The 54,942-nt window shown below is 58.3% G+C and carries 62 protein-coding genes and 2 pseudogenes (2 of these 64 only partly in view); 29 read left to right on the forward strand and 35 right to left on the reverse strand.

The features are described from left to right. On the forward strand, window positions 1-45 hold the 3' end of the coding sequence (locus tag ACSQ16_RS05745; protein ID WP_435988670.1) for a mechanosensitive ion channel family protein. It extends 861 nt beyond the left edge of the window; the window shows 45 of its 906 coding nt (coding positions 862-906); the start codon falls outside the window, past its left edge; the stop codon is at window positions 43-45. 66 nt (window positions 46-111) lie between these two features. Continuing rightward, the gene (locus ACSQ16_RS05750) at window positions 112-528 is read left to right on the forward strand and encodes a magnesium transporter MgtE N-terminal domain-containing protein (protein ID WP_435988671.1); all 417 of its coding nucleotides are present in this window, start codon (window positions 112-114) and stop codon (window positions 526-528) included. A 28-nt stretch (window positions 529-556) separates the two neighbouring features. Here the strand turns inward: ACSQ16_RS05750 and ACSQ16_RS05755 are convergent, their stop codons facing one another. Continuing rightward, window positions 557-868, reverse strand: coding sequence for a DUF1127 domain-containing protein (locus ACSQ16_RS05755; RefSeq protein ID WP_435988672.1), 312 nt, complete (start codon window positions 866-868; stop codon window positions 557-559). Window positions 869-1,159: 291 nt separating this feature from the next. Continuing rightward, entirely contained in the window at window positions 1,160-1,375 is a 216-nt protein-coding gene (locus ACSQ16_RS05760) for a hypothetical protein (RefSeq protein WP_339823098.1), read from the reverse strand. 168 nt (window positions 1,376-1,543) lie between these two features. Here ACSQ16_RS05760 and ACSQ16_RS05765 point away from each other — a divergent pair, with 168 nt between their 5' ends. Then, entirely contained in the window at window positions 1,544-2,290 is a 747-nt protein-coding gene (locus tag ACSQ16_RS05765) for a 16S rRNA pseudouridine(516) synthase (RefSeq protein ID WP_435988673.1), read from the forward strand. Window positions 2,291-2,366: 76 nt separating this feature from the next. Then, complete coding sequence (locus tag ACSQ16_RS05770) at window positions 2,367-2,798, forward strand: HIT family protein (protein ID WP_435988674.1); 432 nt, start codon at window positions 2,367-2,369, stop codon at window positions 2,796-2,798. Between the two features lie 30 nt (window positions 2,799-2,828). Here ACSQ16_RS05770 and ACSQ16_RS05775 read toward each other — a convergent pair whose 3' ends face one another. Continuing rightward, on the reverse strand, window positions 2,829-2,945 hold the full coding sequence (locus tag ACSQ16_RS05775) for a DUF5996 family protein (protein WP_435988791.1): 117 nt from the start codon (window positions 2,943-2,945) through the stop codon (window positions 2,829-2,831). 121 nt (window positions 2,946-3,066) lie between these two features. Here ACSQ16_RS05775 and ACSQ16_RS05780 point away from each other — a divergent pair, with 121 nt between their 5' ends. Both ACSQ16_RS05780 and ACSQ16_RS05785 read left to right on the forward strand, forming a co-directional pair. Continuing rightward, a complete protein-coding gene (locus ACSQ16_RS05780; RefSeq protein ID WP_435988675.1) occupies window positions 3,067-3,264 on the forward strand; it encodes a hypothetical protein in 198 nt (65 codons plus the stop codon). Between the two features lie 174 nt (window positions 3,265-3,438). Further along, window positions 3,439-4,533 (forward strand): HPP family protein, encoded by a 1,095-nt coding sequence (locus ACSQ16_RS05785; protein WP_435988676.1) that lies wholly within the window; start codon window positions 3,439-3,441, stop codon window positions 4,531-4,533. Between the two features lie 7 nt (window positions 4,534-4,540). On the opposite strand, the gene ACSQ16_RS05790 is transcribed toward ACSQ16_RS05785, so the two are convergent. The 14 genes from ACSQ16_RS05790 to ACSQ16_RS05855 all read right to left on the reverse strand — a co-directional run bounded on the left by ACSQ16_RS05790 (window position 4,541) and on the right by ACSQ16_RS05855 (window position 15,251). Next, window positions 4,541-5,809: an MFS transporter gene (locus ACSQ16_RS05790; RefSeq protein ID WP_435988677.1), complete on the reverse strand. Its 1,269-nt coding sequence runs from the start codon at window positions 5,807-5,809 to the stop codon at window positions 4,541-4,543. 192 nt (window positions 5,810-6,001) lie between these two features. After that, window positions 6,002-6,289 carry a hypothetical protein gene (locus tag ACSQ16_RS05795; RefSeq protein ID WP_435988678.1) on the reverse strand — a complete coding sequence of 96 codons (288 nt, stop codon included), beginning with the start codon at window positions 6,287-6,289 and terminating at the stop codon, window positions 6,002-6,004. 92 nt (window positions 6,290-6,381) lie between these two features. Further along, the gene (locus ACSQ16_RS05800) at window positions 6,382-6,666 is read right to left on the reverse strand and encodes a DUF1127 domain-containing protein (RefSeq protein WP_435988679.1); all 285 of its coding nucleotides are present in this window, start codon (window positions 6,664-6,666) and stop codon (window positions 6,382-6,384) included. A gap of 327 nt (window positions 6,667-6,993) precedes the next feature. Then, the gene (locus ACSQ16_RS05805) at window positions 6,994-7,347 is read right to left on the reverse strand and encodes an MliC family protein (protein WP_435988680.1); all 354 of its coding nucleotides are present in this window, start codon (window positions 7,345-7,347) and stop codon (window positions 6,994-6,996) included. 412 nt (window positions 7,348-7,759) lie between these two features. Beyond that, the gene (rnk, locus tag ACSQ16_RS05810; RefSeq protein ID WP_435988681.1) at window positions 7,760-8,197 is read right to left on the reverse strand and encodes a nucleoside diphosphate kinase regulator; all 438 of its coding nucleotides are present in this window, start codon (window positions 8,195-8,197) and stop codon (window positions 7,760-7,762) included. 50 nt (window positions 8,198-8,247) lie between these two features. Continuing rightward, window positions 8,248-8,697, reverse strand: a complete 450-nt coding sequence (locus ACSQ16_RS05815) for a hypothetical protein (RefSeq protein WP_435988682.1) — start codon at window positions 8,695-8,697, stop codon at window positions 8,248-8,250. Between the two features lie 312 nt (window positions 8,698-9,009). After that, window positions 9,010-9,354, reverse strand: a complete 345-nt coding sequence (locus ACSQ16_RS05820; protein ID WP_435988683.1) for a RidA family protein — start codon at window positions 9,352-9,354, stop codon at window positions 9,010-9,012. Between the two features lie 2 nt (window positions 9,355-9,356). Further along, entirely contained in the window at window positions 9,357-10,121 is a 765-nt protein-coding gene (locus ACSQ16_RS05825; RefSeq protein ID WP_435988684.1) for an ABC transporter permease, read from the reverse strand. 3 nt (window positions 10,122-10,124) lie between these two features. Further along, a complete protein-coding gene (locus tag ACSQ16_RS05830) occupies window positions 10,125-10,814 on the reverse strand; it encodes an ABC transporter permease (RefSeq protein WP_435988685.1) in 690 nt (229 codons plus the stop codon). A 68-nt stretch (window positions 10,815-10,882) separates the two neighbouring features. After that, window positions 10,883-11,674, reverse strand: coding sequence for an ABC transporter substrate-binding protein (locus ACSQ16_RS05835; RefSeq protein WP_435988686.1), 792 nt, complete (start codon window positions 11,672-11,674; stop codon window positions 10,883-10,885). 24 nt (window positions 11,675-11,698) lie between these two features. Then, complete coding sequence (locus tag ACSQ16_RS05840; protein WP_174860434.1) at window positions 11,699-12,469, reverse strand: ABC transporter ATP-binding protein; 771 nt, start codon at window positions 12,467-12,469, stop codon at window positions 11,699-11,701. Next, window positions 12,466-13,851, reverse strand: coding sequence for an FAD-dependent oxidoreductase (locus ACSQ16_RS05845; protein ID WP_435988687.1), 1,386 nt, complete (start codon window positions 13,849-13,851; stop codon window positions 12,466-12,468). The genes ACSQ16_RS05840 and ACSQ16_RS05845 overlap by 4 nt, the downstream gene beginning before the upstream one ends. Further along, window positions 13,844-14,161 (reverse strand): (2Fe-2S)-binding protein, encoded by a 318-nt coding sequence (locus tag ACSQ16_RS05850; protein ID WP_435988688.1) that lies wholly within the window; start codon window positions 14,159-14,161, stop codon window positions 13,844-13,846. Before ACSQ16_RS05850 ends, ACSQ16_RS05845 begins: the two co-directional genes overlap by 8 nt. Beyond that, window positions 14,127-15,251 carry an NAD(P)/FAD-dependent oxidoreductase gene (locus ACSQ16_RS05855; RefSeq protein WP_435988689.1) on the reverse strand — a complete coding sequence of 375 codons (1,125 nt, stop codon included), beginning with the start codon at window positions 15,249-15,251 and terminating at the stop codon, window positions 14,127-14,129. Before ACSQ16_RS05855 ends, ACSQ16_RS05850 begins: the two co-directional genes overlap by 35 nt. Window positions 15,252-15,389: 138 nt before the next feature. Between ACSQ16_RS05855 and ACSQ16_RS05860 the strand changes: the two genes are divergently transcribed. Further along, on the forward strand, window positions 15,390-16,256 hold the full coding sequence (locus tag ACSQ16_RS05860) for a LysR substrate-binding domain-containing protein (protein ID WP_435988690.1): 867 nt from the start codon (window positions 15,390-15,392) through the stop codon (window positions 16,254-16,256). 150 nt (window positions 16,257-16,406) lie between these two features. After that, window positions 16,407-17,808, forward strand: a pseudogene (locus ACSQ16_RS05865) (transposase). A 237-nt stretch (window positions 17,809-18,045) separates the two neighbouring features. On the opposite strand, the gene ACSQ16_RS05870 reads toward ACSQ16_RS05865, so the two are convergent. Next, entirely contained in the window at window positions 18,046-18,471 is a 426-nt protein-coding gene (locus ACSQ16_RS05870; protein WP_435988691.1) for a MerR family transcriptional regulator, read from the reverse strand. Window positions 18,472-18,722: 251 nt separating this feature from the next. On the opposite strand from ACSQ16_RS05870, the gene ACSQ16_RS05875 reads away from it, so the two are divergent. Genes ACSQ16_RS05875 through ACSQ16_RS05885 form a run of 3 tightly spaced genes read left to right on the forward strand, consistent with a single transcriptional unit; the run spans window position 18,723 to window position 22,454 of the window. After that, the gene (locus ACSQ16_RS05875) at window positions 18,723-20,984 is read left to right on the forward strand and encodes a heavy metal translocating P-type ATPase (RefSeq protein ID WP_435988692.1); all 2,262 of its coding nucleotides are present in this window, start codon (window positions 18,723-18,725) and stop codon (window positions 20,982-20,984) included. A gap of 19 nt (window positions 20,985-21,003) precedes the next feature. After that, window positions 21,004-21,471, forward strand: a complete 468-nt coding sequence (locus tag ACSQ16_RS05880; RefSeq protein WP_435988693.1) for a DUF411 domain-containing protein — start codon at window positions 21,004-21,006, stop codon at window positions 21,469-21,471. Window positions 21,472-21,509: 38 nt separating this feature from the next. Then, window positions 21,510-22,454 (forward strand): cation diffusion facilitator family transporter, encoded by a 945-nt coding sequence (locus tag ACSQ16_RS05885; protein ID WP_271689175.1) that lies wholly within the window; start codon window positions 21,510-21,512, stop codon window positions 22,452-22,454. Window positions 22,455-22,848: 394 nt separating this feature from the next. Here the strand turns inward: ACSQ16_RS05885 and ACSQ16_RS05890 are convergent, their stop codons facing one another. The 3 genes from ACSQ16_RS05890 to ACSQ16_RS05900 are packed head-to-tail and all read right to left on the reverse strand — an operon-like array spanning window position 22,849 to window position 25,178. Further along, window positions 22,849-23,082: a hypothetical protein gene (locus ACSQ16_RS05890; protein WP_394393629.1), complete on the reverse strand. Its 234-nt coding sequence runs from the start codon at window positions 23,080-23,082 to the stop codon at window positions 22,849-22,851. Beyond that, entirely contained in the window at window positions 23,079-24,278 is a 1,200-nt protein-coding gene (locus tag ACSQ16_RS05895) for an IS91 family transposase (protein ID WP_435988694.1), read from the reverse strand. The genes ACSQ16_RS05890 and ACSQ16_RS05895 overlap by 4 nt, the downstream gene beginning before the upstream one ends. 12 nt (window positions 24,279-24,290) lie before the next feature. After that, on the reverse strand, window positions 24,291-25,178 hold the full coding sequence (locus ACSQ16_RS05900) for a tyrosine-type recombinase/integrase (RefSeq protein WP_039965707.1): 888 nt from the start codon (window positions 25,176-25,178) through the stop codon (window positions 24,291-24,293). 548 nt (window positions 25,179-25,726) lie between these two features. Here ACSQ16_RS05900 and ACSQ16_RS05905 point away from each other — a divergent pair. From ACSQ16_RS05905 to ACSQ16_RS05915, 3 genes are all read left to right on the forward strand, one after another. Then, window positions 25,727-27,163 carry a hypothetical protein gene (locus tag ACSQ16_RS05905; protein WP_435988695.1) on the forward strand — a complete coding sequence of 479 codons (1,437 nt, stop codon included), beginning with the start codon at window positions 25,727-25,729 and terminating at the stop codon, window positions 27,161-27,163. A gap of 364 nt (window positions 27,164-27,527) precedes the next feature. Further along, window positions 27,528-28,238, forward strand: coding sequence for a VIT1/CCC1 transporter family protein (locus ACSQ16_RS05910; RefSeq protein ID WP_435988696.1), 711 nt, complete (start codon window positions 27,528-27,530; stop codon window positions 28,236-28,238). A gap of 138 nt (window positions 28,239-28,376) precedes the next feature. Continuing rightward, the gene (locus tag ACSQ16_RS05915; RefSeq protein WP_394393634.1) at window positions 28,377-29,615 is read left to right on the forward strand and encodes an APC family permease; all 1,239 of its coding nucleotides are present in this window, start codon (window positions 28,377-28,379) and stop codon (window positions 29,613-29,615) included. Window positions 29,616-29,880: 265 nt separating this feature from the next. Here the strand turns inward: ACSQ16_RS05915 and ACSQ16_RS05920 are convergent, their stop codons facing one another. Then, window positions 29,881-30,294, reverse strand: coding sequence for a cytochrome c (locus ACSQ16_RS05920; RefSeq protein WP_241962936.1), 414 nt, complete (start codon window positions 30,292-30,294; stop codon window positions 29,881-29,883). A gap of 233 nt (window positions 30,295-30,527) precedes the next feature. Between ACSQ16_RS05920 and ACSQ16_RS05925 the strand changes: the two genes are divergently transcribed. Beyond that, a complete protein-coding gene (locus ACSQ16_RS05925; RefSeq protein WP_394378836.1) occupies window positions 30,528-31,160 on the forward strand; it encodes a tyrosine-type recombinase/integrase in 633 nt (210 codons plus the stop codon). 206 nt (window positions 31,161-31,366) lie between these two features. Here the strand turns inward: ACSQ16_RS05925 and ACSQ16_RS05930 are convergent, their stop codons facing one another. The 5 genes from ACSQ16_RS05930 to ACSQ16_RS05950 all read right to left on the reverse strand — a co-directional run bounded on the left by ACSQ16_RS05930 (window position 31,367) and on the right by ACSQ16_RS05950 (window position 36,199). Beyond that, window positions 31,367-32,062, reverse strand: coding sequence for a YoaK family protein (locus ACSQ16_RS05930; protein WP_394378838.1), 696 nt, complete (start codon window positions 32,060-32,062; stop codon window positions 31,367-31,369). A 539-nt stretch (window positions 32,063-32,601) separates the two neighbouring features. Beyond that, complete coding sequence (locus ACSQ16_RS05935; RefSeq protein WP_394378841.1) at window positions 32,602-32,733, reverse strand: putative transporter small subunit; 132 nt, start codon at window positions 32,731-32,733, stop codon at window positions 32,602-32,604. Between the two features lie 14 nt (window positions 32,734-32,747). Then, complete coding sequence (locus ACSQ16_RS05940) at window positions 32,748-34,388, reverse strand: sodium:solute symporter family transporter (RefSeq protein WP_394378844.1); 1,641 nt, start codon at window positions 34,386-34,388, stop codon at window positions 32,748-32,750. A gap of 603 nt (window positions 34,389-34,991) precedes the next feature. Next, a complete protein-coding gene (locus ACSQ16_RS05945; protein WP_168611266.1) occupies window positions 34,992-35,504 on the reverse strand; it encodes a GNAT family N-acetyltransferase in 513 nt (170 codons plus the stop codon). 287 nt (window positions 35,505-35,791) lie between these two features. Next, a complete protein-coding gene (locus ACSQ16_RS05950; protein ID WP_435988697.1) occupies window positions 35,792-36,199 on the reverse strand; it encodes a hypothetical protein in 408 nt (135 codons plus the stop codon). Between the two features lie 78 nt (window positions 36,200-36,277). Here ACSQ16_RS05950 and ACSQ16_RS05955 point away from each other — a divergent pair, with 78 nt between their 5' ends. Then, complete coding sequence (locus ACSQ16_RS05955) at window positions 36,278-36,871, forward strand: Crp/Fnr family transcriptional regulator (RefSeq protein WP_435988698.1); 594 nt, start codon at window positions 36,278-36,280, stop codon at window positions 36,869-36,871. Between the two features lie 257 nt (window positions 36,872-37,128). After that, window positions 37,129-37,251, forward strand: coding sequence for a hypothetical protein (locus ACSQ16_RS05960; RefSeq protein ID WP_435988699.1), 123 nt, complete (start codon window positions 37,129-37,131; stop codon window positions 37,249-37,251). A gap of 22 nt (window positions 37,252-37,273) precedes the next feature. On the opposite strand, the gene ACSQ16_RS05965 is transcribed toward ACSQ16_RS05960, so the two are convergent. The 3 genes from ACSQ16_RS05965 to ACSQ16_RS05975 form a co-directional block, all read right to left on the reverse strand. Further along, entirely contained in the window at window positions 37,274-38,059 is a 786-nt protein-coding gene (locus ACSQ16_RS05965; protein ID WP_435988700.1) for an alpha/beta hydrolase, read from the reverse strand. Between the two features lie 126 nt (window positions 38,060-38,185). Continuing rightward, window positions 38,186-38,542 carry a VOC family protein gene (locus ACSQ16_RS05970; protein ID WP_435988701.1) on the reverse strand — a complete coding sequence of 119 codons (357 nt, stop codon included), beginning with the start codon at window positions 38,540-38,542 and terminating at the stop codon, window positions 38,186-38,188. A gap of 48 nt (window positions 38,543-38,590) precedes the next feature. Further along, on the reverse strand, window positions 38,591-39,571 hold the full coding sequence (locus tag ACSQ16_RS05975; protein WP_435988702.1) for an NAD(P)-dependent alcohol dehydrogenase: 981 nt from the start codon (window positions 39,569-39,571) through the stop codon (window positions 38,591-38,593). A 105-nt stretch (window positions 39,572-39,676) separates the two neighbouring features. Between ACSQ16_RS05975 and ACSQ16_RS05980 the strand changes: the two genes are divergently transcribed. Then, window positions 39,677-40,558: a LysR family transcriptional regulator gene (locus ACSQ16_RS05980; protein ID WP_435988703.1), complete on the forward strand. Its 882-nt coding sequence runs from the start codon at window positions 39,677-39,679 to the stop codon at window positions 40,556-40,558. Window positions 40,559-40,722: 164 nt separating this feature from the next. After that, window positions 40,723-41,067: a hypothetical protein gene (locus ACSQ16_RS05985; RefSeq protein ID WP_435988704.1), complete on the forward strand. Its 345-nt coding sequence runs from the start codon at window positions 40,723-40,725 to the stop codon at window positions 41,065-41,067. Between the two features lie 12 nt (window positions 41,068-41,079). On the opposite strand, the gene ACSQ16_RS05990 is transcribed toward ACSQ16_RS05985, so the two are convergent. Further along, window positions 41,080-41,328, reverse strand: a complete 249-nt coding sequence (locus ACSQ16_RS05990) for a DUF6552 family protein (RefSeq protein WP_435988705.1) — start codon at window positions 41,326-41,328, stop codon at window positions 41,080-41,082. Next, window positions 41,318-42,022, reverse strand: coding sequence for an SDR family oxidoreductase (locus ACSQ16_RS05995; RefSeq protein WP_435988706.1), 705 nt, complete (start codon window positions 42,020-42,022; stop codon window positions 41,318-41,320). The genes ACSQ16_RS05990 and ACSQ16_RS05995 overlap by 11 nt, the downstream gene beginning before the upstream one ends. A gap of 118 nt (window positions 42,023-42,140) precedes the next feature. Between ACSQ16_RS05995 and ACSQ16_RS06000 the strand changes: the two genes are divergently transcribed. Further along, complete coding sequence (locus tag ACSQ16_RS06000) at window positions 42,141-43,034, forward strand: LysR substrate-binding domain-containing protein (protein ID WP_435988707.1); 894 nt, start codon at window positions 42,141-42,143, stop codon at window positions 43,032-43,034. Between the two features lie 22 nt (window positions 43,035-43,056). Here ACSQ16_RS06000 and ACSQ16_RS06005 read toward each other — a convergent pair whose 3' ends face one another. After that, window positions 43,057-43,539, reverse strand: a complete 483-nt coding sequence (locus tag ACSQ16_RS06005) for a LysR substrate-binding domain-containing protein (RefSeq protein ID WP_435988708.1) — start codon at window positions 43,537-43,539, stop codon at window positions 43,057-43,059. Window positions 43,540-43,817: 278 nt separating this feature from the next. Between ACSQ16_RS06005 and ACSQ16_RS06010 the strand changes: the two genes are divergently transcribed. From ACSQ16_RS06010 to ACSQ16_RS06025, 4 genes are all read left to right on the forward strand, one after another. After that, the gene (locus ACSQ16_RS06010) at window positions 43,818-44,303 is read left to right on the forward strand and encodes a transposase (RefSeq protein ID WP_435988709.1); all 486 of its coding nucleotides are present in this window, start codon (window positions 43,818-43,820) and stop codon (window positions 44,301-44,303) included. Window positions 44,304-44,848: 545 nt separating this feature from the next. Continuing rightward, entirely contained in the window at window positions 44,849-45,595 is a 747-nt protein-coding gene (locus tag ACSQ16_RS06015; RefSeq protein WP_435988710.1) for a hypothetical protein, read from the forward strand. Then, window positions 45,595-47,751: a hypothetical protein gene (locus tag ACSQ16_RS06020; RefSeq protein ID WP_435988711.1), complete on the forward strand. Its 2,157-nt coding sequence runs from the start codon at window positions 45,595-45,597 to the stop codon at window positions 47,749-47,751. Before ACSQ16_RS06015 ends, ACSQ16_RS06020 begins: the two co-directional genes overlap by 1 nt. Continuing rightward, entirely contained in the window at window positions 47,748-48,713 is a 966-nt protein-coding gene (locus ACSQ16_RS06025) for an ATP-binding protein (protein WP_435988712.1), read from the forward strand. The genes ACSQ16_RS06020 and ACSQ16_RS06025 overlap by 4 nt, the downstream gene beginning before the upstream one ends. Window positions 48,714-49,183: 470 nt before the next feature. Here the strand turns inward: ACSQ16_RS06025 and ACSQ16_RS06030 are convergent. Both ACSQ16_RS06030 and ACSQ16_RS06035 read right to left on the reverse strand, forming a co-directional pair. Beyond that, window positions 49,184-49,991 (reverse strand): annotated as a pseudogene (locus tag ACSQ16_RS06030) (IS5 family transposase). 163 nt (window positions 49,992-50,154) lie between these two features. Then, the gene (locus ACSQ16_RS06035; RefSeq protein ID WP_243261335.1) at window positions 50,155-50,700 is read right to left on the reverse strand and encodes a TetR/AcrR family transcriptional regulator; all 546 of its coding nucleotides are present in this window, start codon (window positions 50,698-50,700) and stop codon (window positions 50,155-50,157) included. 126 nt (window positions 50,701-50,826) lie between these two features. Here ACSQ16_RS06035 and ACSQ16_RS06040 point away from each other — a divergent pair, with 126 nt between their 5' ends. The 5 genes from ACSQ16_RS06040 to ACSQ16_RS06060 all read left to right on the forward strand — a co-directional run. Further along, window positions 50,827-51,507: a cupin domain-containing protein gene (locus ACSQ16_RS06040; protein WP_243261334.1), complete on the forward strand. Its 681-nt coding sequence runs from the start codon at window positions 50,827-50,829 to the stop codon at window positions 51,505-51,507. A gap of 1 nt (window position 51,508) precedes the next feature. Beyond that, on the forward strand, window positions 51,509-52,186 hold the full coding sequence (locus ACSQ16_RS06045; protein WP_243261333.1) for an SDR family NAD(P)-dependent oxidoreductase: 678 nt from the start codon (window positions 51,509-51,511) through the stop codon (window positions 52,184-52,186). Continuing rightward, window positions 52,186-53,271: a flavin monoamine oxidase family protein gene (locus tag ACSQ16_RS06050; RefSeq protein WP_243261332.1), complete on the forward strand. Its 1,086-nt coding sequence runs from the start codon at window positions 52,186-52,188 to the stop codon at window positions 53,269-53,271. Before ACSQ16_RS06045 ends, ACSQ16_RS06050 begins: the two co-directional genes overlap by 1 nt. A 251-nt stretch (window positions 53,272-53,522) precedes the next feature. Continuing rightward, window positions 53,523-54,575, forward strand: a complete 1,053-nt coding sequence (locus tag ACSQ16_RS06055; protein WP_317405788.1) for an MFS transporter — start codon at window positions 53,523-53,525, stop codon at window positions 54,573-54,575. 62 nt (window positions 54,576-54,637) lie between these two features. Further along, a protein-coding gene (locus ACSQ16_RS06060) for a DUF2938 family protein (RefSeq protein WP_243261331.1) crosses the window boundary here: on the forward strand, window positions 54,638-54,942 show its 5' portion. 190 nt of this gene lie beyond the right edge of the window; only the first 305 of its 495 coding nucleotides appear in the window; the start codon lies at window positions 54,638-54,640; its stop codon lies beyond the right edge, outside the window.

Below are 54,942 nucleotides of genomic sequence, written 5' to 3' on the forward strand. Positions count from 1 at the left end.
GTGAATGCACCGATCCACTCCGAGCAGGGCGAGGCGGGAGAATAAACTGCTCCGAGGGGCCATGCGCAACGGCCACACGCAGCCAATTGAGGTCGTGAAGAAAGGCCAATCATGTCGTCAGATACCCCGTTTTCCCCACAGGATGAGACCCCAGAGGCGCTTGATCGGTTCTACAACCAATCAAGGCCTATTGATCTGGCCTCTTGGCTGAGTGAATTGCCGCTTGACCAAGCGCGGCGACATCTCGCGGCCATGCCGCTCCCGCGTCAAGCCGCTACTTTCGGCGCACTTTCACTAAAAGATCAAACTGCCCTTGCCGCTGTCATCCCCGCGCCGAGCCTGAATGTTATTGTCACGCTGATGTCGGCTGACGATCGGGTGGACCTGTTCCAATGTCACGGCCCGATTGAACAAAAACGCCTGCTTCAAACCCCGCGGTCAAAGGTGTGCCGCGATATTCAGCATTGGCGAAAAAGCCAAGCGAACACCCTCGCCTCGTCGCTTAATGCGGGGGCGAGGGCTACTTGAATAGGTGTGGGCCAACCTACAAAAGAGGCTAAGCTAAAGATCTTCTTTGATCAGCCACTGGAGGTGTTTTAGATGAATGGCTCTTCGTGGGTGATTGGGCGCGTTTGAACCCAAGGTCAACATCGCTCAACCCTTCAACCACCCAGCGAATATCGCCTCTGTAAATTCCGATATCTCGCAAGCTCGCGTCATCCATCGCTTCGAGTTCGGCAATCGCCCGTCGGCGTTGTCTGCGTCTTGGGAACGAATTTGCCAGATCGCGAAAGATCGAGAACGGTTCCGCTCTGCTTTCTTCCTTTGCGAAGTCCGTGAGCATTTTTCGAGTGATGTAGATAGCCATTTGATCCTCCAGGGCAGTCGACACTGCCGCACGAACGATAGCTCAGGCGCGCGTTTGCAGGCATGCTGCACCCTATCGCGGCAAAGCGTCATCGTTCTGTTTGATTGTTCGAAGCGAAATCAAAACCCCCCGAGACGTGGACAGACCAAAAGGCCAGCCCGCTCGGGGCTACCGGCGGTTCAGCAGACGTTCTGCACTCGGCAGAACCCTCGTATGAAAGCGGATCATCATACCCGATATATAGGATTGAACCCGGCGCCATTCAAGCTTCGGGCAGTGAAGCATCTGACCTCAAGAAGTTGTGGACGCATCAAGCGCATTCAGAGCGGTTTTAATATGACGCAGAAGTTCTGTGCGGTCAGTGCCTTCCATCCCTTCGTCCGAGGCGCGCATATAGGCTTTCTTATCATCGCGCCATTGTTCAAGCAGTTCGATCTTTTGCGCTCGATCCAACGTGTCGTCGTGCAAAATTTCCTCAGGCGTGTCGTATTTTCCGAAGTACGGCATGACAGCGCTCCTTTACCTACATTGTTTAGAAACTAGCACGAAAAGCGGTTTGACAAAAACTTGCTATGCATGACGGCGCGGCGCGGCCGGTTGGTCGTATGCCGCTTGCTTTCGCATACCTGTCGCCGCACAACAGGTTGACGCCGCATGGTGAGAGAGGTCCGCCAGATGATCAAAGTTCCGACCACCCGGATCGACAGGTTGCTGTCCTCATTAGGCTATGGCTCGCGCAGTCAGATCTCGCAGCTTGCCCATGCGCAGAAGATTTGGCTGGACGGGGTGCGGGTGAAAAACGTGTCCAAACGCATCTCCATGCCGCCCGATCTGGCCGAGCGCATGACCATCAACGGCGCCGCGCTCGATCCGCTGCCGGGCATGGTGGTGATGCTAAACAAACCGGTCGGCTATATCTGCTCGCGCAGGGACAGCGGCCCGTTGGTCTATGAGCTTTTGCCGGAAAGATGGCGACTGCGCAAGCCCATGCTCTCGCCCGTAGGTCGGCTGGACAAGGAAACCTCTGGACTGCTTTTGCTAACCGACGACGGGAATTTATTGCATCAGATCACCAGCCCCAACCGTGCGGTTAGAAAGACCTATCGCGTCACGCTTGCTCGCCCGCTTGAGAGACAGGAGGCAGATGTTTTCGCCTCGGGTGAACTGCTTTTGGCCGGAGAAAAGAGACCGCTTAACCCGGCTAAGCTCGACATTCTCACACCCACCGAGGCGCGGTTGAGCATCACCGAAGGCCGATATCATCAAGTACGACGTATGTTTGCCGCGGTGGGGAATCATGTGGAGGCTTTGAACCGCGAAGCTCAGGGCGATTTGACATTGCCGGACAATTTGCACGCAGGTGCGTGGTGCCTTCTGAATGCAGACGACATCGCTAAGGTTTTCGCAAAATCGTCGAGCTAGTCTGGACCTCCGAGTATTCATCGGCAAACCACTGCTGGAAGAGAAGCAAGCCGCAGCGCGCAGGGATGGAAGTTGAATGGACGATACCTGTATCTTTTGTCGGATAGCGCGGTCTGAGCTGCCTGCGTTTAAGTTGTTTGAAGACGATATGGTCCTCGCGTTCCTTGATCGGCATCCGATCCGGGAGGGCCATGCGCTCATCATCCCAAAGCAGCATTACCCGTGGTTTGAGGACCTGCCCGAACCGCTGGCAGCGCGGATTATGACAGTCGGCCAACGGCTGGCGCGGGCGATGAAGGGCGAATGGCAGGTCGAGCGCGTGCCGTTTTTCTATACCGGTATCCACGTCGCACATACCCATGCCCATGTCGTGCCGATGTTGCACCAGCACGATGTCACCTCCGCCCGCTACCTTGAGAACGGGATCGAGGCATTCACCCTGCCGCCCTCGCCGGGAGAAGCGGCGCTGCTGCAAACTGCCGAACGTATAAAAGGGCGATTGACGTAGGACGGTTATGCGGGCGATAGCTGCCTAAGGTTAGCCCCGGTCGATAGGGCGCGGCACTCTCGGTTGGCCCAAGCCACATTCCAATGCATCCCTGTCCCAGTGACCCGTCTCAGCTGCTGCCTCATAGGTCGATTGAAGAAAGGCTATCTACGCGCCGTGTGTATCAACGCTGCTTTGGACGGCCTTGTAGGGCAGGAGGAACTCTCAAGATCTATACCTTGCGGCTGGCGAGCGAAGGGGTGCCAAACGACGCGACCGTGCGGGAGACTTGGCTCTTAGCACTGGCGCTGGCGGGCTGGCTTTGCGCGGCTTAGGCTATGCGGACGGCAATGCGGATGATGTAGTCAATCGCTTGCGCAAAAGTGACGTTGAGCGGCTGGATCAGCAGATCAATGCCGCGCGGGACGAGCGCGGGCGCGAGGATATTGTCTCAGCGATTACGCCGGAACCCGTAAAAGGCCGCTAGCCGGACATTCGCCTTTCATTGGAAAGTGCGGGCAACCTGTTCCACTGCACGCCGAATATTAGAAGTCTTGACCTTTTTGCGTCCTGTCCTGTTCAATTTCGGCACATAAACCTTCATAGGCTGAAGAATACCCAATGTCGTCGGAGGCGGCAGATCGACGGGAGAAAAGGTAACATGCGGATATGGCACCACCTCGAACCGGCGCTGCCCCGGTTCCACGGGGGCGAGCCGCTGCGGGCGGGTCTTGGCGCGCTTATTGGTATCAGCGTTTGTGTGGGGCTGGCCTATCTCGGTGCGCTCTTTGGGCAGACATCCTTCTATCTTGTGGCCCCTTTAGGGGCGACGGCGGTGCTGCTGTTTTGCGTGCCAAACTCACCGCTGGCGCAGCCCTGGTCGGCAGTCGTGGGTAACATCAGCGCGGCTTTGGTGGCTTTGATCACGGTTTGGTACATCCCCGGTCCTTGGTCGGTTGGCATCGCGGTGGGGGGCGCGATCACCGTTATGATGTTTCTGCGCGCCTTGCATCCGCCGGGCGGAGCGGTCGCCTTGATGACTGCGCTCAATCCCGAGGTGGCATTTGCAGCTGGACCGTGGTTCGCTTTGGTGCCGCTGGCGTTGGCGACGGTGGTGCTGGTGCTCTGCGCCACGGTCTATAACCGGCTGACAGGGCGGAAATATCCCTTTCGCTTGCCAAAAGAAGAACCGGATGACGCGCCGCCGCGTTTAGGGCTGTCGACGGACCAGCTTAGCGAATTGCTGGAGCGCTATAATCAGACCACGAACCTCGGCGTGGCCGATCTGGGTCGCCTTCTTGCCGCCGCCGAGGCCGAAGCGGCGCAGCATCGTTTTGACGGCACAACATGCGCAGATATTATGACCAGCGATCTGATCACGGTTGGCCCTAAGACATCTCTTAAGGAAGCGGCGCGATTGCTGCGTAAGCATCGGATCAAGAGCCTGCCGGTTGTCGACGCTGGGGATAGCCTGCGCGGGGTGATCTTGCAGGCTGATCTGCTCGAAGTGATCGCCGCGCAAGGCCGCCCCTTGGCCCGCAATAAGCAGGCACGGCAGCCTGTGGGGGACGTCATGCATTCAGCAAACAGGGCGGTGCCGCATGACCTGCCGGTTGGGGTCCTGCTGAACCGCTTGGCTGAGCAGGGCAGTGATGTGATCCCCGTCGTGAGAGGTACGCAGCTTGTCGGCATTCTGACCCGGACAGACATCATGCGGCTGCTGCTACAAGGCGCGGATGAACGGGCCGTGGCCTGAGCCAGCCCTAACCGGCCACACGCGTTTCTTCTTGCTCTGGCGTGCGCGGATCAAGCGCCACGGCCACCGGGGAAATATCCGGCAGCGGCACAAACTTTTCGCGACCTTCCACCGGAAGCGCCTGTCTGCTGCGCGTGGCGACCAGCACAAAGAGCGCATAGAGAACGGCAACAGCGGATTCGAACAGGAAGAAAGACGCAGGCCCAAAGACCGACATCAGGAAGGACGCCAGCAGAGGCCCGACCGTGGCGCCGATGGAATAGACCATCAACAGACGCCCAGAGGCCGCTACGTAAAACCGCTTTTCCAACCGGTCGAAGGTCTGCGCGACGCAGAGCGGGTAGACGCTGCTGATCGCGCCGCCGAAGGACAACGCCATCGTGATCAGCACCGCTAAAGAAACACCGCCCGAAAGCGCGGTGCTGAGCAGCCCCCATGATACCCCAACCACTAACAAGAGGCAGGACATGACGATGCGCCGGTCAAACCGATCTGCAAGCATCCCCACAGGCACCTGAAAGCCGAGACCGCCCAGTACGACCGTACTCATGAACATCGCGGCTTCTGACACGCTCAACCCGACCTGCCGCGCAAAAACGACGCCGAGTGCGTAGAAAGATCCGACAAGCATGCCCGCAACAGTCGCGCCGATGACCCCAACACGCGATGCATTGTATAGCGTTCGAATGTCGAGCGGCTGAGAAGCTTTTAGGTCCGGCTCGCCCAAGCGGGTCATCGCGATGGGGATGAGCGACAACCCGATGAGTGTCGATGCGATCATCAAATGATCGCTGCCGCCGACTGTGCCAAGGTTGACTAAAGTCTGCCCCGCAGCAATCGCTAGATAAAAGACCAGCATATAAAAGCCAAGCACCCGGCCGCGCGTCTCGTTGCTGCTGCGGTCGTTCAACCAGCTTTCGATGGAGGTGGTCATGCCGGCGATGCAAAAGCCGTTGATCATCCGCAACAGAACCCATGCTGTTGGAAACTCAAAAAAGCCATAGGCCAAGCAGACCGCCGCCGTCAGCGCTGCAAAGGCCGAGAAGGCCCGAATATGGCCGATCCGCAGAATGACACGTTTGGTATAGAGCCCGCCAAAGGCCAGCCCCATGTAATAGGCGGCCATCACCACACCGGTCAGTGCAACCGGATAGCCTGCTGCCTCCATCCGCAGGGGAAGGATGACACCAAGCAGGCTGTTGCCCGCGATAAAGAGCGTGGTCCCGCCGAAGAGGGCTCTGACCGGGGCGAGCAGGGTGCGCACTGTTTGGGCCATCTTTGCCTCTTTTCGGTTAGGGGCCTAAAGGCCCAAGTGGTCTCCATCCGCGAGCTTTGCGGAGAATGGTTATGGAGTCAGAAAGAAAGCCCCGGCAGATGCCGGAGCTTTGAAGGGTGGGCCGTAAGCGGAGCGGTTAAGCCGTCCGATCAGGACCGATGCTGGATCTCTGCCAGAGGTTTCATTGCGCAGTCAGCGTATTTCCCCCACATCCAGTATGCGCCGGACCGGCGGCATCGCCACCTTGCTCAACTGCATGGCGGAATGTACTGCGGCCAGCCCGAGAAGGGCTGCGACCATGGGCGAGGCGGCGTACCCTTGCCATGATCTGCTGCGTTTCCCTGCAATCGGAGCCGGCGCACCGCCATCGTCCTCCCAGCGAGCAACACAGTCGTCTGAAGGTGCAGCAGGCGTGGCACTGACCTGCGGTTCAAACATTTCCGGAAACAGCTCTTCAAAATCTGCTCTGCAAAGCATCATCTCTTCGGTCCTCTCGTAGCTTTGAAATATAGCGAACGCAGCGTCCTCGCTTTTCGGGATGCTGCATCGTGCGTCTCACGCGAGAACGTTGATCACGCGTGTTGATGCTTGAGGGACGTGAAGCCGTTCTTGGGTAGGGTATCGGCTTGCATGCGTTTCACGATCAGCGGGATTTCGTCCCGGTGAAGACCGATGTCGCGCAGGACGTAGTCATCCAACTCTTGCAAAGCGGCAATTGTCCTTTGACGCTGCCAGCCAAGAACCGCAGACCGTATCAGACGGCGAAGAGCGCCCGGCTGCGCAGAAGAACCCGCTGGTTTTGGCGTGCGGGGAGCCGATTTAAATGGTGAATAATTGGCGATGAAATAGGCGTACATGACACCCTCCATGACGAGATGGTTAAACCGCGACGGAGGTAGCATCTCGCTCGGCCATGCGCATAAAAGCGATTGGCGTCCGAGGCGCATACATCCGTCATGATGATTGATCCTGAGATCAAGTGAACCCCGTGGCTGGAACAGGCGTTGCCGCACCATTCCGCCCGGGGCTACCGGCGGTTCAGTGTTTTTCCTGCGTTCAGCAGGAGCCTCGTATGAATTCCGAACATCGTCATACCTCTGACATGGGCCGGCCCGAGCGACTTATCAAGCGTTCGGGGTGGCCTGCGACCTTCTGTCCTAATTGTGCCCCTAGAGCCTATGCGCTTATTCTTTTGGCATGTCGCTAGATTGCTTACAGAGAACTTTGGTCTCGTCCATCTGGTTCTCCAAAAGTGCGGTCGTGCCTTTGGTCGACAAGGTATCAGCGCCCGAGACATAGCGTGCGCCCGAACCAGACACGACGTTGACGAAAATCCGCGGGGTACCGTTGATATTAGTTAGCGCCAGCGCGTTCTCCCCCACGTTGACATATTGCACGCGCAGGGTGGCAGCCGCATCGCAGGTATAGGTCATGGTCTCGATACTATCGACGGCACCGAGGGAAAGATTAACGGTCGTTTCCGCGGCAACGGGCAGGGTCGGTGTCAAACAAATGAGGGCAGTAAGGGTAAAGCGCATGGGATATTTCCTTTGTTACTTCGGTCGATAGGTTAGGTTGCGTACCTTCTTAGGCTGCTAGTCGGGAGGGACGTTGCATGCGGCAAGCGGCACAGGTGAGTGCCGCAGCCCCTTGCAGCGGGATCGGCGCGTCGCAGCGCCGACATTTTACGGATCTATTTGGCAGCGCTTGCGCGAACTGGGTGCGACAACTGGGACAGCGCCCTGCTGCCGCGCGCGGGATCGCAGCGGCGCAAGAAGGGCATTGGGATGGCAAGTGAATGGTCATGGCATTTTTCCGAGATAAGAAGGCTGTACCGATTGAACGGCGGTTTCACTCCCCGGGCGGTGCGCCATGCGGTTTCACAGCATTGGTCGACACCCCCCGGGCTGCGCATGGTTTTTGCGCGCCCTTATGTTTGGCTCTCTCATTTTATGCACTCTGCAAGGTTTCTTGCCCTAAAGGCGCGACTTTGAGGATTTTCAACTCGCGCCTTTGCCTGTCGCGTGTTTCCCAATGGAACACAGCGCCTTCGGCCAGGCCAATGAGCGCGACGCCGATGGGGGTCATTACCGAAACGAGACCGTTGGAGATGTCGGCATTCTGCGGCAATACCAAAGTGACTGTATGGTCTTTGTCGGTTGCCTCGTCATGGTACGTCACCTCGCGTCCTAGATCGACGACATCAGCGCGCAGACGCTGCGGGGTGACAATGCGCGCACGACCCAGTTCTTCGACCAACTGCTCAGCCAATTCCGGATTGCGGCGCATCATCCCTTCGGACAGCGCTTCAAGCTCCGCGAGGCGGGTGTTACTTAGCACGATCTTGGGCTTGCGGGGGGATCGGCGTGGTTTGGATGGGGTGGACATAAGAAACTCCTTTGAAATTGGTGGGTTTAAGCGCCTGGGACGGCGCGTGTTCAAGTGCCACTGACGTCCAATACGACAAGCGTGTCGATCCAGCCGTCTTCGCGCAGCAGGGGGGCTTTCTGTAGCTTTTGCATGCCCAATATGGTCGCGCCCAAGAAGGACGTCACGGGGATGCACCCCGCGTCATCAGCCGGCACAAAGGTCAGCATGCCGCTTCGGGCCCTGCCGCCGTTCGTCATGAAGGAAACGAGCCGCCCCGCCACGACGAGGTTGGCTGGCGTGGGTTCGGGCGCGGGGCGCGCCAAGCGCAGTTTGTGATGCAGGAAACCTTCAATCAGCGTCGGGTTCGGGCATTCCGCTGTGAGCCCAAGGCTCAACAGGCGTTCAACCCCGATCCGATCAGCACGGGTCAGTTGGAACTTGCCTTTAAGCGGCGGGCATTTGAGCGATGGTCGATAGGCATTGCCCGTAAGCATATGCGTCGGATTGGTGATGTACATGATGGTCCCCCGGAAAGGATCGCAGTCTCAATGAAAAGTTTGAGATGGCCCCGGGGGTTGTAGATACGCCTAAGCGTCCGCCACCCGGGGACGGGGGCGGTTCAGAAGCAGAAACCGGAAATGATTCTCATGCGTAACCATAGCCCAAGCCTATCTTGAATAAACAAACTGTCAATCGACGCGCATAAGGGAGCCATTTTTTTCCCTAAGAGGCTGTTCTGGCCGCTGACATGCGCCAAGCTTTATAGCGGGGGTGGCCGAGCCGATACATGTCTTGGCGAATCACGGGGCCGGATAAGCAGTGCCTAAGGCCTATTCCACGATAGCCGCCGTCACGATAATCTCCACCCGAAGGTCCGCATCGGCCAGCTTTGCCTCGCCGCAGGCGCGGACAGGAGCGGCACCTTCAGGCACCCAAGCGTCCCAGACGTCATTCATCTCGTCAAAGTCTCCCATATCTGCCAGCCAGATCACCGCCTGCAGCATATGCGCACGCGAAGAGCCTGCTTCGTGCAGCAGCTTGTCGACGCGTCCGAGGCAATCTTTGGTCTGCTCTGTCACATTGACCCCGTCGCCAACCTGTCCACAGAGATAGACAACGCCGCGGTGTTTGACGATTTTGCTCATACGTTGGTTGGTGTGGAGGCGTTCGATCATGGTCATACTCTTTGAGGGGTCGGAAGGGGAGAAGTCTCGGCCTGGGCGCTGTCGCGGCGGGCCAGGTGGCGCAGGTAGCGGCGCTCGAACCCGCGGAAGGCCCATGTGATGCACAGCACAATGAGGAAATAGAGCAGGGCAGCGGTGATGAAGCCTTCATAGGCGAGGTAATACCGCCCGTTCAGCCAACGTCCAACGCCCAGGATGTCTTGCAAGGTGATCGTGCTGGCGATGACCGAGCCGTGCAGCATGAAGATGACTTCGTTAGAATAGGCCGGAATCGCGCGGCGGAAAGCCGAGGGCAAGATGATCCGGCGCATGCGGCTGCGGTAGGAATGGCCGGTGGCGATAGCGGCCTCGACCTCGCCCTTGGGCGTGTCCGCGATGGCACCCCGTAGCAGTTCGGTCGTATAGGCGGCGGTGTTTAATGTGAAGGCGATGAGCGCACACCACCATGCCGAGGACAGGATCTGGTCCCAAAGGAAGCTCTGGCGGATCACCTCGAACTGGCCGACGCCGTAGTAGATCAGGTAGGTCTGTACCAGAAGCGGCGTGCCGCGAAAGACGTAGGTGTAGCCCTGCACCAGCGGATTGAAGACCCGGTGTTTCGACGCACGCGCAATGGCCATAGGGATCGACAGCAAGCCGCCGAGGAGCAGCGAGAGGAAGGTCAGGTTAAGCGTGACCCAGACACCATAAAGAAAGCGGTCGAAATTCTCAACAATTAGAGCGATGTCGAGCGGGATATAGGACAGCAGGTTTTCCATGGTTTACGCCCTCACCACACCACGATTATAACGCCGTTCCACCGCGCGCAGCAGCAGATCTGAGATGCCAGTGAGCAGCAGGTAAATCACAAACGCTGCCGCCATGAAGGTGAAAAGCTGCCCCGTCGAGCGCCCAGCGGTGAATGCGTTATAGACTAGGTCCTGAAGCCCGATGACCGAGACCAGCGCTGTGGTCTTGAGTTGCACCAGCCAGTTGTTGGTAAACCCCGGCAAGGCAAAGCGGATCATCTGCGGCCAGATGATATGACGAAAAATCAGCGATTTACGCATTCCGCAACTGATGCCGGCTTCGATTTGTCCGCGCGGGATCGCCATAATGGCACCACGAAATGTTTCGGTAAAATAGGCCCCGAAGATTACACCGATCGTGCCGGCGCCCGCGGCGAACTGGCTGACCTCGACATAGCCCCAAAGCCCTGTCATCGCGCCGATGTTGTTGAGCGTCACCTGACCGCCAAAGAACACCAGCAGGATCAGCACCAAGTCCGGCACGCCACGCACAATGGTGGTGTAGGCTCCAGCCAGTCGCTGGGCCAGACGGTTGTGCGAAAGTTTGGCCCATGCGCCGAGCAACCCGAAGAACAAGGCGATCACCAGCGATGTCAGCGCTAGTTTGATCGTCATGATCGTGCCGTCGATCAATTGGGATTGGTATTCCAAAAGCATGTTCATCGCATGTTCCTTAAAGGGGCGTCAGGGCAACGCGGGGCCGCCCTGACGCGTTGTCTTCTCGCGCGGAGTTACTGGCCTTCGGGCCGATCGCCGTAGATGTCGAAGGGGAAGTATGTGTCGTTAATCTCGGCATAGGTGCCGTTTTCGCGGATCGCGGCGATTGCTTTGCTCAGGTCTTCGCGCAGCTCGTCCTCACCCTTGCGCACGGCAATGCCCACGCCTTCGCCGTAACATTCAACGTCCGTATGATCGCCGCCAAGGAAGGCGTAGTCGGCACCGGCCTCGGCGCTCAGAAAGCTTTCCTGCGCGATCAGACTGTCAGACAATTGCGCATCCACGCGGCCAAGCGCCAGATCGCGGAACACTTCGTCCTGCGAGCCGTAAAGCACGATCTCGGCATCGGGGAATATCTTTTCTGCGTAGCACTGATGCGTGGCGCCGCGCTGCACGCCGATGCGTTTTCCGGCCAAGCCCTCGGGCGTGCCTTCGAAATCGGCATCCTTGGGGGCCACCAAACGGGCAGGGGTCTTGTAGTATTTGTCGGAGAAATCGATCTGGCGCTTGCGCTCTTCGGTGATCGACATGGAAGCGACGATGGCGTCGAACTTACGCGCCTTCAGCGCCGGGATCATACCGTCCCATTCCTGCTCGACCAGATCGCATTCACGCTGCATCTCGGCGCAGAGCGCCTTGGCGATGTCGATGTCAAAGCCGACCAGCGTGCCGTCGGATTCCTTGGAGGAGAACGGAGGGTAGGCGCCTTCAACGCCGATGCGCAGCGTGTCTTGGGCGGCCAGCGGCAGGGCGATGGCGCTGAGGGCGATGGCAGCAGCGCTGCTCAGGATGGTTCTACGAAACATGGGTTGATCCTCTGTTGTGGTTGGTTAATTCATGCGCGAAAGAAACGCTTGGAACTCTGGGGTTTGCGGGTTGGAAAACAATTCTGCGGGCGGGCCTTCTTCGCAGACTTCGCCTTGGTGCAGAAATACCGTTCGGGTGGAGACATCGCGGGCAAAGCCCATCTCATGGGTTACGACCAACATGGTGCGGCCCTCTTCGGCCAGATCACGCATGACGCCCAGCACTTCGCCCACCAGTTCTGGGTCGAGCGCCGAGGTCGGCTCGTCAAAGAGCATTACGTCAGGGTCCATTGCCAACGCACGGGCGATTGCGACACGCTGCTGCTGGCCACCTGACAGATGTGCGGGGTAATAATCCGCCCGATCGGACAAGCCGACCTTGGCAAGCAGCGCTTCAGCTTTTTCGCGGGCCTGCGCCTTGGGGGTGCCCTGGACGTAGAGCGGACCTTCCATGACGTTTTCCATCACGGTCATATGCGACCAAAGGTTGAAGCCCTGAAACACCATCGCAAGACGGGCACGCATGGCTTCAACTTGCCGCAGGTCTTGCGGCACGATCTCTCCCCGGCGGTTCTGCGTCATCCGCATCTGCTCGCCCGCCAGCCAGACCTCGCCGGAATTTGGCGTCTCCAGCAGGTTGATGCAGCGAAGAAAGGTGCTTTTGCCAGACCCGGAGGCGCCGAGAATGGCGATGACCTCGCCCTTTTGCGCCTCAAGCGATACGCCTTTGATGACCTCATGCAAGCCGAAGCTCTTGTGCAGGTCTTTGACTTTCAGGGCTGCGGGGGCGCTCATGCGGGGTCCTCCTGAGGGGGTGAGAGTGCGGCCAGTTCGCCCAAGGCGATCGGTTTGATCGGCGAGCGGGCGCGGGGCGGGGAGATGGGGCGGTTTACGCGGCCTTCGTTGAGCAGACCGCGCAGGGTCGCGTCGCACATGCGGCCCTGACAAGGGCCCATGCCGCAGCGCAGGGATGTTTTGATCTGGCGATGACCTTGCGCACCTTCACCGATCGCCCGTCGGATCGCCCCGGCAGAAACCTCCTCGCAACGGCAAACGATGGTCTCGTCTGACGGCGTCAGTATATCGGCCTTTGGAGGGTATGCGGCATCAAGGAAGGGCCGGATGGCGCGGGCGCGGAACAGAGCGGCGCGGGCACGGGCGGCTCGTTGGTTGCGGTTGTCGGTGCTGAGGTGGCCGGACTGGGATAGGATATTTAGCGCGGCCAATTCTCCTGCGGCCGCAGCCGCCTCCGCGCCACCAATGCCGGCGCCGTCACCTGCCACATGCAATCCAGGCTGGTCGGTCGCGCCCCAGAGATCATGCTTGGGCTGAAAGGCACCCTGCGCCGCGTTCCATTCATGCGCGATCCCTGCGGCGCGGGTGATATGGGTGCCGGAGATCACACCTTGATGTGTCAACAGCAGGCCACATGTGAGGAACTCGTCGCGGCCCTTGGCACGGAAGGAAAATGCGACGTCGCCATTCGCTTTGGCGGTCGCGCGGAAATCCGACGCAGCAGTGTAGCGCGGCACACCTGCCGCACGGATCTTAGCGATCAGGCTTAGACCTTTCAGCAGGGTCGGTGCGCCAAAGAGCGCGCGCGGTAGATGGCGCAGGGCGGACATCATATCGCGGGACGACTGGGTTTCGACGAGCGCCTGCGGCGGGCCGCCCGCATCGATCATCTGAGCCGCAATGAGGTAGAGCAGGGGGCCGGAGCCTGCGAGCACGGCATCTATGGGGAGCATCCCCGCGGTCTTCATCAAAATTTGCACGGCACCGGCGGGCATGACACCGGGCAGCGTCCAGCCGGGAAAGGGTGCGGGGCGTTCCTGCGCCCCGGTTGCCATCAGAACATGGGCGGCCGGGGTCGTCCGGCTCAGGCCACCTTCGGACCATGTAACCTGCGGGCCCTTATCCAGCCGCCAGACCGTTGCGCCGGCCTCGAAAGTGATGCGCGGATGGTCAAGCGCATCGACCAACCCGGCTCCGGCGGCATAGGCTTTTCCAAGATAACCGCGCTGACCTCGGTTCTGCGACACATTACGGTAAATCTGACCGCCCGGACGCGGCTGTTCGTCAAGCATCAATACGCGAAGATCGCCTTGGGCCGCGACGGCAGCAGCAGACATTCCGGCAGGTCCTGCGCCGATGATGACCAGATCGAATTCAGCCATTCTGTCCTCCGCTCAGGCCACGTAGGCCGGTTTGACGTCGGACGGTCATACCTTCGCGCAGAAGGGTCATGCAGGCTTGGGTATTGGGCGTGCCGTCAACCTCCATCAGGCAGTCAAAACAGACACCCATCATGCAAAAGGCAGTTCGGGGCGCGCCTGTCGCGGTCTGTCGTGTCCAACCGCCGCTATGCGCCAGAAGGGCCGCTGCGACGGTGACCCCGGCAGGGGCCGACGCGGGCGCGCCGTCGAGGGTGAACACCACGCGGTCCCCGGTCTCAGGCAGCGTGCGAAAGCGCGAAGCGACACTCATCGAAAGCCTCCAGATCAGGGGTGGGGGATGTGTTCAAAATCCAATTCGCCAGAACGCTGGCGTGCAGGGGCGCGAGGGTGACACCGCTGTGACATGTCACGAGAAAAGCACCGGGGTGCGCGGCGGATTTGGCATAGACGGGGTAGCCGTCGGGTGACATCACCCGCAAAGCGCCCCAAGCACGGACCACGCGCACATCGGCAAGTGCGGGAAGGACAGTGACGGCATGACGCGCGAGGTCTGACATCACGCGCAGGCTCTCTCGATCGTCGAGCCCCGCATCGGCCTTGGTCCCGCCAATCTGCACGCCGCCTTCGTCAACCTGTCGGATGGTGCTGGACATGAAGGGCAGGCGGTCGCCCAGCTTCTCGGTGATCAGCAACTCGCCAAGCTGCGGCTTGACCTGCGTGGTGAAACCCAGATCGCCCGCCAAAGATGCGGACCCCAATCCCGCGCAGAGCACGACCTGATCCGAATGAAGCACCTCGGCACTGGCCAATGTCAGTGCAAAACCGCCCCTCGGCTGGGGCGAAATCGTGGTGACGGTGGCGCCCATTCGCACGCGTCCCCCGGCGTTTTGGACTGCAATGCGCAGGGCACGCAGGAAGCGCAAAGGGTTCACATGGCCATCACGCGGTGAGAAACTGGCACCGACAACTTCTGGCCCGAGGCCCGGCAATTGGCTGCGCAGATCGTCCCCAGATAGCATCTCATAGCTGGCGCGATTGCCAAGATGTGATGCCTGCTGCGTCATCTCTGCGGTAAAGTCTGCCATTTCTTCTGCATCGGTGAAAAATTCGTAGCCACCCGATTGATCCAGCGCCAGGTTGATGCCTGATAACTCTTGCAACAACGGTGCAAACGCGGGCCACGCGCCTAGGGCATCCATCGTCCAATTGGCATAGGGCGCAAAATTCCAGCCCTTACCTTGGCCCCATATCAGACCGAAGTTCCCCTGCGAGGCCCGGGCATCGCCGTCTGCGCCGTCCAGTACCTGAACGATCCGTCCAGCCTGCAGCAATCCAAGTGCTACAGAGAGCCCCACAATGCCGCCGCCGATGATTGTTATTTCTGGGGTGCGCTGATGCATCTGATTCCTCCGCGTCCTAGATCGCAGGATTGAATGCATAAGAATAATCGTATTATTTAGGCAAATCATTCACTCAGGTTATGAATCCACATGCTCCCTCGGTTAACCCATAGACAAATCGAAGCCTTTCGCGCCGTAATGGAAACCGGCAAGGTCACTGCTGCCGCGACCGCGCTTGGCACGACGCAGCCGTCGGTCAGTAAACTCATTGCAGATTTGGAGCGCGCCGCTGGCTTTGAGATGTTCGAGCGACATGGGCGGCAAGTCGTGCCCACGCCCGAGGCCCGGGCGCTCTTTGAAGAGGTCGAACGCGCCTTTGTAGGGATGGCAGAAATTTCCCGTGTAATCGAAGATATTCGCGATTTTCGGACTGGCAGCCTGCTTATCGCAGGGATGCCTGCACTTGCGCTAAAATTCCTGCCAGACGTCATTGCCGAGTTTATCGCGGAAGAGCCCGGCATCACGGTGTCGCTGCGTACCCGCAGTTCGCAGGCCGTGCTGCGGCACCTCAGTTCTCAGCAATTCGATCTCGGCTTTGCCGCTTTAGACAGCGATCATCCCGCCGTTCAACGCCAGGCTTTGTTCACCGCACCGATGCTTGCGGTTCTACCGCCGGGGCATGAGCTGTTAGAAAAGACTGTGCTTGCACCCAGCGACTTTCATCAACGCCCCTTCGTCGCGCTTGGCGCGGAAATTGGCACACGCTCGGAGACCGATGCCTTTTTATTAGAGGGAAAAGCTCGTCCTCGGATCGTTGCAGAAGCGCAATTGTCCGCGTCGATTTGCGAGTTGGTCGCCGCCGGGGCAGGGGTATCGATCGTCGAGCCAGTCACGGCGACATATTTCGGCGCTGCAGGCCGGATCGTGGTGCGGCCGCTCAAACCCGCACAACCGTTTCGATACGATTTGCTTTTACCCGCGACACGACAGCCTTCACGCGTGGCGGGGCGGTTTTTAAGTTTGGTTGAAGCCCGATTTGAGGCGCTTTTTGATGCTACTCGATAGGGATATCGCGTTTCTCCCTGCAAGCCGTTGAAAAAAGTGATGCAATTTACCTAATTTATTGTGCAGAAGCGCGTATTTTGTTGAAGAACTCTTCCTTGATTGCGGCCTGAACTGCTGATTCAATTCCTTTATTCGGGGGGAGTATTAGCGATGATGGGACCACGACAGGAGGCGCAACCGGCGCTGTTCTACGAGTTCTCGCTGGAGGATTATGTTCCCCAAGATCACCTGCTTCGATCCATTGATCGGTTCGTTAACCTGAGCAGCATCCGCGCCCACCTTGCGGATTTCTACAGCCATACCGGCCGCCCGTCGGTCGATCCCGAGCTGCTGATCCGGATGTTGCTGGTCGGCTATTGCTTCGGCATTCGCTCTGAGCGGCGGCTTTGCGAAGAGGTCCATCTGAACCTCGCCTATCGCTGGTTCTGTCGCCTTGATCTGAGCGACCGGGTCCCGGGCCAACTCCACCTTCTCCAAGAACCGCCATGGCCGGTTCCGTGACAGCGAACTGCTGCGCCATCTATTTGAGACGACCGTCGCGCGCTGCATCGCCGAAGGTCTGGTCAGCGGCCAGCGAATGGCGATTGACGCCAGCCTGATCGAAGCCGATGCGAACAAGCAGAACTCCACGCCGAAGGAAGACTGGGACGCAACGCACATTGATCCGGCTGATGCGCCCCGCGCCGTGCGCGAGTATCTCGACACGCTGGATAAGGCTGCATTTGGCGCGGCCAGCGAGGTGCAGCCCAAGTTCACCTCGCATTCTGATCCCGCCAGCCAATGGACGGCGGCGCGTAAGGGCCCGGCATTCTTCAGCTATTCCGATAACTACCTGATAGACACGGATCACGGTGTCATATTGGACGTTGAAGGCATCCGTTCGATCCGACAAGCCGAGGTTGGATCGACCCAGACCATGCTTACACGGGTGAAAGCCAAGTTCGGCCTGATCCCCGACTGGATGATCCCCGACTGGATGATCGCCGACACAGCCTATGGTTCAGGCCCCATGCTCGGCTGGCTCGTGGAACGCAAGATCAATCCTTACATCCCTGTGATCGACAAGGCCGGACGCCCCGATGAGACCTGGACACGCACAGATTTTGACTGGGATGCGCAGAACGACCAATACATCTGCCCCGAGGGCCACGCGCTCAAACAGTTCTGCCGGAATTACTCTGATCCAAGCCGGGGGCCGACAGGCAAGGGCACCGCGCGCTATCGCGCCTTGAAAGAAGTCTGCCAGGTCTGCCCGTTCAAGCAAAAATGCTGCCCCAACGCTGAGACGCGCAAGATCACCCGCGAGGAGCACGAAGACGCGCGTCAGGTTGCCAGAGATTTGGCCAAAACTGAAGAATATCAGATTGCGATGAAGCTCAGGAAAAAGGTCGAAATGCTCTTTGCCCACCTCAAACGCATTCTCGGGCTGGGACGACTGCGATTACGCGGCCCATGCGGTGCAAATGACGAATTCCTCCTTGCCGCCACCGCCCAAAACCTCCGCAAACTGGCTAAGACTTTTCCTGCACCGCAGCAAACGCGCAAAGCCTGATAGGAAAGGCGCTCGTGCGCTCTTCAAAGCGCAGCTTTCTGCGCAAGCAACACGCTGTTTTTCCACAGAATCGGAGGAAACCAGATATTCGCTGCAAATTGCACAAAGGTCAGCTTTGCCGAAAGCATGCTCAGCACCGACACCAGCTACAGCGGCGGCGTGCCGCCACTCTTAGACCTGGAAACCGCCTAAGATATGCGCCAATGCCGCAAACGGATAGAGGGGGGGCGACGGACATCAGGCGGTGGCCCCGTGGTCGGCAAGACATTCCTCATGGTCGCGCAACACCTCAAGAATGCGACAGTCAGCCACCCGATCAGCATTGCAGGCACCGATCATGCGCTGCAATTCAACGCGGAGGGCTTCGAGCCGCACCAGCCGCGCCTCGACTTCGCGAAGTTGTCTTTGGGCGATGGCATCGACCTGCGCACAGGACCGGTCTGGCGTGTCTGAAAGGTCCAACAACTCCCGTATTGCCTCCAGCGAAAACCCCAGTTGGCGGGAATGGCGGATGAAAGAGAGACGGTCCAGTTCCGCATCGCCGTAACGCCGCTGGCCGCCTTCGGTCCGGCCGGGCTCGGGCATCAGACAGATCTGTTCGTAATACCGGATCGTCTGCACTTTGGTGCCGGTGCGTTTTGCGAGCGTGCCGATGGTGAGCATATCTGAACCCTTACATTCTACAGTCTTTGTAGGTTTTTGAAAGGTGTCGCGCAAGCCGGCAGCCCGTGAACCGGGGTGACTCCCCACGCTGAGATTTCTGCCACTCGTCGTATCATGCTCCGTCACGAGGCCATTCTCGCAGCCTAAAAGAAGGATGATCGGGAGAAAAAAGGATCTAAAAAACCGCTTGAAGCTACAGTTGCTGTAGGTCGTATCTCTTCTTCTGACGGTGAATCGGATTAGAAACAGATATGGCGGACGGCAGCACAGCACAACGGGAATGGCGCGTCACGGGAATGGACTGCGGCGCCTGCGCGGCCAAGGTGCGCGGTGCGGTGGAGCGCTTGCCGGGGGTCGCGGATGTCGATGTCGCGCTGATGTCCGAACGGCTGCGCCTGACACTGAATGAGAGGGAGACCGCGCCCGAGCGGATCGAGAAAGCCGTGCGCGGCATCGGTTTCGGCATCTCTCCGAAGGGGGCAAAGGCAGAGAGGCCCAAGGGCGGTTTCATCCTACCGGACGATGCGGTGATTGGCGGGGCAGGGACCGTGCCTCAGGAGCCTGCGCCCGAAGAGATGCCAGACCTTGCTTGGTATCAAACCGCAAAAGGCCGCTTAGTCCTCGTCAGCGGCGCGTTGCTCGCAGCGGCATGGGCGTCGCGGCTTGCCCTGCCGGCTGAGGTTTCGCATTGGGCCTTTGTCATCGCTACGCTGATCGGGGTGATCCCCGTCGCCCGCAGTGCCTTTGCCATGGCGCGGGTGGGTATGCCCTTTACCATCGAAATGCTCATGACCATCGCCGCCAGCGGCGCGCTTGTGATCGGAGAGCCGGAAGAGGCCGCGCTGGTGGTCTTTCTCTTTGCCGTGGGCGAATTGCTGGAAGGTGTCTCTGCCGGGAAGGCACGCAACAGCATCCGTGCGCTGGCCAAGCTGGTACCGAAAACGGCGCAGCTTGAGGTGGGCAACAAGACGCGGGAGGTGGCGGCAGAGGCGCTCAGCGTCGGCCAGATTGTGCAGGTGCGCCCCGGGGACCGGGTGCCCTGTGACGGCGAGGTGGTCAGCGGCACTTCGGGCGTCGACGAAAGCCCTGTCACCGGGGAGAGCGTGCCGCGTCTTAAGGAGCCGGATGCGGATGTCTTTGCCGGATCGATCAACACAGAAGCGTTGCTGCGCATCCGAGTCACAAAGGCTGCGGCGGACAACACCATCGCGCGCATTGTGCGACTGGTGGAAGAGGCCGAGAGCGCCCGCGCGCCGACCGAGCGCTTCATCGATAGGTTCAGCCGCGTCTACATGCCTGCCGTGGTCGGCATGGCCTTTTTGGTGGCCGTGGTGCCGCCGCTCGTCTTTGGGGGCGCTTGGGGCGAATGGGTCTATCGGGCGCTGGCTTTGTTGCTGATCGGCTGCCCCTGCGCGCTGGTGATCTCGGTGCCTGCGTCGATTACCTCGGCCCTGTCCACCGGGGCGCGCAATGGGTTGCTGATGAAGGGCGGCGCAGTGATCGAAGCGGCGGCGCGGGTCACCCATGTGGCCTTTGACAAGACTGGAACGCTGACCCACGGCAAGCCGCGCGTGACCGATGTTCAGGCGCTTATGGGAAATGAAGCCGATCTTCTGGCCCTTGCCGCCGGGGTCGAGAACGGCGCGAGCCACCCGCTTGGCCAAGCGATTTGCGTTGCGACCGAGGCGCGTGGGATCGACCCCGCTGCCGCGACACAGTCCCGCGCCTTGCCCGGCAAAGGGGCCGAGGCGGTGATCGGAGGGGCAACCATCTGCGTCGGCTCGCCGCGTTTGGCGGCAGAATGCGGGACACTGCCAGAGACTTTGCGCGCCCAGGTCGAGGCGCTCGAAGCGCAGGGCAAGACCGTGGTGATTGTCCTGCGCGACGACGAGGCCCAAGGCCTCATCGCCCTGCGCGACGAACCCCGCGCCGATGCGGCAGAGGCGGTGGCGCAGTTGAACGCCTTGGGCATTTCATCGGTGATGCTCACCGGGGACAACCGGCGCACCGCTGCGGCCATTGCAGAGGGGCTGGGCATCGACTATCGCGCTGAATTGATGCCGGAGGATAAGGTCGCGGCCATTCAAAACCTCACGGCTGAAGCGAAGGTCATGATGATCGGCGACGGCATTAATGACGCCCCTGCATTGGCCGCAGCGCATGTGGGTGTCGCAATGGGCTCCGGCACCGATGTGGCGCTCGAGACCGCCGATGCCGCGATCTTGCGTGACCGGGTGACAGATGTGCCCGGCCAGATCCGTCTCGCCCGCGCCGCGATGGGCAATATCCGGCAGAACATCGCCATAGCGCTCGGGCTAAAGGCCGTGTTCCTTGTCACCACGGTGCTTGGCATCACCGGCCTCTGGATTGCGATTTTGGCGGATACCGGGGCAACCGTTCTGGTGACGCTCAATGCCCTGCGGTTGCTGTTTTTCCGGCCAACCACCGCCGAGCAGTTGGCCGAACCGAGCCGCCGCCCTACAACCCACGCAACCAACGAAACGACAGTCTGAACCTTTGGAAGGACTTCACATGACCCTCACACGACGCAGCCTGCTGGCCTGTTCCGCAAGGTTTGCTGCGGCCGCACCATTTGCCGCCTGGGCCGAAGAAAAATCTGCCATCCACGTGATGAAAGACCCCAACTGCGGCTGCTGTTCGGCTTGGATCGAGATCCTGGAGAACGAGGGGTTCGCCGTAACGACCGAACGCAGCCTCGGATCGCTCCTGATCCGTTACAAACAAGACAACGGCATCCCGCAGAACATGGCCTCCTGCCACACTGGGAAGATCGATGGCTATATGATCGAAGGTCACGTCCCGCCCGCCGACATCCGCAAACTGCTTGCCGAGCGCCCGGATGCCATCGGCCTCGCCGTGCCGGGGATGCCCTATGGTTCGCCGGGGATGGGGCCGGAGAGTGAGCGCGACGCCTATGATGTCTATCTGATTGCTCGCGATGGCAACAGCGAGGTGTTCACAAGCTACGAGGCTGCCTAAATCGCAGCGGACTTGGACCAAACAAGCAGGAAGCGCGCATGGCACATGATCACGCCCATATTGACCCCGAAAGCGGGGACCGCAGAGTATCACTGGCCATCTGGGCGAATGCCCTTCTGACTGTGGCGCAGATCGTGGGCGGTGTCTTTGCGGGGTCGCTCGCCCTTATCGCGGACGCGCTTCACAATTTTTCAGACATGGCCTCCTTGGTGATCGCCTTTGTGGCTCGCAAAATCGCACGGCGTCCGGCAGATGCGCGGATGACCTTTGGCTATGGCCGGATCGAAATCGTTGCCGCGCTGATCAACTACACCACGCTTATTCTTGTCGGGGTCTATCTGATCTACGAGGGCGGGATGCGCATGATTGATCCGCCGCAAGTGGCGGGCTGGACGGTGGTCATTCTGGGCGGGGTCGCGCTGGTGGTTGATACGATGACGGCGCTGCTGACCTATTCGATGCAAAGGGGTAGCGTGAACATCAGGGCATTGTTCTTGCATAACCTGTCAGACGCTCTGGCCTCGGTCGCGGTGATTATCGGCGGCACGCTCATCATCCTTTACGACCTGCGTTGGGTTGATCCCGCGATCACCATCGGTATCGCGCTTTATATCCTTTATCTGGCACTCACTGAAATCGGCGGTCCGATCCGTATGCTGATGCTGGGTAGCCCGCCTGACATGGATGCAGGCGCAGTGGTCGACGCGATGACTGATGTCGATGGGGTCCGGGATGTGCATCACGTCCATCTCTGGCAGATGCAGGAGCATGAGGTGGCGCTTGATTGTCATGTAGTGTTGATGGGGCGAGATTGGACGGACCTTGAAGCTGTAAAGCAGGCGGTCAAGAAAAAGCTCGCGGATGACTTCGGCATCACCCACTCGAGCCTTGAGTTTGAAACCTCAGATAATGCCCATCAGGGTGCCGCGTTGTTTGGCCATAAAGACGGTGGAAACAACGCCGGCGAAGAACCTGGTGCATAAACATCTTGAGATGCCGAACAGCGTTTCTGCACGTTTCACTTGGCCAGTTTCCGACCTTTAATGCATTTCGGTAGACGCTACGGTTTCTATAACTTCTCAATAATGGGTGTGGGCAATGTCCGGTTTGGCGTGCCGCACCGTATCATAAGGTATAATCGGTGAAGATCTGCTAAGGGTCGACCGTGCCGGCCAAGCTTTTGGCGCAACCGCGAAGAACTCCGTCCCTCATGCGGTCAGCTGGGGCTCGAAGCCGTCATTCGCTGCAGACATCATCAAGGTCGGCTAAGGTGAAGGTTTTCTGATGCGGGTCGCGGCGTGAGGTTCGCGTCTTGTTGGGCGGACGACCCGCGTTGGAAAACCTCCCAAGGTCGAAGCCGCGAGGGTCTTGGTGATGCTATGGGTAAAGTTCGCTGACGATCGAGACGACGGCTGTTTCAGCGGGCCGTTTGGCCTTTTGCACGAGGCTGCAGATGCGGACTTCCCAGCCCAGTCGCCAAGCGCTGCCCGCCGGGCTGGGTGGATTTGTGGTTTGGGAACCTGCTGATACCTGATCGGCGCAGGTGGCTTGGTCCGGTTCTGCACGGAGCAGCCAGCGTGGGTTGATGATCTGTGACAGGCGGTCGGTCATGCGGCCTGCTCCCGTGGTGGCGCGCGTGACATCGGTTTCTGCCCGCGACGAAAGATCTCGATGATGCGCATGGGTCCCCCGCAGCATGGGCATGGTTCACGCAGCGTGAGCGGGGTGACGTCTGGCTCAGCGTCTTGGACATCTGCCTGATCTGGTGGTTGGACGCAGAGCAGTTTGCGGATTTTTGTGAGATTAGCTTTGCGAGCGCTGCTGGCCAGCAGGCCGTAGTGGCGGATCCGGTGGAACCCGTCAGGAAGGACGTGGATCAAAAAGCGTCGGATGAACTCAGGCGTGGCTAAGCGCATTATCTTCTGGCGGTCCCCATTTTTGAGGCGGTAGTCTTTCCAACGGAAGGCGACGGTGTCGGCATCAGCGCTGACCAAGCGGTGGTTTGAGATGGCGACGCGGTGAGTATAGCGGCTCAGGTAGGCAAGCACGGCCTCTGGGCCGCCAAAGGGCGGCTTGGAATAGACCACCCATTCGGATTTGCGGAAAGGGGTGAGCCAGGTGGTGAAGGCGTCCGTCAGCGCCAGCCGCTCCAAGTCCCCATAGAAAGCCAGGTCTCCGGCTTGGTGCAGCGCCACGAGCCCGTCCAGAAAGAGGCGGCGGAACAGGCGCGACAGCACGCGCACATGCAAGAAGAACCCAGGCTTGCTGGCGACCCATTTGGTGCCGTCCGGCGACAGGCCGCCGCCGGGGACGATCATATGGATATGCGGATGATGGGTCAGTGCCGATCCCCATGTGTGCAGCACGCTGGTCATGCCCACTCGCACGCCCATGCGCTTGCGGTCGGCCGCGATGTTCATGATGGTCTTGGCCGACGCCTTGAACAGCAAGCCATAGATCGCCTTCTTGTTCCAATAGGCGATCTGCGCGATCTCAGCTGGCAGGGTGAAGACGACGTGGAAATATTCCACGGGCAGCAGATCTTCGGCCCGTGCCTCCATCCAGTCGCGCGCGGCCGGTCCCTGGCACTTCGGGCAGTGTCGGTTCTTGCAGGAGTTATAAGCGATGTGATGGTGGCCGCATGTGGCACAGCCAGCCACATGCCCGCCAAGAGCCTCAGTCCGGCAGGCCTCGATCGACGACATCACCTTCAACTGGAAGAGGCTGACATGCCCCGCATTGGCCAGCCGCCACGCAGGACCATGGGTGCGGAAGATATCAGCAATCTCCAGTTCGGTCCGGGGCACCCCGGCGCCCGGTCACTCCAGACTTCGCTTCACCGTCTGATCCTGCAATTTGGCCAGCATCTCGTAGGGGCTGACAGTGTCGCGGATCGTCTTGGTGGCCACATGAGTGTATCGCGCAGTGGTCGTCAGCTTGGCGTGGCCGAGCAGCACCTGAATAACCCGCACGTCGGTGTTTGCCTCCAAAAGGTGGGTGGCAAAACTGTGTCGCAACGTGTGCAATGTCGCCGGCTTCTTGACCCCTGCCATATGCTTGGCTGAGGTGAAAGCGCGGCTTAACTGACGCGGCGAAATCGGGTTGATCTTCGGCTTGCCGGGAAACAGCCAGCCTTCGGGACGTGCCTCGCGCCACCAGGCCCTTAGCAACTCCAGCAAGCCGGGTGACAGCATCACCTTCCGGTCCTTCTGACCCTTGCCCAACTCGACATGGATCAGCATCCGGTCGCTGTCGATATCGCTGATCTTTAGGTTGCAGACCTCGGACGCCCGAAGTCCTGCGCCGTAAGAGATGCTGAGCGCGGCCCGATACTTCAGCCCCGGTCCGGGTGCTGCCATCAGGATGTCGGACACCTCCTCGACGCTGAAAACCACGGGCAGCTTGCGCGGTTCGGTGCGGAATTGCATGTAGCGCTTCATCTCCTCGCGCCCGCAGGTCATGCTGAAGAAGAACCGCAGCGCGACGATCCGCACGTTGAACGTCGACGGGGTCACCCCGCTGTCTGTCATGTGCAGCTGATACGCGCGCAGATCTTCCGGTGTCGCCGTGTCGGGTGGCCGCCCAAGAAAGGCCGCGAAGTCCTTGATCGCCCGGATGTGGGACTTCTGCGCCTTCTCGCCCATCCCACGGATGCGCATGTCATCGATCATCCGCTGGCGCAGCGGGGTTACTCTTTCCTCTGTCATGGGAACCTCCTGTCGGTTGATTGAGAAGGCCCCAATCGTCAGACAAGTCAGTCAGATCGCAAAATGCGCGCTGTTACGGAGGGCTCAATCCATCAGCCGCAAGCGCCATTGCCGCGGAGCGGCTTAGTCCAAGGGCGGAAACCGGACTTTCGCTGCGCCGCAAACAAAAATGATCCACCTGAAGAAAGCAGACTCTCGGGGTTGCGACGCGACATTTTTCGGGTGCAGGCGCGGCGAAGGACTGGTTCGAGCCGATGCTCATCAGTGACGATCTGCGCAGCGAACTTGTGCCTTGGGTCTACAAAGCCACCATGCAGCCCGTCAGCACATTCATGAACTCACTCTGCGAAAGATTGAGCGCAGCCTCCCGCCACGCGTAATGCTTCAGAGTGATCGACAGGGGGCACGCGTTTCATGCCAGTCCCCGACGATGCCCCCCCGTGAGGCTGGGACCGGCGCACCCCGGGGTTCGGAACTTCCACCCGCCTGACGCGTTCCAGCCCTATACAGTTTTTCAGAGATCGGCTCGGCCGGAGGGGGAGTTTCTCATGGCGGAGAACAAAAGCTCAACTTGGGATGTAAAGACAATCGGGATCGCGGCGGCGGCAGTCGTTGGGTGGGGGGCTGCCTTATATGCATTCACCGACACTGCAGAACTTCAGAAGCAGACCGACCGCACTATCTCGCGCTTGCAAAGCGCTATCAGCACGCAGCAGGAAGCAGCCGGAAGCGTCGAGGAATTGCAGGCGGAGCTCGCATCGCTGGAAACGGAGACCCAGTCCCTGCAGGAGCAGCGCGACGGCATCCAGTCGGACATCGACACCTTGCAGCCGAAGCTTGACGAATTGATCGTACAGCAGACCTCCATTGACGAAACGGTGGCGCAGAAGCAGCAGCAAAACAATGAGCTGGAGCAGCAGATCTCGTCGATGCGTGAAGAAATGACCAGCTTTGAAACCCGCAAGGCAGACATCCAAAGTCAAATTGTCTCCCAGACGCAGGAGTTGACCGACATAAATACCCGGGTCGAAGAAGCTCGGGCGCGTGAGGCCGAAGTTCAGGAAAGCCTCGCAACACTTAGTGAGGACAACGCGCGGCTCGCCGAAGAAGTCTCCACCGGCGAAAGCGAGCTCCAGTCTCTGAGGGCGCAGGAAACGAATTTGAGAGACGAGGTCGCAACCCTGGAAAGCAGCCTGAACGACATGCAGGCCCGGCAAGCGGAGCTTGAGCATAGCTTCGCCAGCATGACCGAGCGGAAGACCGCCCTGGAAACCGATGTCGCTGACGCCCAAGAGCAGCGAAACGAAATCCAGAAAATTGTAACGGACCTTACCAGCAATGTAGAAGAACGCTCCAACAAGCTGTTGGAGATTGAGGAGCGGATCTCAGCCGCGGAAAACGGTCAGGGGTCTTCTGCGGGCGGCAACAACAGCAACGGGTCGGAAGACAGTCATTCGGAGGCCGAATCAACCGCCACGCGCGAGATGCAAGGCACGCAGGAAAATACTGGCAACGGCGATGATCCGGTCGCTTCCCAAGCGGAAACTTCAAATTCAAACTCCTCCGGGCAGCCCGCCGAAGAGAATGAACGAGGCGACATGTCGTCCGACGCCGAAGATGAGGGCGTAACCGAGATCGACAGCGACATTAACGACAGCGCCGACTTGGTGGATTCGTTGCAGGAATCTGGCGGCCTCCCGCCCGAAGACCTGTCAGAAGCGGGTAGTCAGAATGCCGGATCCTCCGGCACATCATCGAAAGATGAGATGCAGAGCCCGACATCGAGCAGCGATCAGAAGACTGACACAGCGACCGATGGCGCATCGGGTGATACGTCCTTGATCGAGGGCAACGCGTCTGACACGTCATCGTCGGCGGAGGCGGAAAACCAGAACACCGAAGGCGAATCTGCTGGTTCTGATACCGAAACCGAAAGTGAGAACGCCGCCGAACCAACTCAGAAGCCACAGAAACCCGGTAACTAAGCAAAGATACTCACGCTTTCGGCGATCCGAGGGCTCGTGAGACGATACTTGCGCTAATTTACCGGCAAGACACAGCCTCCCAAGCAAAAAAATGCCGATTGATAGGCGCGGAAAATATTGCGAACATCGCCGTCGTTTAGCAGCAATGGCACTGGGCCCAAGGTCAGCTTTGGCGAGTGCAGTGCCGCTACAATAGATAGACCCCGAAAGGCAGCTTTGGGAATGACTGGCGCGCGAACCATGTTTGGGGACAATCGCTGCCCCTTTGTATGACGTCTCCAGATCCCGAAACGGACATGGCTTATGATTTGAATCAAAGCTGGGCGACCCCTTGGTCCTATACTGATCTCTCAGGAGGTTCGAATTGTCTGAGCACGGCCATAGCCAGCAAGAAATCGCAAAGCGAATCGGAGCCCCCCCGGGTAGGGGTGTGCTGCGCGACGCTGTTTACGGCGCAATTGACGGAGCGGTGACGACGTTTGCCATCGTCGCGGGTGTTGCTGGAGCCGGGCTCTCGCCTTTCATTATCATTGCGCTGGGAATAGCGAACGTCCTGGCCGACGGGTTTTCCATGGCGGCGGCCAATTATTCAGGCACCAAAGCCGAACTCGACAACATGCGTCGCATCCGCAAAATCGAGGAGCTTCACATACAAAACTACCCCGAAGGCGAACGTCTTGAGGTTCGAGAAATCTTGGCCCAAAAGGGCCTGAGGGGCGATATTCTGAACCAGGCTACCGATGCGATCACGAAAGATCGCGAGAGCTGGATCGACTTGATGATGGAAGGGGAATACGGGCTAAGCGGTGTCGATCCACATCCTGTGAAATCCGCCGTAACCACCTTTCTGGCCTTCCTGGCGGCCGGAATCGTGCCGTTATTCCCGTTCATTCTCGGACTGGGCAACGCATTTTCTGTCTCGGCCGCGCTGACCATGATGACCTTTTTCGCGATCGGCGCGCTGAAAAGCGTCTGGTCTCTCAGCCCCTGGTGGCAATCTGCGGGCGAGACTGTGGTGATTGGGGGGATGGCCGCCGCAATTGCGTTTTTTGTAGGAACGTTGTTCCATGCGTAGAGGGCGTCTCATGCGCCTATGACCGCTTCGTCCGCACTTTCCCAGTTCGTTGACGGCGCGGCGAATGACCGGATCTAATCCGGGGCAGGTGGGCAATTCTACGACCAGTTTAACGAACTTTGAGAGGATTTCTTTACGGTGACAACGCATGACGTCTTTTCCGACAGCGGGAACCAAACAGAAAAGTTGCGCCGGGCACTGACCACCCCCTTGCTCACCCTTTATGGGCTCGGCGTCACAGTCGGGGCAGGCATCTATGTACTCGTGGGAACAACAGCAGCGGAAGCCGGTGCCTACGCCCCAGTTTCTTTCTTGATCGCTGCTGTAGTTGTCGCTTTTACCGCTTTTTCGTACGCAGAGCTCTCAACCCGATACCCCGTTAGTGCAGGTGAAGCGGCTTACGTCGAAGCTGGCTTCCGCTCGGGGGCGATGGCGACTTTGGTGGGTCTGGCAGTTGCGTTGTCAGGGATGGTTTCTGCAGCAGCTGTCGCCATTGGGGCTGCGTCATACCTTCAGGGGTTGTTTGCAGCGCCACAGTGGGTGCTGACGGTAGTGGTCGTAGTGTTGATGGGGCTTATTGCGTTGTGGGGCATTACTCAGTCGGTCACTGTCGCTGCGATTATCACTCTGATCGAAATCGGCGGCCTAATTTTTGTGGCTGTTTGGGGTTTCGGAATCTCTGAACCTCTCGGGGTCGATCTTGTTGATATGCTGCCGCCCCTTGTTGGACCACATTGGATAGGAATCGGCGCAGCCTCTCTACTGGCGTTTTTCGCTTTTGTGGGCTTTGAGGATATGGCGAACGTTGCGGAAGAGGTTAAAGACCCCGTTTCGACCATGCCTAAGGCTATTGTTCTGACCCTGACCATCGCAACCTTGCTATATCTCGCGACAACAACCGCGGTACTTACAGCCGTGCCGCTCAGCAGGTTGGCGTCATCTTCCGCCCCGCTTGCTCTCGTTTTTGAGGCCGCCCCAAAAGGTGTCCAGCAGAGCTTTGCCATTGTTGCAATTGTTGCCACCGTCAACGGTGTCTTAATCCAAATGATCATGGCGTCGCGGGTGCTCTACGGTCTGGCGGATCGCGGGCACCTGATTGCTGCCTTGGCCACGGTCTGGCCAAGAACCCAAACTCCGGTTTCTGCAACGGTCGTGGTGATGTGCATCATCATGCTATTGACCTTAGCATTGCCGATCGAAGCACTGGCCGAACGCACGTCGCAGATCGTTCTCTTGGTCTTCGTTCTCGTGAATTCTGCATTGATAAGGCTGAAGATGCGGGGTGGCACTGTACCGCAGCATTTCAATGTGCCTATCATTATTCCCGTCCTGGGCGTGCTAACCAGTTTGCTCCTGTTCGGAACGGCATGGCTCTAAAATAGGAGTCAGCAGCCGTACTTCCTACCTCGATCCTCATACCGAAAGAGAACTCAATTGCGCAGGGTATTGTTTGCCAAAAAGGGCGGACTGGGGTGATCGGAATAAAAGGTGACGAGCCTTGCAGCGCCAGCTGCAGGCGTTGCTAAGGATCCCGAGAGGTCCGCCGATGTCGCCGGTCATGCGTCGCTTCAGGGTTAGGTCAGATTTCGCCAGCAAGCTTTTCGCGCAGGTCGAGAAAACCTTGCTGAAAGTGGTTCTTTTATCAGCGCTGTACGCTTTCCAGATACGCCAGAAGTCCTGCCAAGACTCTTGGCGTCGGGGTCATCACACCATCCACCGCAATTGGCACAGTATCATTTGCCATAGCACCTCCGAATTGAGGCATCACCCGGGCGAGATGCCCTTGTTCAGGGTCACCATAAATATAGCTCAATGCACGGGCGCGGGGAAAAGAGCCTCCGTTTTCACGGGCCAACAACGTGAGATCCGTCGGTTTTGGATCGAGCCCTGCCGAGGAAGGACCGTCGCCACGGCCCGACATTCCATGGCAGGAAACACAGTTCTTCGCAAAAAACCTCGCGCCATCAGGTGCTTCGGGCATCGAAGGTACTGTGCAGGCGGCTAAACCAGCGCTGGTGATTGCGAATGTGAACAGCAATGATTTCGGGATGGGCATAGGAACTCCTTCAGTTCGTAGACACGGCTAAGCTTAGCACACCCTGTAGGAATAGGCGCAAGCCTCAGATGCTAAGAGTGAGTATATGCTGCCACTGGGAATAGCTTCGAGCTCGGCACGGTCACTAACGGCTCGTAGCGGACCTTGGCTGCGTTGCAGCATCCTGTGATATGTAGGTTCGGTCAACGTGGGGTTGTCGATGTGGGAGGGCATGGTGGATCGGAGGATCAGTCATGGAAACACCAAACTTACCTGCCATTCGCGCGCTACGCCCCGCTTGGAACAAGGGCCGCATAGTCGGTCAAAAACGCCCATTGAAGCCAAAGCACGTGTGGGCAATCAGGGTTAGGCTTGAGCTTGCCGAGAAACACCGCGATCTCGCGCTGTTCAATCTGGCCATCGACAGCAAATTGCGCGGCTGCGACTTGGTCAAAATGAAAGTGGTCGATGTCATGGCATCCGGTCAGATCAAAGAGAGGGCGTCAGTGTTACAAAGTAAAACCCAGAAACCGGTGCGCTTCGAGATCTCCGAAGGGACCAGAGCTTCGCTCACGAAGTGGATGGAAGATCCGCTGATGGTCGGGTCCGAGTATCTCTGGCCTGGCCGCTTCCACGAGCGTTTGCACATCTCAACCCGCCAGTATGCTCGGATCGTTCGGGACTGGGTTTCCTCGATTGGCTTGGAAGTGACGGCATATGGAACCCATTCAATGCGACGCACGAAAGTTACCCAAATATACAAGAAGACTGGAAACTTGCGGGCGGTTCAGCTGCTGTTGGGTCATACCAAGATGGACAGCACGGTGCGCTATCTCGGCGTAGAGTTGGAAGATGCCCTCGTTATCGCTGAAGCCATTGAAATCTAAACAATTGGGCCGTCTTCACGGACGGCCCAGAGCCGCCTCTCGCCGATGTGTCCGATGCCGCACCGCAGCTTCCCCAGACCGGCCATCCGTGCGCCGCGCAGCATTTTGCCGTCGGAATCGTCAGTCAGTGGGACAGGCCATCGCTGCGCATACACCCATGTTCGGTTAGGTGAAGCATTCAACATACGGACGGTTTTGAACGGTGTTCAGGAGCGGTGTGCTCTAAGAGCTTCTGGCACTGCGATGAGCAGCAAGAGGGCTGCGGCGAGCGCAAATACCCAATTCCCGAAAATCTGAAAAGACAGCGCACCACAAAAACCGCCGAAGGCAAAACTTGCGAGGGTCAAGCTGTGCAGCCGGAGATTTGACGCGGCGTCTGGCCTTGATCTCTCACCCCCGACAAGCGCCGCCAGCCCGATGCCAATATCAGTTGCCATTCCAGACACATGGGTGGTGCGGACGCGCGCCCGTGAAATCATCGTCGTTACCGCGTTTTGAAGGCCCATAACGAAGCTGAGAACAATGACCAGAAATGTCTCTGTTTCAGCGGCCGATGACATGGCAAGTGCAGTGCCGAACAGAAGAAGAATGATGGCCTCGCCAGCAATTGCCAGAGCGTAGACCGAAGGGAGCTGTCGTTTGCGTCCGGCCTGAATGGCAAGAGCGGCTATGCTTGCACCACAGATGAAGGCAACGGCCAGCCCCAAGAAGGAAAGTGCCAGCGGGATCGCGCCATTCGCGATGTGCTCGGCAAATTCCGAGATGTTTCCTGTCATGTTTGCCGTGAATGATCCGGCAATAAGGAACCCGACGGCGTTCAAGGCACCAGCAATTGAAGAAAGTAACCCCGCCAGAACCAGATCAATATTTGAGGTGCGGGCATCGCCAACATTGATGAGCATCATAATTCCAAAAGGTTAGGCTCTTAGAATGCCATTCCACCCGTATCCATGCAACTGTCGGTCAAGACTGAAAATTTCGCCGTATGGCTGTAGCACGTCAGCGAGTGGAAGAACTTAGATCAATGCGGCGCTCCGCGCCGCAGCTTCCCCAGACCGGCCATTCGTCCATGGCGCGGAATTTTCGGAGGATAAAGGTCGACAGAGCAGGCATAGCTGCGGTTTGTTGACTTCGCAGCAGTGACGGCCTTCTGAAGCTGCGTGGTGATCGAAGACCAGCCCGCCTAAGTTTCCGCTTGTTCGGCGTCACGCTTCGGCGATTTAGAACACTGCGCGCAATTGAAGATATCGAGATTCGTCTTCTGGCGCGTGTACGTCGAAAATTTTTGTTGATGCCAGAAAACCCCTCTCGACAGCATCATATTGCACCATCGTGAGGGGTAACGAGGCTAACAAAGAAACCTTGCAGATTTAGGAGCGGCGCACCTTCTTGATAGCTGCTGCGGGCTTAGAGGGAAGGGCCGCAGAGCCAAAGAAAAGTGCTATATAATGCTTTTCCCATCGCGGCTGGCTTTGCGCCATTCCTTCCAAAAGGCACGCAGCAAGAAGAATAGCACGGCCGCAACAATGACCGGAAAAATCAGTACATAGATCGTCAGAAAAGTCGGAGACATTGGTCTTCCTTTCGTTAAACGGTGGGTGTTGCGGTGTCGAAATTACCGGTCTTGGCACTGATGCGGTCGAAATCGAACCGCTCACGTCCGGACCAGGACAGTGCCACACAAAGGATCATGCTGACGGCGTAAGCCAAGAGCGACGCGGTCAACACCGGGTATTGGTGCAAAAAACCGACCCCAAAGGGAAGTACCACTATGGATGCGATCAACCCGGCCGCGATGCCGGCGGTACGACCGAGGAAGCCAAAAATCATCAGTCCCGCAATCACACCGACACCAATGACGGCCAGAAGGTCTGTTGCAAATGCCGTTGCCCCCTCCAATGCGATCCAGCCAAAGCGAACAGGGAAGAAGGCTGCGAGTGCCGCAATAACTGAGATGGAGAAAGCCTTGTTTGTGACTTTATCCCAATAAAAGCTGGCGATCACAGGAAAAACCAATGCCCCCCAAATCGCACCAACCAATACTAAAAGCTCCAGAATGTTGAACTTGCTTGAAGCAAAGAACAGCGCAGCAAGAGTTGCCGTGATCATTGTAATTCGGCCCACCAACAGCAAAAGCCGTGGGTTTGCATTACCATCTTGCGCTATATTACGCCCATAGATATCGGTCATCACGATCGAAGACATCGCTGCCAGATCCGAGTCCGCAGTGGATGCAAGTGAGCCAATGACCATCACAAAAAAGACGCACAGCAGCACCGGGCCAAGATACATGGATGCAAGCTGCGGGATCAGGTTGTTGGTATCGCCGTCCATCGGCTTAACCCCGAGATAAAGTGCCAGCACACCAAGGATACCGACACCGATCACAGTGGCCCCATAGCCGATTGTCGCGGTCACAAAGGTCTGGCGGATTTTGTCTTCCCTCACCGCAAAAAGACGCTGGGCGATAGTCTGGTTGCCGATGGCATATGCCAGAACCGCCGCGATGTAGGGCGCGCCTTGGTTGAAGAATGCGTCAGAGGAAAAGAAGCTCTGCTGCGAGGGCGTGAGGTTGACCGCACCCGTTGAGAAAATCTCAGGCCCGCCTGCCGCGAAAAACACTGCTGGAACGATGATAACAACAGCGCCTAACATGGCGCAGACTTGAATGAAGTCGGTCAGGATCGAAGCCCGCACCCCGGACCATAGCGTATAGAGCAGCACACCGGTGCCGATCATTAAAATACCTGCGCTAAAGGAAACGGGCGAGAGCATTGCAATCAGCGCACCACCTGCGATGAAGTTGGACGTAAGGCTCAACAGGCTGCCCAGCAAATTGGACCCCGCAAGGATCAACTGGCTGGATCGGCCGTGGCGCGCGTGCAGAATCTCAGCCAGAGTATGCGCGTTTGGCGCGATACTGCGAATACGGCGCCCGAAAGGATAGATGAAAAGGATCATCAGCGCACCCCAGAGACCATAGTGGATAGGTCCCGAAATGCCATATGTGTAGCCTGACGTGGCCGAGGCATAAAGCGATGCGGCCCAGATCCAGGTGGCAGTCATAGAGGCCGCGGAGATGCCGAAACCAACCTCATTGCCCGCAGTCATGTAGTTATCAGCGTTCTCACGCTTGCGCCCAATGGTAAGCGATAAAAGAAATGTTCCGCCGAAGAAAAAGAGGATCAGAAAGAGTATAAGCGGTGTTCCAAGGGTGTTGAGTTGCATAGGTCCTTGCCATGTTGTTGTCGCAAGCGGTCACCGGCGTTGCCGAGCACGACATCGCTTAAGGTATTGCCACGGGCCGCGGCTTGTTCGGGGTCGGTGCTTTCGGCACCTCCGTGCTGCTTGGATGGCGGCACGGCGCGCGTAGGAAGCTGCGCTCATCTCAGCCTCCACTGGGCGAGATCGGACGCTTCTTAACCTGTACACTTTCGGGATACAAACCGGTTAACTGACCACACTTATCGGGAAAAAAAGGCCGCGCGGGCAATGCTGTGCTTATTGTCCATCATACCGATCCTCGCACCGTAACCAATAACGGGGAGCCTGCTGGTCGACACAGATGCCAATGCTCAGTTACGAGATCACAGACGGCAGCTCGTATTGGCCGCACAACCATAGTTGCACTCGATTTAGATCAGACCTTTAGTTCCCGTGCAGAGAAAGTCCGGTATCCGTCCTTTCTCCAAGAGGTCTTCTCAACTGAAACGGAAACTGTGCGTCCGCAGCGAACGGCAACAAAGTCCGCTTAGCAGCCATCTGCTCCCCAATTTTGTGCTGAGACGCGGAGAATGTCTCCTCCGAGCCCAAACCGTCTATCACAGATGGTTATGGCTTGCCCTCGAATGCCAGAGCATTTGATTTCAGATCGTCCGGCGTAAACCTGAAAATCGTCATCTCGTCTACGCTATAGGCGCCAAGGCTTCTGTAGAATTCGATGGTGGGTTTGTTCCAGTCCAGAACCCCCCATTCCATCATCTCGCAGTTTCTCTCGAGGGCAAGAGAGCAAAGATACCCCATAATGATCTTGCCAAGACCCTGATGGCGGACTTTCGTATCCACGAAGAATCCATCGATATAGATTCCTGACCGTCCAGTAAATGCAGATGACTTCTGGCAAAAATAGGCAAAGCCCGCAATTTCGCCCTTGTAGTATCCAAACAGCGCCTCGCCCAGTTTTTCATTCAGAAGCCGTTTGATCTGAGGCTCAGTTGCCGTGATCTTGTCCGACATCTTTTGATAGGCGCCCAGTTTTTTCATGTATTCGACAACAAGCCCCGCATCATCCGGAGAAGCGTGTTGGATCATGAAATTCGGATTGGATGTCGCTATTTTCTGCACAGTTTCATTCTCCCATACCTGTGTTTGCGAAGGTAAATGTCCTGCTAGTCATAGCAAGTCAGAAGATGTCTGCTTTGTCCGCACAGCAGACCTCAGTGCGCGACGCAGCGAATGACCGCAATGCGCCCAAAGAAGTCATTGCTCATTTAAGCGCAATCGCCCGCCTTTGCCCGGCGCGACCAGAGGAGCCCGGTGAGAACCGCCAGGCTCACCGCCAAGGTTGTAGTGACCGATTTGAGAATTGTCGCCGCGCTTGTGGCATAGACAACGTAGTCCGCTAAGTCTGGTCAACTTAGAATGATCGCCACAATTCCGAGATTCTCGATATAGTCGAACAGCCCGCTGCCGACCGCAAGGAAAACACCGAGATGCATGAGCCTTCTGTTTGGCATGCGGCTCCCAAACCAAAGAATTGTGTTGCTTAGTGTCATTGCGAGCAAGACCGGATAAAGCATATCCAAAGGTATCTGATGTGAGAGATAGTAATCACGCCCAGCAATGCCCAGAGCATCAAGAAACGTGGCTGCATCTGAAGGACTGTAGCCGAACGGACGCATGTCGAAGGGCCGCTGTCCAGAAACGACTTCGAGGTGAGCGAGTGTGACGCTGACCATTACGAGATAAACAGTGGCGGCCAGTATCGCCGCAACAATTGCGATTTTTCCGAAGCGCATTGAAAGGTATCTGTTCTTCATTCTGTGGCCTCCTTGTTCTGAGCCACACATGCAATCAGACGAAGCCACCCGCATTATCATTTGATAAGGCTTGCCAAGATGGATCTGAAAACCTTTCTTACACAGTCGCCTGATCTGTCAGAGGAGGCCTGCGAGGAATTTGTGACCCATTGGAAGCAGAGGCGCTTCGACAAGGGCGCGCACGTTTGCCGCCAAGGACAACCCGAAACAGGAGAGTATGCCGTCCTGGCAGGGTGTTTGATGAGCAGTATTTGTGATGAAGAAGGCAAAGAAGTGTGCGTGGGGTTCTACGTTGGTCCCTGTGTCGTTACGCCGAACATCGCGCGTACGCGGGATGGCGTGTCGCTCGTATCTATTACGGCAACGACCGATGCCTCTATAGCCAGGATCGACAGTAATCGGCTCTTAGATCAGATGGTCGCGTCTCAGCATATTCGAGATTGGGCAAATTCGATCCTACGAAATGCTCTGAGTGAGAAAGCCGAGAGAGAGTGGTGCCTTGCAGCACTTGGAGGGGCTGAACGGCTCGATTGGTTTCGCCGAGCTTTCTCGGGCTATGAGGCCATATTCACACATACATCCATCGCATCCTATTTGGGGATGACACCGGTTACGCTGAGCCGCCTGCGGGCTCGCGAAAAGGCAACCGCCAAGTTCAAACCGGCGGGTTAAGGCGTTCGGACAAATTGAGGCTTTCGGACTACGCATAACATTTCACCTCAAGGGCCCAAAGCCGCCAAGTGGCAGTGCGACAGGCGCGGCCTACCGCAATCGCACCGCAGTGGGCAAATTTGGTATGTTCGTCCGTAAGCATGATGCTGAAGAGGACCGCATTGCGCCGTTACATTGCAGCGCGAGCCGGGTCGGTCTCAGTTCCGCAGGAACTCGCAAGTCCGCATGACAGCATCTTGGTCTTCAATGAGATCCAGATGACCGGTTTCAGGAAGGATTTCATAGGCACCGTGCTCGGTTGCCGCCGACATTACCGGCTCGAACAATGTAGCGTCAAAGGCTTCATCATCGGCACCCGCCAACAAGAGAAAGCGGGGTAACTCGGCGATATCAGCAAGGTAGTCATCGCGGGGGGGCAAATGAGGCGTTCAAACGATAGCTATAGCCGGTCGTCGCCGTTGCACCTTGCGGACCGTCCAATACGTTTCGTGGAAACCGAAACTGAATAACCGTCAGTCCGTTCAACATCCTGAGACCAACCTTGTTCAACATTGTCAGACCGATCATCCGGCGCACAAGAACATGGCTCCATCCCCCGGCGTCGTCGCGCATGGTCAGGGCGTCGTATTTCAGGAAAGGGGCCAGCAGCACCGCCTTGCTGATCACGCTTCCATGATCCCCACCGGCAAACCGAACGACAAGCCCGCCTCCGCTGGAATGGCCAATCATGTATACCGGCTGCTCGGGCCGCCTATAGGCCGCGATTAGATCCGCCAGATCGTCTTCGAACGCCCCGATGTAGCCGACATCACCTCGTATCGCGGGCGCTACGCCGTGCCCCCGCAGATCAGGCAAAAGAACCTCGGAGCCACAATGCCGCGACAGATAATCCGCGACCGGGATGTAAGCCGCACCATGCCAGCCCGATCCATGCAAAATGACGGCCAAGGGTGCGGTAGGAGCAGCAGTTGGGAAATGCCGCAAAGGCAAGTCTGCTCCATCCCGAGCACGATAGGCTATCAATTCGCCTGTCGTGTTCTGCTGATCACCTTGGTCAGTGAGAGACGTGAATTCCAGCGTTTCGCCGGGGGCAATCGGGGTGGGCCACTGCGATAGAATAAGACCCACCGCGATCATCAGATAGGCTGAGACCGATAGAATGGCGAAGACCACAAGCTTCTTTAGCATTCTATGCACGTCGGGCCCCATGGATTGCCACCCTGCCACTATAAACGCGATTGCTTAGTCGCGGATAAAGCAGAACAGGTTTTCAAGAAAATAGCCGCCAGAACGATTTGGCCTGCTCGAGCCAGTTCAGTCGGACAGGCACAGCTTGTTGCCGTGGAGGTCTCTAACATAGGCAGAGAACTTCGGGCCGCGCTGACCGGGAGCGCCTTCGCATGTGCCGCCCAGTTCGAGCGCACGGCGGTGCATCCTTTCGACATCTTCTTTGCCGCCCACGCAGAAGCCGACCATCGAGCCATTGCCGATGGTCGCCGGCCTTTCGTCGAAAGGGCGCGCGACGGCGAAGGCAAAATCCTCGCCGAGCCAATAAGTCATGCGGTCCGAAGGTGCCATGCTGTGGAGACCTTCGCCTTCAAAAAGAGCATCGTAGAAAGCTTTGGATGCGGGCATGTCGTTTGTCCCGACGACAAAGTAGTTCATTTTCATAATAGGAGTTCCGGTAAGATTTGGGGGCTAAATTGTTGTTCCCGTCTATCACACCACGACGACGTTGCCACGTTTGTGCCCGGTCTCGACGTAGGCATGGGCCTCTTTCAGATCGGCGAGTGGATATATTCGATCCATGACCGGCGCGAGGCGGCCTTGATCGATGAGGATTATAATCTCGGCCAGCATTGCACGCAAACGGTGTGGCTTTTCCAGACCCACGGCTGCGAACATCGCGCGTTTCTGGCCGATGAGACTGGACAACAGGACCGCGGGTAAGCGCCTCAGCGTCAGCACCGGGCAAAGGTAACGTCCCGCCTCGGCCAGCGCAGGTTTGGCGGCAGAGAAGGACGTGACGCCTACCGTGTCGAAAATCACCTCGTATCCGGCCCCGCGAAGCAATGCCTCTTTGGTGGCGTAGTCTATCACGCAGGTGGCCCCGAGGGATGCCACGAGATCGGCGTTGCGGGCGCTACTGGTGGCCGTCACCTCTGCGCCCATGTCGGCGCCGATCTGCACCGCGGCGCTGCCGAGGCTTCCAGCCCCGCCGAGGATCAGCACACGGTCGCCGCTTCGGACGCGACCGAGGTTGCACAGGTAGTGCCATGACGTCAGCACGCCGTCGCACAGAACTGCCGCATCCTCATGCGAAAGGCTGTCGGGCTTGAGCATCAGAACCCCGTCCTCGTCGAGGCAGATATGGCTGGCATTTGCTCCGAAGCGCATCCCGGCCTCGCCGAAGACCATATCACCCGGTGCAAAGCGGCTGACCTTGTCGCCGATCGCGATTACCTCGCCTGACAGGCCAGTGCCGGACAGACCGTTCCGCGGACGCCGCAGGCCAAGGAAAGGACGGGCAAACAGTGGCTCACCCCTGCGCATCATGCCGTCGGCGCGGGTGACGGCAGAAGCGTCGATGCGGATCAGCACCTCTGACGGGCCAGGTTCGGCCAGTGGAAGCGTGACGGGGGTGAGGACGTCGGGGCGGCCATAGCGAGGAATGTGCCAAGCAGAGCGGGTCGCGGTCATGGGGTTCTCCTTGCTCCTTAGGTTTCTATCGGAATAAAGGTTTCAATTCGTTCCGAGCAGGGCCTATGATGTCCCACTGTGGTTCAAAAACGATCCGGATGACGCATGGACTGGAAATCCCTTCCCGCCTTCCTTGCCGTTGCGCGACACGGCTCGCTCAGGTCCGCGGCCGAGCAACTGGGCGGGACCCATGCAACCCTGCGCCGCCAAGTCGAGGCGCTTGAGGCACAGCTCGGCACGCAGCTCTTCCGGCGCGGCGCGGAAGGCCTGTCCTTGACCGCTGCCGGGCGGCGGCTGCTGCCGCAGGCGCTCGAAGCTGAGGCGGCATTGCTCAAGGGGTTCAATGCGGTGCAGGGGCTCGACCGCGAGGCCGCTGGGCGCATCCGGCTCTCGGCCGACCCTATGACAGCTCATTACCTGCTGGCGCCGGTGCTGGCCGAATTTGCCGCGCTCTATCCTGAGATCGAGATCGAGCTGCGGCTTGCCTATACGCTCGACTCGATCGCTCGGAATGAGACTGACGTCTCGATCCGCCACGCCGCCGCGATCGAGGACGACGCAGTGGGGCGCAAGCTCTTTCCACTTTCGATCGGTGTGGTGGCATCGCGGGACTACATCGACCGGGCGCTACCTGCGGCAGACCGCAATGGGCGCGGTCTGAGCTGGATCGGTTACGGGGACGTGCCCGAGCTTGCCACCCTGATCGCTGAATCCGCCTTTCCGGAGGCGAGCGTCCGCCACTCTGTGCCCGACCCAGAAATGCATTTGCACTTGGTCCGCGCGGGCGCGGGGATGACCTTCCTTGCGACCTGGGTCACGGCGGTCTTCCCCGAGCTCCAACGCGTCCCCGGCACCGAGCTCGACCAGCGGCGTTCGACCTGGGTTCTCCTGCACAGCGATCTGCGCCGGGTGCGCCGGGTCCGGCTCTTCGTCGACTACCTTTGCAGCGCTCTCCAGGAACGACGCGCGGCATTTCTTGGATCCTAATTTGATCGACTTCCCGTTGAGGTCGGGACGCATGGTCAGACCGCTATCGAGACGAAGCAGACCTTGATCCGGATTGTCCGACGCCGCTCACCTACAGTAGGAATAAACCTAAGGCATTCACCACCTCGCGCTTTGTCGCCTCGGTTCGCTCACGAGCCCGTTCCGTGCCCTCTTTAATCTTCGAAGACTTGCCCGAGGCGCAGGACGCAGTTCTTGACGTGCTGTTTGAACGGGTCGGGGCCTGGATGGCGGCCGAGACCTCGCATGGGTGCCTGTTCCACGGCGCGGTCGCGGCAGACCCAGGCAGCGAAGAGTTGCGCGCACTGCTGGCGCGGCACAAGGCCGAGGTGGCCCGCCGTGCAGCCGCAGTGACCGGACTCGACGGCCATGAAATCGACCTCTTGGTGATCCTGGAGGGTCTCACGCAGGCTTGGTCGCTGCATTGCGACGCAGCCGTGACTAGCGCGAAGCGGCTGGGGCACGGACTGAGGATGAGCGGCGCCTCATGACGGCGCCCCCCTTCACGTGCGCGCCATGCCCGCCAGCATCGCGCCGAGAGCGACAAAGTGGATCAACATGATCGCCCGGTCGTTCCAGAGCACCCCGACGATCAACCAGCCGAGAACCCCGACGACGAAGAGGTAGAGGTTCCACGGCGTCCAGCCAAAGGCGGTGCCGGCATAGCCAAGGATTTGGATGACGGATGCCACCCATTTCACGACGAAGGCTGCGCGGTCACGGCCCGGCAGGTTAACCGCTTCAAACGCCACGCGTCAGTCCCCCGTCGATCCGCCAGTTCTGCCCGGTGACATAGCCGCCACCCTCGGAGGCGAGCCAGCCGATCAGCGAAGAAACCTCCTCCTCGCGCCCGTAGCGGCCCATCGGGATGCGCGCGCGCCGGTCCTCGGTCTCGGGCAGGCTGTCGATGAATCCGGGCAGCACGTTGTTCATGCGGATGTTTTGCGCCGCGTATTTATCGGCGTAAAGCTTGGCGAAACCGGCGAGTCCGGCCCGGAAGACACCTGAAGTCGGGAACAGCGGATCGGGTTCGAACACCGCGAAGGTCGAGATGTTGATGATCGCCCCGCCGCCCTGCGCCTCCATGATCGGCGTGACCAGCCTTGTGGGGCGGATGACGTTCATCAGGTAGACGTCGAGCCCCGCGTGCCAGTCTTCGTCCGTGATCTCGAGGATGTCGCCCTTGGGGCCGTGGCCTGCCGAGTTCACCAGCACGTCGACCCGTCCCCAGCGGTCCATCGCGCCGTCGACCAGACGCTTCAGGTCCTCGACCAAACGGTTGGAGCCGGTGACCCCGAAGCCGCCAAGCTCATTCCCCAAGGCCTCGCCCTTGCCTGAGGAGGACAGCACCCCGACCTTGAAGCCATCGGCTGCCAGCCGTCGAGCCGCATCCGCGCCCATGCCGCTGCCGCCCGCCGTGATCAAAGCTACTTTTTCTATCGTCATCTCAAAATTCCCCTTATCTTTCCCGTGGCGTCCATTTCGCCTATGCATACTGAGATACGAAGAAGAGACGCCTTCGACCAGCCAAGCGGAGCTGTTGCGTGGGTGTAGGAGAACTATTGTGACCAGCGAAGCCAATCTGCCGTCCCTGAACGGCCTGCGCGCTTTCTCGGCTGCTGGCAGGCACCTGTCCTTCCGTGCCGCGGCAGAGGAACTGGGCGTCACACAGGGCGCCGTGGCGCAGCATGTGCGCGGGCTCGAGGAGCATCTCGGCCTGCGCCTGTTCCTGCGCGAGCCGCGGGGGCTCAGTTTTACAGAGGAAGGGCGGGCCTACCATGCTCCAGTCTCCCGGGCTTTCTCCCAGCTTGTGGACGCGATCGGCGCGCTTATGGACACACCCTCGCGGGTGACGATCAGCGTCACCCCGACCTTTGCCTCGAAATGGCTGATCCCGCGGCTCGCCGAGTTCACCGAGGCCCATCCGGGGATCGACCTCCGGATCACCGCGACCGAGCGGGTCATGAGCTTCCACGCCGACGGCATCGACCTCGCCGTGCGGCAGGGGCGCCCGCCGTTCGGGGCGAGCCTGCGCGCCGAGTTGCTGTTCCCGCAGGAGATCATTGCAGTGTGCTCGCCGCATTTGGTGGCACCGGACGCCTACGTCGACGCGGCCGCGCTATCCCGGCTGACCCTGCTGCACGATGCGCACAATCTTTGGCCGCAGTTCCTTGAGATCGCCTTCAAAGACGTGCCCATAGCGCCACGCAGCCTGCACTTCAGTCAAACGACCCTAAGCCTTGACGCTGCCTTGGCCGGTCAGGGCGTCGCCCTGGCCAGCCGCTTCCTGGTGCAGCGAGACCTCGATGCGAGACGCCTTGTGCTTCCTATCGGGGCCGCACTCGATGGCGGTCAGGGCTTCTATGCTCTCCTGCCTCGTCAGGGCGCATCCGAAGCGGCAATTTGGGTGACGGAGTGGCTACAAAGTATGGCGCGTGAGGAAGTCCGGAAGGGGTGATGTCTCGGCTTCTTCATTCGCTCTATTCGGAACGACTCCCCAATTTCGCGTTCAGAAAGTCCATAAACACGCGGGTCTTTGGGGTCAGCACGTAGGTGCGGAGATAGATTTGCCACAGCACCGATCGGTCGTTCATCTTCCACTCGGGCAGGACACGGACCAGAAGGCCCATCGCGATCTCGCCAGCCACGTTCCAGGGGGAGTTCATCGACAGACCGGCCCCCGCCAGCGTCGCCTCACGTTGCGCGTCGCCGTCGTCCAGGATCGTCCGGCAGGTCATACTTGCCGGCTCCAACAGAGCCGTCTCGCCCTGCAGGTTCACGAGTTCACGCGGTTCTAGATTGCCCGAAGCGATGTGTTCGTGGCCGGACAGATCCGTTGGCGTCTGCGGCATGCCGCGCCTGTCGAGGTAGGCCGGCGCGGCACAGAGGATGCGGACCCTCGCAAGTCTTGGCTGGGTTTCCGATCTCAAGACTTCGCCGCCAGCACATTCCGTTGTTTTCACACAACCTCTGTGCGCAGATGGGGAAAGCACCGTTTAGCGAGGTGCAACTCGGAGGGCAGGTGTCCGCATGCGCACGGGTTTCGGCTTAATTTCCGTGCAATGTATGAGTGTTTCCGAGACCGCAGCGTAATCTTTGCGAAAGGATTTCCTCGCGCGGCTTTGCGGAATTGACGGATGGCTGATCTGTTGAAGCTGCGCCGCAGCGCGCGTGGCGGTCATGAACGGCCAGTATGGGCCGGGAGTGTCATTCCTGCGATATTAGAAAGGGTAGGATAACCATGACGGAGCTGCTTGAATTGGATCCTTTCAGTAGTCACTGGACGCGGCTTTCCATGGCGCTCCCAATAGGCGGCGTACGAGAGTGTTTCAAAACGGAAACCGCTTGCGTCAGCCGGATGCGGAAGGTGCGCTGGCCTGAGGGCGTGAAGTGCCCAGGTTGTGGCTCGGCAAGCATTGGTCGGATCAAGACGCGAAAAAATTATCAATGCTGTGTTTGCCGCCGTCAGTTCTCTGTCACGACGGACACGATCTGTCACCGGACACATCTTGGTCTCATGACCTGGTTCATCGGCGCCGAGACGATGATTGCGGCCCACGCGAAGGGCAGGGCACAAGATCTTCTGACCTCCGAGAGGTTGAGCGGGAAGCTCGGAGTTACCTACAAAGTCGCTTATCAACTGCGGAAGAAATTGAGAGCTGACCTTTTGCAGCAGGGCGGCGGCCTTCTGGGACACTGTATCTGTGTCGGTCCGTCGGCCATCTAACCACATCTGGTACTATCAGTTCTGACGCGCCCTTTGTTCAATCACGTCTCGTTGCCTGATGAGTAAAAGGGACGAATAATTTCCAAAAAATTCTGCCCAGCCATATCACTCTGAATCTCGGCGCATAATTGCTTGGATAACGGATCAGTAACCAACTGGTCGGGAAGGACTGCAATTGAAGACGACAGGGAGAAGACCGGAGAAGGACACCAAAGGAGATGCTGAAAGAAACGCTGAGCGCAAAGAAATTCGCATTAAAAACAACCGCTTGACTCGAATCGGCTAGGAAAATCTAAGGAATCTCAAATTTCTTACTTTGGATTTTCACTACCTCCGCAGAGATAATCTGGAACACTGCAAAGGAGCAGCGACCCGGAACACAAAAAAAAGCACGCCCTTAAGGCGTGCTCCTAAAGTTGGGGCAATGATCGCCCATCTACGCTTGCCACCGTAGAGGCCGCAAATGGCCCAGGCAAGAGCGATCAAGGGCCTCGAAAACAGTAACTTTAACCCGAATGAGATGTCATTTTGGGGCCGGAGAAGTCATGTCGACACTAAGGGAACCAGATCTTGCCTATGACCCCCATAGGCTCGAAAAGCAGCCAGCGCTGGTGCTGCCAGCGATCTATGGTGTCTCGCCATATGACGGCGCCCGAAATCCGCTTACCCGTAGCAACACCGCACATCGGATTTGCGCGCCGTTGGTGACGCCGGCAACAAAGGGCATTCCCAAGGCTTACTATTTCGATGGTGAGGCCGAATGGGCGGTTGCTCTGGAAACGCTTCTCGATCCTGATCTGTATGCACTCGACGTGCAGCTGCCATTCTTTCATTTCAGGTGGACTGAAGGGGCTAAGGTCAAATTTCCGAAGCATTTTTTCGACCTCCGTATAACGCTGCGCAATGGCTTTCGTCTTGCAATCTACGTGAAGAATGGCAGTAGGCTTGGCCGGAGAGAGACGCAGGACGAGATCGCGGCGATCGAAGAGGCCATGCCAAAAGATTTGGCCGACGACATGATTGTCGTGAACGGTGATGACTATACCCGTCCGTTCCGCATCAACCTTTTCCAGTTCTGGATCGTCGGGGACGACCGCGACGACGAAGCGGATGCACATGTCGAAGAAAAAGCACGCAGCAGTTCTTATTGGTCAGCGGAGGATCTTGTTGGGCAGTGCAACTTGCCGCCGAATAGAGCGTTTCCTGCGATCCAGCGGCTGATCGCACGGCGCGTTCTCGGCGCTGATTGGTATTCGGTCATTTCTCTGCAGTCTCGTGTCTGGATGAACTGATGTCCGGGTGGCCGCAATATAAGATACCGGTGGGATCAACCCTTGATCTGGATGACGTGCGCTGGTGCGTCACCGGGAAAGATCAAGGAAAGATCTTCGTCGAAAGTCTTGAAAGCGGTGAAATCACTCAGTTCTCAATGGCTTGGTTGCAAAAGAAAATCGAGGACTTTTCGTGCAAGGTGAAAACGCCACTCGAGGAGGCGAAGAGGGAGGAGCTGCTCCAGTACACTGGTGGTTTCGAACGGCTCGAAAATATCAAAAGCAAAGAAGAACGTCTGAATATTCGCGCGAGGCTGAGTGTTGTTCTCGCCATCGAGGAGTTGGAGAAAGAGGGTTTTAAAACGACGCAGCGCTTCCTTTCAACTGACGGGGCGCGGGCAAGATTGATGGAAGATGCAAAAGAGTTCTCTGGCGATCGCCACATCTTCAACAAGGCAAAAATCGGCAGTGCCAACTCGCCTTGGACCCTGCCAAAGGGGCGTACACTCGCCGATTGGCTCGCCACTTATCGCTATTTCGACCGCAACGAAGTTGTTTTGATGAGCCGCCACCATATGAAAGGCCCGAAGGGACAGGCACGGTGCAAGCTCAGCAAACCGCAGCTACGCTTCATCCAGTATGTGCTGTCGATCTGGTTGAGGGTCCGGAAGCCAAAGCTCGCGCCACTCTATCGCAAAGCCATGACAAAGTTTAAAGTGTCACCTCAGGAGCGAGCTGAAGGTTTCGTGTTCCCGACCCTTACTTCGATTTACAACTGGCGCCATGCCATTTCGAAGCTGGTCGAGACCATTGCGCGTGAAGGCGAACGGCATGCTGTGAACCTCATCGGCGCAGGCCAGACCGAAATTCGCGCTCAAGCTTTCGGCGATGAAGCCGAGACCGATCAGCTTCTCATTTCCTTGTTCATTAATGACGATGGAATGGTCCGGGCGCGCAAGCTCTCCGAGGCAGAGGAGAACGAGGAGCCTGCTCCGAACGAGATCCGCCGTGTCTGGCTTCACTACATGATTGATATTGCAACACGTATGCCACTGGCGTGGGTCCTTGCAGAAAGTGCCGACTCGGACACCACCATGCAGCTTATTCGGATGGCAACACGTAGCAAGGAACGGGAAAAGATCAAGTACGGTTGCAAGGCAACGCCCGCGCCGCCAGTGCGGCTGAGAAAGGTTGTTTCTGACAACGGTACTGCCGTGCGCAATGGTAAGGTCGCTGCCGCTCTCTTGGGGATGGGGACGGTATACAAGACCACCAGAACCTATCATTCAAACGACAAGCCGTACGTGGAAAGTGCATTCCGGACCTTTGAATATCAGGTCGTCGGCTTCGAAAATGGATACACCGGAGGTAAGCCCGGAGCATTGCCGGGAAGTGATCCGCGGCGGGAAGCCACGCTTACACTCGATGCATTTTACAGGACAATTACCCGGTACTTCATTGATGAAGCTCCGCATCAGCAGCATCGTGGCACCGGCATGTACGGCGCGACGCCCGCGCAAAAACTCCGCGAGGTCCGCAAGAAACACCGTGAGATCAAAGCGCCGGACGTGGATAATCGTCAGATTCAGTTGGGTATCACAAAAGAGTTCACGATTAACGGCCAGGGAGTTCAGCCCTTCGGCCTTCCGTTTAGCTCTACGGCGCTGCGTCAGTTTGATGGTGGAAAGGGCAAGAAAGTCCTGGTTCACATCGACCCGGATCGTTTGCACGACGCCCTGATTACCGCGGAGGGCTATTCGGGAGAGCCGATTAAGGCCCACCTTAGTATGACTGCAGTAAGGGACTGTACCTTGGCCGAGTTTCTGCAGCTGAAGCAAAACGCTGTCGAGGCTGATCCCCATCTGAAGGAAATTGACGATCAGGTCCTTCAGGACGCCTTGGCAAGGCGGGCTGAGGCTTCCGGCATGTTCCCGGACTCAGATGAGCCCCTTAACTACACCCGACTTGCAGAGATGGAACGGAGTGCTGAAAGGCTCGCCCGCGTCGAATGCCGCCCCAAGGAAACATACGCAGGGGCCGTGCGTGCTGGATCGATTATGGATCATGCCAGAAGCGCTTCCGCCGTAAGAAACAACTCTGAAGCGCCTGCCACCGCCTCAAGCGCTGAGAGCCCTAAACACAAAACCTTTGGAAAGATAACGGAGAGCAAACTGTGAGTGACTTTGTAATCGATGAAATTGTGGATGCATCTGCCAGCTTCAATGGCCGTCTCTTTCCGCTCGCTAGGGCTGCCAAGCTGAAGCGCGAGTTCGCGACCATGTTCAGTGGTCACTTGGGGCGTTTGAAGAGCGGGTTTTATTTCGAAGGGGAGGTATTGGTTGTTACCGGTGCGAGCGGCGCCGGGAAAACCACCGAAATCGAGAAACTCTTGCGCGAGTTCAACCTGAGTCAGGCTGCCTTGCCGAATGGCACCAGCGCACGCTTTGAAACCTGCGTTTTGGACCGGAAGGGTACATGGAAAGACCTTGGCAAGAACACCCTTCATGCCATGCGCTTTCCGATGTCAGACAAGGCCCGTGTCACGCAGGCCCAGATCGGTCGCCGCATCAAGCAGCAAGGGGAAGACCAAGGGGTTGTTGGTGTATGGTACGACGAAGCGCAGCACATCCTTGCACATAAGAAAGAACAGGCGTTGGAGGAGGTTCTGGACTGCTTCAAGACGATGGTAAAAGGGCCGGCTTGGCCGATGATGTTGATCCTGTCGGGCGTGCCAGAACTGGGGGATTACATCCCCCAACTCGAACAGCTGTTTCGGAAGGTGACACACGTCCGGCTCGATGACATCAATTTCGAGGAGGACGCTGAAACCGTTAATAGCATCGTCGGGAGCTACGCCTTGGAGGCAAAGCTCTCCGTTGCTGATGAACTCCAGACCGGGGATTTCCTCCATCGCCTCGTGACCGCAGCGGCGTTCCGATGGGGATTGGTATTTGAGCTGGTCATCAAAGCTGTGGGAAAAGCACTTGTAGAGCATTCGACGGAATTGAAATTGGATCACTTCGTTCAGGCTTGGAGTTCGAAAACAGATACGAACCCGGTTGCGACCCCATTTACCCATAGCGGTTACGTCACGATGTTTCGGCGCGATGCACCTTTCATGGCATCCATTCTTCCCTGAGCTCATCCAATTTCAACAAAGAAAGGCCCGCGCATTGCGCGGGCCTTTTTCGTTCCGGCAGTGTGAAAAATCTGGGACCTAAGTGTTAAATTGGGGGGGAGTTCGTTGCGCACGCTTTATGGTTTTTGCGCATGCAATTACGTTTTACACGCGGTCTTCGATATTCAGATTAACATATTGTAATCATTTACTTAATATGGAAGATCGGACCTGCGCCAAAAATTAGCTTTACGCACGCTTCTCCTTGGACTGCCTGGCTTTTTGTTGTTTTGTTCTGACCACCAATAAATAGCCAGCGGCCGGGCTGAAATGTCCATCTCGCAAGCAAAATAAGTCAATCGGGCGGAAACGCCCGATTTTTGCGTTTCAGGCGCCCTTATGGGCTAAATAGAGGGCCCCGCCTCTCAGAAGGGATATGGGGCGGGGTTTTGGCGAGCAAAAACAATTTTTCAGTTTTTCGTCCACCACAGCTATTCGGATATGTCGCCGCAAAGCCAGACCGAGCAATCTAGGATCAGGACACATAGCCAATAGATCACGGTTGCCGCAATGCGATGGCTGAGAGGAAGACCTTCGGGCAGCGGTCGTATCGGGTCGCCACACGTCGCCAATCCTTGAGCCTGCCGAACATGATCTCGATCCTGTTGCGTCGCTTGTATGGGCGTTTGTCGTACTTCACAGTCTTCTTGCGTTGTTTTCTACCGGGAATGCAGGCGCGTATCCCTTTGTCTTTCAATGCTTCTCTGAACCATTCGGCGTCATACCCGCGGGCCCCGAGCAACCAGTCGACATCCGGCAGGCTGCCCAACAATGCCCGTGCTCCGATGTAGTCGCTAACCTGCCCGGCCGTGACAAACAGGTTCAGGGGCTGGCCTTCGCTGTCGCAGATGGCATGCAGCTTTGTGTTCATGCCGCCCTTTGTGCGGCCAATCAGGCGTCCGCGTCCCCCTTTTTGACGCCCATGCTGGTCGCTGTTCGGTGGGCTTTCAGGTAAGTGGCGTCGATCATCACAGTCTTCTGTTCGCCGTGCTCGGCAGCCAGGCCGGCCATCATCCGGGCGAAGATGCCCTTATCGCTCCACCGCTTCCTGCGATTGTACAGCGTCTTGTGCGAGCCATAGGCTGTGGGCGCATCGCGCCAACGTAACCCATTGCGATTGATAAAGATAATCCCGCTCAATACACGCCGGTCATCGACACGTGGTTTGCCGTGGGACGTCGGGAGGAAGGGTTCAAAGCGTGCCATCTGCGCCTCTGTTAGCCAGAAAAGGTCAGACATGTTCACCGCTCGATTTTCAAACCGTGAATCACGCCACCACGCGGAAATCAATGGGTCCTGACCCTAATCGCGTAAACTCGAAAAAGTGGACGTTCAGTGCGGCGATCGAGTTTGTCGATGCGCAAAGGCAGCTAATGGCAGCCGAGAGCGCTCCATATCGACGTCAAATCTTGGCGATACTTCGGATCGCGGCCTTGGCGATCTGGTCGAACATCGCACGATCGTCGGAGGATGAAGCAACGATCATGCCACCCTCCAGCGCCGCGACGATGAGGCAGGACGTGTCTTCGGGGTTTTGAACGCTATGGCGTTGGAACAGGTCAAGCAGCCACATCCTGTTCATTTTGAAGAATGCCTTTGTTTTCTGGTTAACATTCTTGGGCAGCCCGATCGCTTCTGCTCCCATAATTGCGCAAAGACAGATGGTTTCGTCCAAGACCAGCGCCTGAGAGTAAAGCGCAACGTAGCTGTCCAACGCCGTTTGCAAGCTGGCCGTGTCGATCTGTTCAAGTTCCTCTTTGAACTGGCTGGTGTAGCGATCAACCAAAGCTTCGCCCAGGTCGGGTTTGGTCGGAAAGTGATAGTGAACGCTTGCGCTTTTGATGCCGACATCGCTTGCCAGGTCGCGAAAGCTCATCGCCGAGAAACCCGCACCACGGACACGCTTTTCAGCGGCATCAAGGATTTTGTCTTTCATTGTCTGCGGCATGCAAAGCTCCTGTCTATCATGTGGTAGATAGGTGTTGACAGGGGGGAGGGCAATATCTAACTGAATGCCTATCAACTGATAGGTGGCTATGTGGCGCCGCTGCGCGCTGAACCGGAAGGATGTACCATGGACCTGAACGCAAATTTTGATGAACGTGCTGTTGTGCATTCGGACAGGGAGCCGTGGGTTGCATCCCCGATGAAGGGCGTGGACCGGCGGATGCTGGACCGGATCGGGGATGAGGTCGCGCGGGCGACGACCATCGTCCGCTATGCGCCGGGCAGCGCGTTTTCGGCGCACACCCATACCGGCGGCGAAGAGTTTCTGGTGCTTGAGGGCGTGTTTAAGGATGAACACGGTGACTTTCCGGTCGGCACCTACGTGCGCAACCCGCCAACGTCTTCGCACACCCCAAGCTCGGCCGAGGGAGCGACGATCTTCGTCAAGCTGTGGCAGTTCGACATGGATGACCGTCAGCAGATCACCATAGACACCACTACCCAGACCCCGCAGCCGGTGCGTGCGGGTGTTTCAGAGATCCCGCTGTTCGAGGATGCGCACGAACGGGTGCGGATCGAGCTTTGGGAGCCCAACGTGGCAGTGACACAGGCCGGCCACAGCGGGTTCGAAGCCCTTGTGGTCGAAGGAAGCTTTATCGAAGGGGATGAGGTCTTCAGGGTCAATTCCTGGCTGCGCCTACCGCCCCACACGCCGCTGAACGCTGTTTCCGGGCCTGATGGGGCGCGGGTTTGGGTCAAATCCGGCCATCTTTCGGAAACGCCAACAGCCCCGAATGTCGGGGGATAAGATGTCAGATCCACTTGCAATCATTGGAGGGGCGGGTGCCGGTCTTGGGCAGAGCTTGGTGCGCGCCTTTGCTCAGAACGGCTATAGTTCCATCGGCCTCAACCGCTCGGTTTCCAATAGGACGGCGGGCACGACACTTACCGTCGATCTGTCCGACCCTGATCAAACAGCCCAAACCGTTTCGGACCTGATCCAAACCCATGGGGCACCAAAACTGGTGGTTCACAACGCCGCGAAGCTGGTGATCGCAGGGTTTGAAGATACCACGACTGCAGATTTTGAGGCGACATGGCGTGCGATGGTGCTTTCGGCGGTCAATCTGGGCCGAAGCGTGTTGCCTGCGATGGTGGAAGGCGGCGGTGGCACCTTCATCGTCTCCGGCGCAACAGCGAGCCTGCGCGGCGGCAAGAATTTTGCGGCCTTTGCCTCGGCTAAGGCGGGGTTGCGGGCGTTGACCCAATCGCTGGCGCGTGAATATGGGCCGCAGGGTATCCACGTTGTGCATGTGGTTCTTGACGGAATTGTCGACACGGATGCCAGCCGCGCCTTGCACAGTATGAACCCTGCAAGGATGATGAAACCGGAGGATATTGCCCGCACCTATCTGGCGCTGGCGGATCAACCACGGTCCACCTGGACGCATGAGCTGGACCTCAGGCCGATGGGAGAGGCGTTCTGATGCAGACCGATGTTCTGATTGTGGGCGGTGGTTTGTCGGGTCTTGCGCTTGCAGACCATCTGGCCCGCCAAGGCCGCGATTTCTTGCTGGTTGAAGCGCAGGACCGCCTTGGCGGGCGTATCCTTACACAGGAGTTTTCGGGCGGTGCCTTCGACCTTGGGCCCGCGTGGTTCTGGCCGGGCCAGCCGCGCATGGCGGCCCTCGCGGAACGCTTTCAGATCCCTGTGTTTGGGCAGTTCTCGACAGGTGACTTGGTCTATCAACAGCAAAACGGCACCGTGCAGCGCGGGCGCGGCTATGCCTCTATGGAGGGGTCCTACCGCTTGGCCGGTGGGATCGGCTCTGTGGTCGATGCTTTGGCCAAAGTGTTGGATCCGGCGAAGATCATGACCAGCACGCGGCTGACGTCGGTCGACCATTCGGCGGGCAACATCACGGCGCAGGTTGATCAAAACGGCACAGCGCAGATCATCACGGCCAACAGGATCGTGATGGCCATGCCGCCTCGGGTCATTGCCGATAGCGTTTCCTTTGAGCCCGCGCTGGATGCGGGCCAAATGCAGGCATTGCAAGACGTGCCGACCTGGATGGCCGGTCAGGCCAAGATCGTTGCGGTTTACGACCAGCCTCATTGGCGACATGCCGGGCTGTCCGGCGACGCCATGAGCCAGCAGGGGCCGATGGTCGAAATCCACGATGCTTCGCCAAGGCAGGGCGGTCCCTATGCGCTATTTGGTTTTGTCGGGGTCCCTGCGGATGCGCGTGCCCAGCACAAAGATGAGATGATGCGCCTTGCGGTGACGCAGCTTACGGCGATGTTCGGTCCGGAAATGGCCAACCCGATGCACCTTGTTTTGCAAGATTGGGCGACCATTCCCCACATCGCGCGCCCACGGGACCGACAACCGGTTCGAAGCCACCCCCGCTATGGTTTGCCGTCCAACCTGCATGCCCTTTCAGCACGCGGAATGATATTTGCGTCGACCGAAACCGCCCCGGAATTCGGAGGCTTTCTTGAGGGCGCATTAGAGGCGGCCGAACATGCGGCCAGCACGCTGGCGCTGTACGAGCCCATGCAGACCTGATCACCACCCGCCCGCATGGGTTTGGGCATTCAATAGAAAAATGAAAACACGCCGCGCCAAGCCAATCCAACGGGCATGGTGGCCATACGGATGAAAAATGATGACACAGACGATAGACAGGACTGAAACCGCCGGGTTCCGGCGCAACCTGACGGTGCTGATCCTCGCCCAATCTTTGGGGGCTGCCAGCGGACCGATTGTAATCTCGCTGGGGGGGATTGGTTGGCCAGGATCTTGCGACTGACCCTGCTTTGGCGACCCTTCCGGTCAGCATCTATAATCTTGGGCTTGCCCTTGGAATGGTGCCTGCCGCTTGGATCATGCGACAATACGGGCGGCGCGGCGGTTATCTTCTAGGCGCGATGATCGGCGTGTTCTCGGGATTGGTCGCCGCTGGTGCTATATCCTTTGGGACGTTCACATTCTTCTGTTTGGGAACGTTTCTGGCGGGGCTTTATGCGTCTTATGTACAGTCTTACCGTTTCGCAGCTGCCGACGGGCGCGAAGGGGCCGACAGGGGGCGGGCCATTTCATGGGTCATGGACGGCGGCCTGGTCGCTGCCATTATCGGCCCGCAACTGGTGATTGCCGCGCGCGACGCTGTGCCGGGGGTGCCCTTTGCGGGAAGTTTCCTGAGCCACGCGGCGCTGGCGCTCGTCGCGTTTTTTGTTCTGACCCGGTTAAGGGGCCGCCAACCCGCAGCGACAGCCCAAACGTCTTCCGATGACGGGGGGCGTACCGTGCTCCAACTTCTGGCTTCGCCGAAATACATGCTTGGGGTCGCCGCTGGCGTGGTGTCTTACGGGCTTATGTCATTCGTCATGACGGCGGCACCGCTGGCGATGGTCGGATGCGGGCATTCGATTGACCACGCGGCATGGGGTATTCAGTGGCATGTGCTGGCGATGTTCGCGCCAAGCCTTGTGTCGGGCAAGCTGATCGCCCGGTTCGGCAAGGAAAAGGTCACCGCCGCTGGCCTGATCATCATCGGCATTTCAGGTGCTGTTGCGCTGACCGGTCTGGATCTGAGGCATTTCTTCATCTCTCTCATCCTTCTTGGGATTGGATGGAACTTTGGCTTCATCGGGGCCACTGCGATGGTGGCCGCCGCGCATACGGAGGCCGAGCGCGGACGTGCCCAAGGGCTTAATGATTTCGCCGTCTTCGGCACAGTCGCGGCACTTTCGTTCTTTTCCGGCGCGTTGATGCAGGCGTCGGGATGGCATCTCATCAATCTCTTGATGTTTCCCTTCATCCCCGTCGTGCTTGCGCCATTGGTCTGGCAAGCGGCGCGACGTTTGTAAGTGCCGCGCCGAAAGGCCTCTGAGATTAGCAAAAGAATGCAAACCAAAAGGACAAACTCAACATGCCTAATTTACAAACTCTCATAACAGCGACCCTTGTAGGGATCGGCGGCACGTTGATTTTCGACGCGGTTATGGCCCTTATGGCTCGGTTCTTAGGGTACACGGCCACGAATTGGCGCATGGTCGGGCGCTGGATGGGTCATATCCCCAATGGGCAATTCATTCAGCGCAGTTTGAAAGACGCCAAACCGATCCTTGGCGAAACCATACTGGGCTGGTCGTTCCACTACGCCATCGGCATCGGCTATGGACTACTCTTGGCTTTGATCTGGGGCGCGGATTGGTTTGCTGATCCCCAGCTTGC

Source organism: Sulfitobacter sp. SH24 (assembly GCF_965641895.1).
Taxonomy (GTDB): Bacteria; Pseudomonadota; Alphaproteobacteria; order Rhodobacterales; family Rhodobacteraceae; genus Sulfitobacter; species Sulfitobacter dubius.

Bases quoted from the DNA above. Each gene is read 5' to 3' on its own strand.
- ACSQ16_RS05850 (WP_435988688.1), bottom strand. From the start codon at position 14,161: ATGAGTGTCGCTTCGCGCTTTCGCACGCTGCCTGAGACCGGGGACCGC.
- ACSQ16_RS05800 (WP_435988679.1), bottom strand. From the start codon at position 6,666: ATGTACGCCTATTTCATCGCCAATTATTCACCATTTAAATCGGCTCCC.
- ACSQ16_RS06015 (WP_435988710.1), top strand. From the start codon at position 44,849: ATGTCGACACTAAGGGAACCAGATCTTGCCTATGACCCCCATAGGCTC.
- ACSQ16_RS05880 (WP_435988693.1), top strand. From the start codon at position 21,004: ATGACCCTCACACGACGCAGCCTGCTGGCCTGTTCCGCAAGGTTTGCT.
- ACSQ16_RS05770 (WP_435988674.1), top strand. From the start codon at position 2,367: ATGGACGATACCTGTATCTTTTGTCGGATAGCGCGGTCTGAGCTGCCT.
- ACSQ16_RS05820 (WP_435988683.1), bottom strand. From the start codon at position 9,354: ATGATCGAACGCCTCCACACCAACCAACGTATGAGCAAAATCGTCAAA.
- ACSQ16_RS05840 (WP_174860434.1), bottom strand. From the start codon at position 12,469: ATGAGCGCCCCCGCAGCCCTGAAAGTCAAAGACCTGCACAAGAGCTTC.
- ACSQ16_RS05965 (WP_435988700.1), bottom strand. From the start codon at position 38,059: ATGCTAAAGAAGCTTGTGGTCTTCGCCATTCTATCGGTCTCAGCCTAT.
- ACSQ16_RS05930 (WP_394378838.1), bottom strand. From the start codon at position 32,062: ATGCTCATCAATGTTGGCGATGCCCGCACCTCAAATATTGATCTGGTT.
- ACSQ16_RS05890 (WP_394393629.1), bottom strand. From the start codon at position 23,082: ATGACCGACCGCCTGTCACAGATCATCAACCCACGCTGGCTGCTCCGT.
- ACSQ16_RS05805 (WP_435988680.1), bottom strand. From the start codon at position 7,347: ATGCGCTTTACCCTTACTGCCCTCATTTGTTTGACACCGACCCTGCCC.
- ACSQ16_RS05980 (WP_435988703.1), top strand. From the start codon at position 39,677: ATGGACTGGAAATCCCTTCCCGCCTTCCTTGCCGTTGCGCGACACGGC.
- ACSQ16_RS05755 (WP_435988672.1), bottom strand. From the start codon at position 868: ATGGCTATCTACATCACTCGAAAAATGCTCACGGACTTCGCAAAGGAA.
- ACSQ16_RS05835 (WP_435988686.1), bottom strand. From the start codon at position 11,674: ATGTTTCGTAGAACCATCCTGAGCAGCGCTGCTGCCATCGCCCTCAGC.
- ACSQ16_RS05875 (WP_435988692.1), top strand. From the start codon at position 18,723: ATGGCGGACGGCAGCACAGCACAACGGGAATGGCGCGTCACGGGAATG.
- ACSQ16_RS06010 (WP_435988709.1), top strand. From the start codon at position 43,818: ATGACGGAGCTGCTTGAATTGGATCCTTTCAGTAGTCACTGGACGCGG.
- ACSQ16_RS05905 (WP_435988695.1), top strand. From the start codon at position 25,727: ATGGCGGAGAACAAAAGCTCAACTTGGGATGTAAAGACAATCGGGATC.
- ACSQ16_RS05855 (WP_435988689.1), bottom strand. From the start codon at position 15,251: ATGCATCAGCGCACCCCAGAAATAACAATCATCGGCGGCGGCATTGTG.
- ACSQ16_RS05960 (WP_435988699.1), top strand. From the start codon at position 37,129: ATGACCGGTTTCAGGAAGGATTTCATAGGCACCGTGCTCGGTTGCCGC.
- ACSQ16_RS06040 (WP_243261334.1), top strand. From the start codon at position 50,827: ATGGACCTGAACGCAAATTTTGATGAACGTGCTGTTGTGCATTCGGAC.
- ACSQ16_RS05825 (WP_435988684.1), bottom strand. From the start codon at position 10,121: ATGGAAAACCTGCTGTCCTATATCCCGCTCGACATCGCTCTAATTGTT.
- ACSQ16_RS05940 (WP_394378844.1), bottom strand. From the start codon at position 34,388: ATGCAACTCAACACCCTTGGAACACCGCTTATACTCTTTCTGATCCTC.
- ACSQ16_RS05885 (WP_271689175.1), top strand. From the start codon at position 21,510: ATGGCACATGATCACGCCCATATTGACCCCGAAAGCGGGGACCGCAGA.
- ACSQ16_RS05760 (WP_339823098.1), bottom strand. From the start codon at position 1,375: ATGCCGTACTTCGGAAAATACGACACGCCTGAGGAAATTTTGCACGAC.
- ACSQ16_RS05830 (WP_435988685.1), bottom strand. From the start codon at position 10,814: ATGAACATGCTTTTGGAATACCAATCCCAATTGATCGACGGCACGATC.
- ACSQ16_RS06045 (WP_243261333.1), top strand. From the start codon at position 51,509: ATGTCAGATCCACTTGCAATCATTGGAGGGGCGGGTGCCGGTCTTGGG.
- ACSQ16_RS05955 (WP_435988698.1), top strand. From the start codon at position 36,278: ATGGATCTGAAAACCTTTCTTACACAGTCGCCTGATCTGTCAGAGGAG.
- ACSQ16_RS05950 (WP_435988697.1), bottom strand. From the start codon at position 36,199: ATGAAGAACAGATACCTTTCAATGCGCTTCGGAAAAATCGCAATTGTT.
- rnk (WP_435988681.1), bottom strand. From the start codon at position 8,197: ATGTCCACCCCATCCAAACCACGCCGATCCCCCCGCAAGCCCAAGATC.
- ACSQ16_RS05935 (WP_394378841.1), bottom strand. From the start codon at position 32,733: ATGTCTCCGACTTTTCTGACGATCTATGTACTGATTTTTCCGGTCATT.
- ACSQ16_RS05815 (WP_435988682.1), bottom strand. From the start codon at position 8,697: ATGTACATCACCAATCCGACGCATATGCTTACGGGCAATGCCTATCGA.
- ACSQ16_RS05790 (WP_435988677.1), bottom strand. From the start codon at position 5,809: ATGGCCCAAACAGTGCGCACCCTGCTCGCCCCGGTCAGAGCCCTCTTC.
- ACSQ16_RS06035 (WP_243261335.1), bottom strand. From the start codon at position 50,700: ATGCCGCAGACAATGAAAGACAAAATCCTTGATGCCGCTGAAAAGCGT.
- ACSQ16_RS06050 (WP_243261332.1), top strand. From the start codon at position 52,186: ATGCAGACCGATGTTCTGATTGTGGGCGGTGGTTTGTCGGGTCTTGCG.
- ACSQ16_RS05925 (WP_394378836.1), top strand. From the start codon at position 30,528: ATGGAAACACCAAACTTACCTGCCATTCGCGCGCTACGCCCCGCTTGG.
- ACSQ16_RS05750 (WP_435988671.1), top strand. From the start codon at position 112: ATGTCGTCAGATACCCCGTTTTCCCCACAGGATGAGACCCCAGAGGCG.
- ACSQ16_RS05785 (WP_435988676.1), top strand. From the start codon at position 3,439: ATGCGGATATGGCACCACCTCGAACCGGCGCTGCCCCGGTTCCACGGG.
- ACSQ16_RS05870 (WP_435988691.1), bottom strand. From the start codon at position 18,471: ATGCTCACCATCGGCACGCTCGCAAAACGCACCGGCACCAAAGTGCAG.
- ACSQ16_RS05975 (WP_435988702.1), bottom strand. From the start codon at position 39,571: ATGACCGCGACCCGCTCTGCTTGGCACATTCCTCGCTATGGCCGCCCC.
- ACSQ16_RS05845 (WP_435988687.1), bottom strand. From the start codon at position 13,851: ATGGCTGAATTCGATCTGGTCATCATCGGCGCAGGACCTGCCGGAATG.
- ACSQ16_RS05795 (WP_435988678.1), bottom strand. From the start codon at position 6,289: ATGATGCTTTGCAGAGCAGATTTTGAAGAGCTGTTTCCGGAAATGTTT.
- ACSQ16_RS06020 (WP_435988711.1), top strand. From the start codon at position 45,595: ATGTCCGGGTGGCCGCAATATAAGATACCGGTGGGATCAACCCTTGAT.
- ACSQ16_RS05860 (WP_435988690.1), top strand. From the start codon at position 15,390: ATGGAAACCGGCAAGGTCACTGCTGCCGCGACCGCGCTTGGCACGACG.
- ACSQ16_RS05995 (WP_435988706.1), bottom strand. From the start codon at position 42,022: ATGACGATAGAAAAAGTAGCTTTGATCACGGCGGGCGGCAGCGGCATG.
- ACSQ16_RS05920 (WP_241962936.1), bottom strand. From the start codon at position 30,294: ATGCCCATCCCGAAATCATTGCTGTTCACATTCGCAATCACCAGCGCT.
- ACSQ16_RS05970 (WP_435988701.1), bottom strand. From the start codon at position 38,542: ATGAAAATGAACTACTTTGTCGTCGGGACAAACGACATGCCCGCATCC.
- ACSQ16_RS05900 (WP_039965707.1), bottom strand. From the start codon at position 25,178: ATGACAGAGGAAAGAGTAACCCCGCTGCGCCAGCGGATGATCGATGAC.
- ACSQ16_RS05765 (WP_435988673.1), top strand. From the start codon at position 1,544: ATGATCAAAGTTCCGACCACCCGGATCGACAGGTTGCTGTCCTCATTA.